Origin of the sequence: Mesorhizobium sp. LNHC252B00 (assembly GCF_000502955.1) — a bacterium.
Classification (GTDB): domain Bacteria; phylum Pseudomonadota; class Alphaproteobacteria; order Rhizobiales; family Rhizobiaceae; genus Mesorhizobium.
Genome location: NZ_AYWO01000043.1, coordinates 1 through 42,561, shown reverse-complemented (window position 1 = coordinate 42,561; position 42,561 = coordinate 1). Strand labels below are relative to the sequence as shown.

At 60.3% G+C, this 42,561-nt stretch carries 43 protein-coding genes and 13 pseudogenes; 35 read left to right on the top strand and 21 right to left on the bottom strand.

The features are described from left to right. The first annotated feature begins 283 nt into the window (after positions 1–283). Entirely contained in the window at positions 284–1,645 is a 1,362-nt protein-coding gene (locus X744_RS141810; protein WP_023762714.1) for an acetyl-CoA carboxylase biotin carboxylase subunit family protein, read from the top strand. Positions 1,646–1,887: 242 nt separating this feature from the next. On the opposite strand, the gene X744_RS1000000175680 is transcribed toward X744_RS141810, so the two are convergent. From X744_RS1000000175680 to X744_RS1000000172935, 6 genes and pseudogenes are all read right to left on the bottom strand, one after another. Beyond that, positions 1,888–2,283, bottom strand: a complete 396-nt coding sequence (locus tag X744_RS1000000175680; RefSeq protein ID WP_245266860.1) for a group II intron maturase-specific domain-containing protein — start codon at positions 2,281–2,283, stop codon at positions 1,888–1,890. A gap of 324 nt (positions 2,284–2,607) precedes the next feature. Continuing rightward, positions 2,608–3,021, bottom strand: a pseudogene (locus X744_RS1000000175675) (reverse transcriptase domain-containing protein); the annotation flags it as partial. A gap of 420 nt (positions 3,022–3,441) precedes the next feature. After that, positions 3,442–3,699 (bottom strand): annotated as a pseudogene (locus tag X744_RS141815) (hypothetical protein); the annotation flags it as partial. Positions 3,700–3,749: 50 nt separating this feature from the next. Continuing rightward, positions 3,750–3,956 (bottom strand): group II intron maturase-specific domain-containing protein, encoded by a 207-nt coding sequence (locus X744_RS1000000172940; protein WP_245266859.1) that lies wholly within the window; start codon positions 3,954–3,956, stop codon positions 3,750–3,752. A gap of 100 nt (positions 3,957–4,056) precedes the next feature. Beyond that, positions 4,057–4,677, bottom strand: a complete 621-nt coding sequence (locus tag X744_RS141820; protein WP_023762710.1) for a recombinase family protein — start codon at positions 4,675–4,677, stop codon at positions 4,057–4,059. Beyond that, complete coding sequence (locus X744_RS1000000172935; RefSeq protein ID WP_084025743.1) at positions 4,664–4,852, bottom strand: hypothetical protein; 189 nt, start codon at positions 4,850–4,852, stop codon at positions 4,664–4,666. Before X744_RS1000000172935 ends, X744_RS141820 begins: the two co-directional genes overlap by 14 nt. A 315-nt stretch (positions 4,853–5,167) precedes the next feature. Here X744_RS1000000172935 and X744_RS0138650 point away from each other — a divergent pair. After that, a pseudogene (locus X744_RS0138650) lies at positions 5,168–5,395 on the top strand (transposase domain-containing protein); the annotation flags it as partial. A gap of 143 nt (positions 5,396–5,538) precedes the next feature. Beyond that, positions 5,539–5,751: pseudogene (locus X744_RS141825) on the top strand (IS110 family transposase); the annotation flags it as partial. Between the two features lie 25 nt (positions 5,752–5,776). Here X744_RS141825 and X744_RS1000000172930 read toward each other — a convergent pair. Next, positions 5,777–6,724, bottom strand: a pseudogene (locus X744_RS1000000172930) (IS630 family transposase). 419 nt (positions 6,725–7,143) lie between these two features. Between X744_RS1000000172930 and X744_RS1000000174160 the strand changes: the two are divergent. Beyond that, positions 7,144–7,296 (top strand): hypothetical protein, encoded by a 153-nt coding sequence (locus tag X744_RS1000000174160; protein WP_156938643.1) that lies wholly within the window; start codon positions 7,144–7,146, stop codon positions 7,294–7,296. A 125-nt stretch (positions 7,297–7,421) separates the two neighbouring features. Here X744_RS1000000174160 and X744_RS141835 read toward each other — a convergent pair whose 3' ends face one another. Then, positions 7,422–8,591 carry a M20 aminoacylase family protein gene (locus tag X744_RS141835; protein ID WP_031261286.1) on the bottom strand — a complete coding sequence of 390 codons (1,170 nt, stop codon included), beginning with the start codon at positions 8,589–8,591 and terminating at the stop codon, positions 7,422–7,424. 946 nt (positions 8,592–9,537) lie between these two features. Further along, positions 9,538–9,726 (bottom strand): annotated as a pseudogene (locus X744_RS1000000172925) (transposase); the annotation flags it as partial. Here X744_RS1000000172925 and X744_RS1000000172920 point away from each other — a divergent pair. Continuing rightward, on the top strand, positions 9,634–10,272 hold the full coding sequence (locus tag X744_RS1000000172920; protein WP_348626183.1) for a transposase: 639 nt from the start codon (positions 9,634–9,636) through the stop codon (positions 10,270–10,272). The pseudogene X744_RS1000000172925 and the gene X744_RS1000000172920 sit on opposite strands and share 93 nt — an antisense overlap. 311 nt (positions 10,273–10,583) lie before the next feature. On the opposite strand, the pseudogene X744_RS0138635 reads toward X744_RS1000000172920, so the two are convergent. The 3 genes and pseudogenes from X744_RS0138635 to X744_RS1000000175670 form a co-directional block, all read right to left on the bottom strand. Continuing rightward, a pseudogene (locus tag X744_RS0138635) lies at positions 10,584–11,597 on the bottom strand (IS256 family transposase); the annotation flags it as partial. A 64-nt stretch (positions 11,598–11,661) separates the two neighbouring features. Then, a pseudogene (locus X744_RS1000000172915) lies at positions 11,662–11,975 on the bottom strand (transposase); the annotation flags it as partial. A gap of 38 nt (positions 11,976–12,013) precedes the next feature. Further along, complete coding sequence (locus X744_RS1000000175670) at positions 12,014–12,157, bottom strand: hypothetical protein (protein WP_245266861.1); 144 nt, start codon at positions 12,155–12,157, stop codon at positions 12,014–12,016. Between X744_RS1000000175670 and X744_RS0138630 the strand changes: the two genes are divergently transcribed. Next, positions 12,090–13,631: an ISL3 family transposase gene (locus tag X744_RS0138630; protein WP_245266858.1), complete on the top strand. Its 1,542-nt coding sequence runs from the start codon at positions 12,090–12,092 to the stop codon at positions 13,629–13,631. The genes X744_RS1000000175670 and X744_RS0138630 overlap by 68 nt on opposite strands. A gap of 436 nt (positions 13,632–14,067) precedes the next feature. Here the strand turns inward: X744_RS0138630 and X744_RS141845 are convergent, their stop codons facing one another. Next, complete coding sequence (locus X744_RS141845) at positions 14,068–15,138, bottom strand: NAD/NADP octopine/nopaline dehydrogenase family protein (protein ID WP_023762695.1); 1,071 nt, start codon at positions 15,136–15,138, stop codon at positions 14,068–14,070. A gap of 317 nt (positions 15,139–15,455) precedes the next feature. On the opposite strand from X744_RS141845, the gene X744_RS141850 reads away from it, so the two are divergent. The 8 genes from X744_RS141850 to X744_RS141885 all read left to right on the top strand — a co-directional run bounded on the left by X744_RS141850 (position 15,456) and on the right by X744_RS141885 (position 22,192). Further along, complete coding sequence (locus X744_RS141850; protein ID WP_023762694.1) at positions 15,456–16,427, top strand: LysR family transcriptional regulator; 972 nt, start codon at positions 15,456–15,458, stop codon at positions 16,425–16,427. After that, the gene (locus X744_RS141855) at positions 16,424–17,893 is read left to right on the top strand and encodes an NAD(P)/FAD-dependent oxidoreductase (RefSeq protein ID WP_023762693.1); all 1,470 of its coding nucleotides are present in this window, start codon (positions 16,424–16,426) and stop codon (positions 17,891–17,893) included. Before X744_RS141850 ends, X744_RS141855 begins: the two co-directional genes overlap by 4 nt. Beyond that, positions 17,890–18,372, top strand: a complete 483-nt coding sequence (locus X744_RS141860; RefSeq protein WP_031261280.1) for a hypothetical protein — start codon at positions 17,890–17,892, stop codon at positions 18,370–18,372. The genes X744_RS141855 and X744_RS141860 overlap by 4 nt, the downstream gene beginning before the upstream one ends. Next, positions 18,369–18,935 carry a peroxidase-related enzyme gene (locus X744_RS141865; protein ID WP_023762691.1) on the top strand — a complete coding sequence of 189 codons (567 nt, stop codon included), beginning with the start codon at positions 18,369–18,371 and terminating at the stop codon, positions 18,933–18,935. Before X744_RS141860 ends, X744_RS141865 begins: the two co-directional genes overlap by 4 nt. A 175-nt stretch (positions 18,936–19,110) precedes the next feature. After that, entirely contained in the window at positions 19,111–19,851 is a 741-nt protein-coding gene (locus X744_RS141870) for an amino acid ABC transporter ATP-binding protein (RefSeq protein ID WP_023762690.1), read from the top strand. A 16-nt stretch (positions 19,852–19,867) separates the two neighbouring features. Beyond that, positions 19,868–20,695 (top strand): transporter substrate-binding domain-containing protein, encoded by an 828-nt coding sequence (locus tag X744_RS141875; RefSeq protein ID WP_031261279.1) that lies wholly within the window; start codon positions 19,868–19,870, stop codon positions 20,693–20,695. 67 nt (positions 20,696–20,762) lie between these two features. Further along, a complete protein-coding gene (locus X744_RS141880) occupies positions 20,763–21,479 on the top strand; it encodes an amino acid ABC transporter permease (protein WP_031261278.1) in 717 nt (238 codons plus the stop codon). 20 nt (positions 21,480–21,499) lie between these two features. Beyond that, the gene (locus X744_RS141885; protein ID WP_023762687.1) at positions 21,500–22,192 is read left to right on the top strand and encodes an amino acid ABC transporter permease; all 693 of its coding nucleotides are present in this window, start codon (positions 21,500–21,502) and stop codon (positions 22,190–22,192) included. Positions 22,193–22,935: 743 nt separating this feature from the next. On the opposite strand, the gene X744_RS141890 is transcribed toward X744_RS141885, so the two are convergent. Together X744_RS141890 and X744_RS141895 are read right to left on the bottom strand one after the other, a co-directional pair. Beyond that, the gene (locus X744_RS141890) at positions 22,936–23,175 is read right to left on the bottom strand and encodes a DUF982 domain-containing protein (RefSeq protein ID WP_023762686.1); all 240 of its coding nucleotides are present in this window, start codon (positions 23,173–23,175) and stop codon (positions 22,936–22,938) included. Beyond that, a complete protein-coding gene (locus tag X744_RS141895; protein WP_023762685.1) occupies positions 23,175–23,402 on the bottom strand; it encodes a hypothetical protein in 228 nt (75 codons plus the stop codon). The genes X744_RS141890 and X744_RS141895 overlap by 1 nt, the downstream gene beginning before the upstream one ends. A gap of 1,148 nt (positions 23,403–24,550) precedes the next feature. On the opposite strand from X744_RS141895, the gene X744_RS141905 reads away from it, so the two are divergent. From X744_RS141905 to X744_RS141920, 3 genes are all read left to right on the top strand, one after another. After that, positions 24,551–25,252, top strand: a complete 702-nt coding sequence (locus X744_RS141905) for a Crp/Fnr family transcriptional regulator (RefSeq protein ID WP_031261277.1) — start codon at positions 24,551–24,553, stop codon at positions 25,250–25,252. A gap of 81 nt (positions 25,253–25,333) precedes the next feature. Next, positions 25,334–25,579: a hypothetical protein gene (locus X744_RS141910; protein ID WP_023762680.1), complete on the top strand. Its 246-nt coding sequence runs from the start codon at positions 25,334–25,336 to the stop codon at positions 25,577–25,579. Positions 25,580–26,158: 579 nt separating this feature from the next. Continuing rightward, the gene (locus tag X744_RS141920; RefSeq protein ID WP_023762678.1) at positions 26,159–26,569 is read left to right on the top strand and encodes a hypothetical protein; all 411 of its coding nucleotides are present in this window, start codon (positions 26,159–26,161) and stop codon (positions 26,567–26,569) included. Between the two features lie 110 nt (positions 26,570–26,679). Here X744_RS141920 and X744_RS0138620 read toward each other — a convergent pair whose 3' ends face one another. Together X744_RS0138620 and X744_RS141925 are read right to left on the bottom strand one after the other, a co-directional pair. Continuing rightward, positions 26,680–27,273 (bottom strand): hypothetical protein, encoded by a 594-nt coding sequence (locus X744_RS0138620; protein WP_031261275.1) that lies wholly within the window; start codon positions 27,271–27,273, stop codon positions 26,680–26,682. Next, positions 27,263–27,559: a hypothetical protein gene (locus X744_RS141925; protein ID WP_023762676.1), complete on the bottom strand. Its 297-nt coding sequence runs from the start codon at positions 27,557–27,559 to the stop codon at positions 27,263–27,265. The genes X744_RS0138620 and X744_RS141925 overlap by 11 nt, the downstream gene beginning before the upstream one ends. Before the next feature lie 256 nt (positions 27,560–27,815). Here X744_RS141925 and X744_RS1000000172905 point away from each other — a divergent pair. The 3 genes and pseudogenes from X744_RS1000000172905 to X744_RS1000000175665 all read left to right on the top strand — a co-directional run. After that, positions 27,816–28,257, top strand: a pseudogene (locus X744_RS1000000172905) (integrase); the annotation flags it as partial. A 118-nt stretch (positions 28,258–28,375) separates the two neighbouring features. Then, entirely contained in the window at positions 28,376–28,510 is a 135-nt protein-coding gene (locus X744_RS1000000176125; RefSeq protein WP_280948972.1) for a hypothetical protein, read from the top strand. A 25-nt stretch (positions 28,511–28,535) separates the two neighbouring features. Continuing rightward, positions 28,536–28,748, top strand: a complete 213-nt coding sequence (locus X744_RS1000000175665; protein WP_245266856.1) for a hypothetical protein — start codon at positions 28,536–28,538, stop codon at positions 28,746–28,748. A gap of 458 nt (positions 28,749–29,206) precedes the next feature. Here the strand turns inward: X744_RS1000000175665 and X744_RS1000000175660 are convergent. After that, positions 29,207–29,576: pseudogene (locus tag X744_RS1000000175660) on the bottom strand (transposase); the annotation flags it as partial. 311 nt (positions 29,577–29,887) lie between these two features. Here X744_RS1000000175660 and repA point away from each other — a divergent pair. The 12 genes and pseudogenes from repA (at position 29,888) to X744_RS1000000175655 (ending at position 38,258) form a co-directional block, all read left to right on the top strand. Then, entirely contained in the window at positions 29,888–31,090 is a 1,203-nt protein-coding gene (gene repA, locus X744_RS141935) for a plasmid partitioning protein RepA (protein WP_023762672.1), read from the top strand. 77 nt (positions 31,091–31,167) lie between these two features. Beyond that, positions 31,168–32,133 (top strand): plasmid partitioning protein RepB, encoded by a 966-nt coding sequence (gene repB, locus X744_RS141940; RefSeq protein WP_023762671.1) that lies wholly within the window; start codon positions 31,168–31,170, stop codon positions 32,131–32,133. A gap of 154 nt (positions 32,134–32,287) precedes the next feature. Further along, positions 32,288–33,493, top strand: a complete 1,206-nt coding sequence (repC, locus tag X744_RS141945; protein ID WP_023762670.1) for a plasmid replication protein RepC — start codon at positions 32,288–32,290, stop codon at positions 33,491–33,493. Positions 33,494–33,582: 89 nt separating this feature from the next. After that, positions 33,583–33,840: pseudogene (locus X744_RS1000000174660) on the top strand (antitoxin Xre-like helix-turn-helix domain-containing protein); the annotation flags it as partial. 4 nt (positions 33,841–33,844) lie between these two features. Next, a pseudogene (locus tag X744_RS1000000174655) lies at positions 33,845–34,090 on the top strand (antitoxin Xre/MbcA/ParS toxin-binding domain-containing protein); the annotation flags it as partial. Beyond that, on the top strand, positions 34,087–34,569 hold the full coding sequence (locus tag X744_RS141950) for an RES family NAD+ phosphorylase (RefSeq protein WP_023762668.1): 483 nt from the start codon (positions 34,087–34,089) through the stop codon (positions 34,567–34,569). The pseudogene X744_RS1000000174655 and the gene X744_RS141950, both read left to right, overlap by 4 nt. Before the next feature lie 236 nt (positions 34,570–34,805). Next, positions 34,806–35,048 (top strand): hypothetical protein, encoded by a 243-nt coding sequence (locus X744_RS141955; protein ID WP_031261274.1) that lies wholly within the window; start codon positions 34,806–34,808, stop codon positions 35,046–35,048. 242 nt (positions 35,049–35,290) lie between these two features. Beyond that, positions 35,291–35,680: an MbcA/ParS/Xre antitoxin family protein gene (locus tag X744_RS141960; protein ID WP_023762666.1), complete on the top strand. Its 390-nt coding sequence runs from the start codon at positions 35,291–35,293 to the stop codon at positions 35,678–35,680. Next, complete coding sequence (locus tag X744_RS0138605; RefSeq protein ID WP_031261273.1) at positions 35,677–36,195, top strand: RES family NAD+ phosphorylase; 519 nt, start codon at positions 35,677–35,679, stop codon at positions 36,193–36,195. The genes X744_RS141960 and X744_RS0138605 overlap by 4 nt, the downstream gene beginning before the upstream one ends. A gap of 397 nt (positions 36,196–36,592) precedes the next feature. Further along, positions 36,593–36,886 (top strand): type II toxin-antitoxin system Phd/YefM family antitoxin, encoded by a 294-nt coding sequence (locus X744_RS141965; RefSeq protein ID WP_023762664.1) that lies wholly within the window; start codon positions 36,593–36,595, stop codon positions 36,884–36,886. Next, entirely contained in the window at positions 36,873–37,304 is a 432-nt protein-coding gene (locus X744_RS141970) for a hypothetical protein (protein ID WP_023762663.1), read from the top strand. The genes X744_RS141965 and X744_RS141970 overlap by 14 nt, the downstream gene beginning before the upstream one ends. Before the next feature lie 816 nt (positions 37,305–38,120). After that, complete coding sequence (locus tag X744_RS1000000175655; RefSeq protein WP_023762660.1) at positions 38,121–38,258, top strand: hypothetical protein; 138 nt, start codon at positions 38,121–38,123, stop codon at positions 38,256–38,258. 10 nt (positions 38,259–38,268) lie between these two features. Here the strand turns inward: X744_RS1000000175655 and X744_RS141985 are convergent, their stop codons facing one another. The 3 genes from X744_RS141985 to X744_RS141995 are packed head-to-tail and all read right to left on the bottom strand — an operon-like array spanning position 38,269 to position 40,101. After that, complete coding sequence (locus X744_RS141985; protein WP_023762659.1) at positions 38,269–39,450, bottom strand: tyrosine-type recombinase/integrase; 1,182 nt, start codon at positions 39,448–39,450, stop codon at positions 38,269–38,271. After that, on the bottom strand, positions 39,443–39,859 hold the full coding sequence (locus tag X744_RS141990) for a type II toxin-antitoxin system VapC family toxin (protein ID WP_023762658.1): 417 nt from the start codon (positions 39,857–39,859) through the stop codon (positions 39,443–39,445). The genes X744_RS141985 and X744_RS141990 overlap by 8 nt, the downstream gene beginning before the upstream one ends. Beyond that, positions 39,859–40,101, bottom strand: coding sequence for a type II toxin-antitoxin system prevent-host-death family antitoxin (locus X744_RS141995; RefSeq protein WP_023762657.1), 243 nt, complete (start codon positions 40,099–40,101; stop codon positions 39,859–39,861). Before X744_RS141995 ends, X744_RS141990 begins: the two co-directional genes overlap by 1 nt. A 229-nt stretch (positions 40,102–40,330) precedes the next feature. On the opposite strand from X744_RS141995, the gene X744_RS142000 reads away from it, so the two are divergent. The 3 genes and pseudogenes from X744_RS142000 (at position 40,331) to X744_RS142005 (ending at position 42,491) form a co-directional block, all read left to right on the top strand. Beyond that, positions 40,331–41,449, top strand: coding sequence for an RHE_PE00001 family protein (locus X744_RS142000; protein WP_023762656.1), 1,119 nt, complete (start codon positions 40,331–40,333; stop codon positions 41,447–41,449). A 93-nt stretch (positions 41,450–41,542) separates the two neighbouring features. Further along, positions 41,543–42,224, top strand: a pseudogene (locus X744_RS01000000170425) (XRE family transcriptional regulator). After that, a complete protein-coding gene (locus tag X744_RS142005; RefSeq protein WP_023762654.1) occupies positions 42,225–42,491 on the top strand; it encodes an RES domain-containing protein in 267 nt (88 codons plus the stop codon). Positions 42,492–42,561: the final 70 nt, after the last annotated feature.

The window sequence follows — 42,561 nt, the reverse complement described above, 5'->3', positions numbered from 1 at the left end:
AAATGTGAGTCAGACCCCCGTTTGGACGAAAATCACCCCTCAAACAGGGTCCTCATTCCATGAAAAATCACAAACTTCCTCGTCGGCGCCGCGGAGGCCTCCTTACCAGGCTACCGGCAAGCAAAATGTTGCAACAGATCGTTCATATAACTTTACAGAACCTTTGCGAGCGCAGATCGCTGCCCATGGTACCTTCACCACAAAGGCTGAGGTCAGGGACGAATAAAGCGGATAGCTGTTTACGCTCAGCTTGCCGCACAGCACGCAACGGAGGTCGACGCCAATGGCAAGAAGAGCGCTTATCCTGCTTGAAGGCAGTACAAGGGGTCTTGGTTCGCGATACGTCCAAGCGGCCCAGCGACTTGGCCTTACACCAGTTACCCTGTCGGCTGATCCAGCTCAGTACGACTATCTTNACGTCCAAGCGGCCCAGCGACTTGGCCTTACACCAGTTACCCTGTCGGCTGATCCAGCTCAGTACGACTATCTTTCGGCGGAAAGGCTTGAGGCAATCCGTGTCGATACGAACGATCTCGATGCCCTGATCCGCGAATGTTCTCAGCTGCAGGCGAACTATGACATCGCTGGCATTACAAGCGACTGGGAGCCGTTTTATGCGACAGTTGGCAAGCTCTGCCGCCATTTCGATCTGCCGGGACCGAACCCCGCATCGATTGAACGATGCTGCGACAAATTCCTTCAACGTCAGCTCCTCGCCGAGGCCGGCGTTCCAGTACCTGCTTATCGTTTGGCAGCGGATGCGGCGGAGGTGGAAAGCGCTGCCGCGCAGATCGGCCTGCCGGTGGTTCTTAAGCCAGCCGTGGGTATCGGCAGCAGTGGTGTCCGATTGTGCCGCAACATCGATGAGTTAACTGAACACGGGACCTATCTGTTGGAAGGGAAGTACATATGGCGGTCCTTGCCTAGAATACTGGTCGAAGAATTCGCACAAGGCCCATACTACTGCGCTAACATAATGGGAAATGAAGTCATTGCGATTGCTGCCGCTGAGTTCGGCCCCCCACCGCATTTCGTCTTTCGTGAGTACACCCATCCGGCCCCGCTGACTGATGACGAGCATCAAAGTATCGTTGATGTTTCGCTGAGCTGTTTGCGAGCTCTCGGCCTTGGCTGGGGGCCAACGAACATCGAACTTCGGTGGACGAAGCGTGGCCCAGTCGTCATTGAGGTCAATCCCCGTCTTTCGGGCGGGGATCCTGACCTGGTCCAGCTGGCTTACGGTAGCGATCTCGTCACCGAGCACATCAAGCTTGTCATCGGCGAGGAATGGGATTTGCGCAGAAGGTTTTCAAAAACTGCGGCCATGCGGCTGCTGGCTCCTGATCGCGATGGCATCCTCGATTGGATCGATGGCGACAGTCGGGCGGCTGCCGTAGCAGGTGTCGCCGAGGTCCGATTGTATGTTGAACCCAAGACGCCGATCATCAGGAAAGGCGATTGGCTAGACTCGATCGGATGTGTCATCGCCTTTTCACCCAGCCCGGCTCAGACCAAGGCGATACTTCAGCATGCCGTCGACTTAATTAATTGGTCGATCACACCACTTCCGGCCCTTGCCGAACAGGAGCAATCAGCGACCCCCAACCTCCCCGAACCGCCACAGGTGGCGCCAGGTAACGGGTGATCGTCGCCGGAAGGAGCCCGATCAGCAGACTTGGGTCCGCTGCACACTCGAGGCCGTATAAGTGTGAAGTCGAAGCAGAACCGAATGCGATAATCGAACTTTTGGCGAGTTCGGCAGCCGATCTCTCGGCTCGGCCTCGAAGCTGGTCCCACGACATCCCGGCTAGAGCGGAATGAATTGAGGCTGAATCGGCGGGGATTGATCGAGATAGGGGGACGCCTCGCGACGCCGCCTCTCCCACATCACCGGGCATTCGGGTCCTTACCACGGCGTTTCGATCGGATTAAGCTTGGGCAGGGACTAGAGACGGGGAAGACCGAGCGACTCGAAGTTTGGTTGCGCAGGGCCTGTTGGACCGCCGGGTGTCCTGACATGCGCCAGAATCCCGTCGGTGAACCGGCAGCAACCGCAGCTCCGAACTTTGGCACGCCACGACGGCGCAGTTCCTTGAAGCGGTTGTGCCCGTTCCCACATTGCCGCCAAAGATACATGCGTAGTCTTCGGCGGATCCACACTTCCAAGTTCGTAAGCACCCGTGGGGTCTGGCAGAAGCCGAAGTAACCGCGCCATCCGATAAGGTATGGCTTCAGCTCCTTGATCAACTGCGGCAGACTGATCCCCCGTGTCCGGCGTGTCATGTCCCGGATCAGCGTCTCGAATTTGTCGAGTGCCTTCGGCGCAATGCGCCGCTCGCTCCCGTCATTAGAGATGCTGAACCCCAGGAACTTCCGCTCCTCCGGTCGCGCCACCGCGCTCTTCGCCTCGTGACCTTCAGCCGCAGCTTCTTGGTCAGGAACCGGCTGACGGAAGCCATGACCCGTTCGCCGGCGCGGTGGCTGCGAACATAGATGTTGCCGTCGTCCGCGTAACGGCAGAAGCGGTGACCACGTCGGGCCAGTTCCTTGTCGGAGGTCGTCGAGCAGGAGGTTGCTTAGGATGGGCGAGAGCGGACCGCCTTGCGGGGTCCCTTCGTCCACCGGACGGACCAGGCCATCCTCCATCACCCCCGCATTGAGGAATGCTCGGATGAGTTTGAGCGCACGCTTATCGGACACCCTCGCGGCAACGCGCGCCATCAGGCTATCATGATTAACCCGGTCGAAAAATCTTTCGAGGTCGAGGTCAACCACCTAGCTGTAACCCTCGGCAATGTAGCATTGCGCTTGGGCTACTGCCTGATGGGCAGAGCGTTCCGGGCGGAAGCCGTAGCTGTGCTCCGAGAACGTCGGGCCCCACTGTTCTTGGAGGACCTGCAGCAGGGCTTGCTGGATCAGTCTGTCGACGACGCAAGGTACGCCGAGTTTTCTGACCCCGCCGTCCGGCTTGGGGATTTCGACCCACTTGACCGGCTGCGGCTGATAGGTTGCCTTGAGCAATCGAGACCGAATGCCTGGCCAGTGCTCACGCAGGTGCCCTTGGCGTCGTCGATGGTCATCCCATCCACGCCTGGGCTACCTTGTTGCTTCGAACGCGTTTCCACGCTGTTTCCAGATTCTCTCGGCTACAGTCTCCATTAGTTGTTCTTTCCAAGCTGGGCTTTGGGGTGCCGACTTCGCCACGAGTGGTTCGGCCCCTTGGTAACCGCTGACAGGGGCTTCACCCCGGTACCTCGGTTCCAAGGCCAGTGAATACTGGGTCTTCTGCCGCTTTCCACTCATCAGTTGCCAGTCCTACTTGCCACTTCCAATCGTTCGGGCCTTCGGTCATCGTTTCCGGCTCGGCCTATCCGTTTGCTCCGCTGTGGCGCGACAATTCTGAGGCAATACGCCCTCGCAGCTTCATTGTCGCGCCGCAATGACGACTACGTCGCCCTCCGACAATGTCGGGAACAGCACCTGCTCGACATAGGCCAGGAACACGTTGCCGTTCATGGCGCCGTCGTAGACGAAGGGGGCAGTCATGCCCATCAGCCGCAGCGTTCCGGTGAAGGTCGTGGCCTTCCAGTGGCCATGCGGCACGCCGGCCCGGCAGCGCTCGCCGCGCGGCGCTCTTCCACGCAGGCGGGCCATCTTTGTGGAGAGGCCGGGGTGAGTAGGCCGGAGGAATTTCACCTGCCGGCCTCTCGCAGAACGGTGCGTGAACCTCTCGATTCACACCGCTCCAGTCAGGCGAACGTATTCGTTCCGAACACCTTCCAATGCACGAACAGTCCCGGATTTTCCCGTGCCAACTTTCTCAACAAGAGGCTGGCACGTATCTTATGGGACTGAAAGCGCTTGAACTTGCGCATGATCCAAGCCCTGAGCTTCCGGTTGACGTAGTCAGCCAGAGTGGACAGGGCCGAACGGCTGAACCGGCCGTAATAGGCTATCCATCCCCGAAGGAGCGGATTGAGCTGTTGGAAGATTTCAGCCAGCGTCCCGGCGTCTGCCGCGGTATTTTCAAGCTTTTAATCGTCGCTCGCATCGATTTCAGTGCAGCGCTGCCAAGCTCGCGGAAGCGCGAAAAGATGAGGCGGATCGCCTGCTGTACCCGAAGATCAGGATCAAGCCCCAGACCGTATTCACGATGCCAGATATAGCCGATCGGAACACTGAGGCGCAGTTCCCCCCGCCGCGCTTTGGCGCGAGCCGCGTCAAGCATCGCGTTCGCAAAATGCCGAGCTCAAACTCGCTGATGCTGCCCTTCATGCCCAACAGCAATCGATCGTTCGGCCGACAGGGATCGTACACCCCGTCAAGATCAATCACGCGCGCTTCAACCAGGCCGCACAGTTCCAGGAGGTGGTGCCAATCCCGGCCGTTACGGAAAGGCGCGATGCGTCGAAGCAGAGCACTGCGCCAACTTTGCTTGTGCACAGGCCGCTCACCAGTCGTTCGAAACCAGGGCGGTCGACCGCTAGCGGTCCGACCAAGGTCATCGTCGATCACCTCGACATCATGGAATCCCCAGCGGCGCGCGACATCGACAAGTTCATATTGTCGCCGCTGGCTCTCCAGGTTGTTCTGGACCTGACCCGGGGTCGACTGTCGAACGTAGACCACAGCCTTGCGCTTCAGCACCGTGGCTGGAAGGAGATCATTGCCCGTCATCGCTCGTCTCCTTCGTCGCGACGCCGGCCGCGGCCATCAGGAGGGTCGCCAACCTGCCAACAGCGGCGCTTCGGTCCGCGTCGCTCAGGCCTCGCATCTGCGGCGTATCGAGCGGCATACTCAGCTGCTGGGTCAGCACCGGTAATGTCGAGGGCGGTGGTGGCAAAGCCTTCATGGCGCGCCTCCTGGATGGCCATGAGTCCATCCGTCGAAGTCTGCCTGAAACCGCGCTCGGCAAGCAGTCCATCAAGCTCCATGAGCCCAATCACCGCAACGCGCGGTTCGCCCATCTCCATATCAGCGCAAAACGCCCGATCCAGCATCCACTCTACAACCTGAATGATCTCGCCCGGCCTAAACTCGACCCGAATGATCCAACCGTTAGCGCGATCCTCCCGACCTTCATGCCGAAAACGGCCGCCGTAATATGGATGCCAGCGATAATGAAACTCTACCACCTGCCCGACATGGGCAGAATGATCCTGCGACGGCTCTGGGAAGGCGCAACTGGACCTTCGCCGGTTCCCAGCGCGGGGCCGATCGTGCCGCCGTCATGCTTACCCTCATCACCACGGCACGCCTCAACGACGTCGACCCGAAAGTCTGGCTCGCCGACGTCCTGGCCCGCATTGCCGATCTTCCCACCTAGCGTCTGCACGAACTACTGCCCTGGCAATGGAAGCGCTTGCGCGAAGCCGCCAATCAGCAGGCCGACTGACCTTCACGCAACGCCATCATAGAGCCCGTTGCGCGCACGCGCGTGCCCAATCATGCGGCCTTGCTCGGATGCGTACGACGGAGCGGATCGAGGCCAAGACCGTGCAGCTCAGGAAGCTGGCGACAGAGACGGAAACAGTGCGGCGGCTGCAGACCATGCCGGGAGTTGGCCCGCTGACCGCGCTGGCGGTTGAAGCATTCGCACCCGACATGGCCAGCTTCAAACGCGGCCGGGACTTTGCGGCTTGGCTGGGCCTTGTCCCACGGCAGCATTCCTCGGGAGGCAAGGAACGGCTCGGGCGGGTTTCGAAGGAGGGACAAGCCGACATTCGCCAATTGCTCATCATTGGGGCCATGTCACGTTTGAACTGGCTGGAGCCTTTCACGTTTTGATGGAAGCGTAGCCGGCGTTTGCGAATAGTTGTTGCATTCGGTTGCCTCGATCGTTTCAACGAGGTGGCCGATGTGGCGCCAAGTGTCCTCGACGGTACGTTTCTGAGCTTGGCGCATCCAGTGTTTGATTTTGGCAAAGGCCTGCTCGATCGGATTGAGGTCTGGGGAGTAGGGCGGTAGGTACCAAAGCCTGGCGCCGGCCGCCTTGATCATCTGCCTGATGGCCGCCGACTTATGACTTCCCAGATTATCCATGACGACGATGTCGCCGGGTTTCAGCACGGTGATGAGCTGCTGCTCGACATAGGCGCGGAAGCATTGGCCGTTGATTGGCCCGTCGAAGACGCAAGGTGCCGCGAGCCTATCGCAGCGCAGCGCGCCGAGGAAGGTCAGCGTGCGCCAGTGGCCGTGCGGGGCCAAGCCGCGCAGCCGTTCGCCCTTCGGCCCCCAACCGCGCAGCGGAGCCATGTTGGTCTTGATCCAGGTCTCGTCGATGAAGACCAGATGCTGCGGATCGAGGCCGGCCTGCCAAGAGCGCCATCGCTGACGCCTGCGGGCAATATCAGCGCGCGCCTGCTCAAGGGCGAACAGCGTTTTTTTTGAAGCTCAGGCCCTCGCGCCTCAAGAACATCCAGACCGCGTTGTGCGAGACCTTGACCCCGCGTGCGGCTAACTCATCCTTCAGACCATGCAGTGTCAGATGCGGCGTCTCACGCACACGCGCCTCGATGAAGGCACGGTGCGGCTCCAGCACCCTCTTGCGATGTCCGCCCATCTTGCCAGGCGCAACCGAGCCAGTCGCCCGATGGCGCTGCAACAACTTCACCGCCGCCGAAACCGAAATGCCGAACCGTTTCGCGGCCGACCGGCGGCTCTCGCCACCCAAAACCGCCGCTACAACACGTTCGCGAAGATCATCCGAAAGAGGTCGCGTCATCCGATGCTGGCCTCCACTCCAGCCAGCATCTTGAATCACAAAACCGACTGATCCGGAATCCCCTTCGATTCCGTCAAATCAGGAACCGCTCTAGGTCGCAGATCGATCTCCGAGGGATCTTGGCTGGCGTATATGCTGGCGAGAAAGCCGCGCATGCTCGTGGCGATCGCCCAATGCGTTCGTTGTCGAGATTTGGACCTGATCTGCAGATCACCATACCGGCCCTTCTGGAAATGCCGCATATGAAGGCCTGACAGAAGACCGCACTCGATCACACGTCGAAAAGGGCCAGAAGCTCTTGCATTACGGGCGGCAACCACAGAAGGCTCCACAGCTAGCTCTCCATAGCGCCGATCTCTTGGAACCCGCCTGTCAGCAGTTCGAGAGCTTTGCTGCGCCGCTTTCGCGCGGAGGGCGGCATGAGGACGATCGCGGTCCGTTTACCAGTTCTCCGAACGCCAAAGCCGAGAAAGGCCTACAACCCGATCGAGCAGTTCTTCGTCAAGACCAAGCATCTGCTCGGACAGGCCGCCGGACCGCACCTCAGACGCCATCTGCACGCTATCCGCTAAATCCTTATTGCCGTCACCGCAAATGAGCGCTCCAACTACTTCGCGGAGGCGGGACATGGTGGGAGATGAAATCATCCCGCTCTCGGATCGCGCGATTGTCCCACACGCTCTTCGGTGTCGTCGCTTCAAGCGGCCAGAACCGTCTCAACCAGTTTCACCCAATAGCCGATGCCGTAAGGCAAGGCTTCGTCGTTGAAATCATATGCCGGGTGGTGCACGCCAGCGGTCGGTCCATTTCCAATCATAATGTAAGCGCCCGGCCGCGTTTCAAGCATGTAGGCGAAGTCCTCCGCCTCCATACTCACTCTGATGTTGTCGTCCACGGAGGCAGGTCCCACGAGATTGCGTGCCGCCGTGATCGCCAGATTGGTCCCCTCCGTATGGTTGAAGGTAACCGGGACGGATCGACGGTATTTGAACTCAACGTCCGCGCCGAATCCGCGCCCAATGCCCTGGGCGGCTGCCAAGATCTCTCGTTCGGCGAAGTCTTGCAGGTCGGGTGAGAGAGTTCTCACGGTTCCGGCGATTTCAACGTGATCGGGAATGATGTTGTAGGCCTGTGCGGCGTTCAACTTGGTGACTGAGATCACCAGCGATTCGATGGGATCGGTTTTGCGCGAGACCAAGGTTTGCAGGCCAATGATGATCTGTGCTGCAATGACAACGGGATCGATGGCCCGATGCGGCGAGGCCGCATGGCCGCCCCTGCCCTTCACGATGAGGTCGAAGTCGTCCTGCGAGCCCATGATCGGGCCATCGCAAATGCCGAACTTGCCGATCTCCATGCCTGGCATGTTGTGCATACCAAAAACCTGGGAGATGCCAAAACGATCCATGATTCCCTCCTGGACCATCCTCAGGCCGCCCGATGGCAGCTCCACTTCTTCTGCCGGCTGAAAGATCAAAGCGACGGAGCCCTTAAAGTTGCGCGTACTCGCAAGGTGTTTTGCGGCGCCCAGCAACATCGCGGTGTGACCGTCGTGGCCACACGCATGCATTTTGCCCGGTATTTGCGACGACCAGGGTTTATTTGACGCCTCAACGATTGGGAGGGCGTCCATGTCCGCCCTCAATCCGATCGCCGGTCCGTCTCCGCCTTCGCCTTGGATGAGTGCGACAATACCGGTCTCAGCTACCCCCGTTTCGATATGATTGATGCCGAACGAAGCCAGTTTCTCGGCTACGAACGTTGCCGTGTTGTGTAACTGATAATCGAGCTCGGGATTCTGGTGCAGGTAGCGACGCCACTCGGTTGCCTCGCTCTGCACATCCCGGAAAGTTTCAACGCTTCTCATGTTCCATCAGCCTTTTAGTTAGTCGTGTCGAGTCGTTTCGATGTTTCCTGCTGCGTCGCGTATTGTTGGTGCAAGAACAAAGGGGTAATAGTCCCCTTTTTGGGCGCAGGATGACCATCGACGTCATTCCCTTATTCAATCGGCGATCAGAATTCTCGGTCCAACGCTCCTTGCAAGGATGATGCATGTGAGAGAACAAATTGCGTCAAACTGGATCGGCTTTTGAGATGGACATCACACAAAGCAGGACGGTTTGAAATGTAGCTTGGTTTGACACGCACTTGGAACCTACCGAAGGAACCCAGATGAGCGTATGGACCACGTTTCCTCATTTCTTCTCGATAGGATGCGGCGATTTCTCGCGGATCGAACGTGTCTTGCAGAGAGGGTTCTGTGAGGTCCGTCGGCGCGACGGAGCGAGCCGGCTGATTGTCGGGCCTCATTGCAAGCCGGATTGAGCGAAGCTGCGGGTCGGTCTGGCCCTATGGGGATTGTAGCCCGGAGGAGCGGCGGGATTGTCTTTGCCAGGCCGATGAACGGCGTTGCGGTTCGACTACAGCGATGGACAGCATGGAAGGCAAACCGTGATGGCGTGAACCGTCAGACAGGCAGCAGTGGCCTCTATCGCCGGGCTGGCTGCTTGCGGCTTTGTGCGGTGGGACAAAGGTCTGGGTGCCGGCGCGCATGGCGACGGGTGCCGAACCAGATGATGTGGACGCACCCGGCGTGATCATGAGTGTCTTTCCAGAAGGGGTTCGGCGGCGCCTGCCCGCATCGCCAGGTGGCGAGCGTGACCATCGCCCCTCCGCAGCATGGGCAGCGATGCGTCAACGCCAGGCGCTCGGCGGCGACAGCGGCGCTTTCGGCTCGGTTCGAGATTGTTCGACTGCTGGCTTGCCAGCAGTCGGCGGCACAGGCCGAGCTTGGCGGCCCGTTACCCCATCTAGTGGCGGATGCGGTGGAAGCCGTCGGGCAGCGTGTGCAGGAGGAAGCGGCGGATGAACTCATGGGCATCGAGTATCATGACCTTCGTCCTGCCGCCATGACGATAATCCCGCCAGCGGAACGCGACGCGGTCGTCGGCCATGCTGACCAGCCGGGAATTGGCGATGGCGACGCGATGGGTGTAGCCGCCGCCGTCGGCGATATCCACCGCTTCGGCGAACCGCAGAAGCTGGTGAGCTACTTCGGCCTCAATCCGCGTGTGCGCCAATCCGGTCTTGGCTTGGCGCAATATGGCCGGATCAGCAAACATGGGCGTTCCCATGCCCGCGCCATGCTGGTCGAGGCCGCCTGGGCGGCGGCGAAGGCGCCCGGACCGCTCAGAGCCTTCTTCCTACGCATCCGCAACAAGCGTGGCCATCAGGTCGCAGCCGTGGCGGTCGCCCGTAAGCTCGCGGTGTTGATCTGGCATCTGCTGACAAAGGAGCAGGACTACTTCTGGGCTCGCCCGGCGCTGGTGGCGGCAAAGCAGAGGCAGCTCGCTCTCAAGGCTGGCGCGCCGGGCGAGCGCGGTGTCGGTCGCCGCGGTTCGGCTTATGCTTACAACGTGAAGGAGTTGCGAAACAGCGAGAAAGCCGCGGCCGAGAATGCCGAGCGTGCGTACGAGCTAATGGTTCGGCATTGGCGGCCACGCGGGCCGAAGCGGCGCACGGACGCCACAAAGGAGGAACGACTATAACGGCTGCGTGGCGGCACTCTCATCCTCTCGCACCACTCTTTGCCTCGCGGTCGTCCGTGCCGGACAAATATAGCATAACGAATGTGCCGGCACGACCGCCGCCTCGGTCCGCTCCAGACTGGCGCCGTGCTCGACCCAGTCAAGGCGTGGCCTGGAAACCTCGCAGCCGGCCGTGCCGCCATCGCACCGGCCAGCCTTGACTGCGTCTCGACACGCTCGCACGGGAAATCCTGTGGGCCGGGACGAAGAAACAGGCTCACCTGAGCCGAACAAAGAAACGCAACAGGAATCGAAAAGCCGAAATCAGGCTTGTCGATGTCATCCGTGGTGTAGATGATCCGCCGCACGCTTTCTGGGAAGGCGAAGAACGGCACGACGTGCTGCCAGTTGCGCCGCCAGCTCTGAGTGATCGCGGGATATCGCTGGCCCCAGTAGCCGGCCTCGAAATTCCTCCAGGCCTTCATGCCGGCTTCGGCGTCCTTGGCCCGGTAGATCGCGCGCAGCGCCGGCACGACGGGCTTGCGGTCCTTCCACGACACGAACTCCAGGGAATGGCGGATCAGGTGCACGATGCAGGTTTGAACCACGGTTTGGGGGAAGACGGCGTTGATCGCCTCGGGAAAGCCCTTTAGGCCATCGACGACGGCGATCAAGACGTCGGCGACGCCACGACTCTTCAAGTCGTTCATGACGCGCAGCCAGAACTTGGCGCCCTCGGTCTGCTCGATCCAGATGCCGAGGATCTCCTTCGTGCCATCCGGCAGGATGCCGAGCGCGATGTAGACGGCCTTGTTCCTGACGAAGCCCTCGTCCCTGATCTTGACCCGGATGGCATCGAAGAAGACGAGCGGATAGACCACATCCAGCGGGCGATTCTGCCACTCTGCCACTTCCTCCAGGACAGCGTCGGTGACGGCCGAGATCAGGTCCGGCGACACGTCTATGCCGTAGAGCTCGTCCAGGTGGCCGCGGATCTCGCGCACCGTCATGCCGCGCGCATACATGGAGATGATCTTGTCGTCGAAGTCTGGGAAGCGACGCTGATATTTGGCGATCAGCTTCGGATCGAAGGTTCCGGCACGGTCGCGCGGGATCCTCAGCGTCATCTTCGATGTGCCCGTCAGCACCGACTTCCGCGAATGGCCGTTGCGACGATTGACGTTCCCCTCGGTGCTCTCGTCCTCAAGGTGCTCGTCGAGCTCGGCGCTCAAAATGCGCTCCGAAAGCGCCTTCTTCAGGTCGTCAAGCAGACCCTCCTTAGCGAAAACCTCGTTCGGATCACGACCCGCAAGCAGTTGGTCCAGAAGTTCCTTCTCAATAGCCATGTGATGATTCTCTCTTTTCCATCATCATGGCCTCGCGCACAGAATTCCTGACAGTCCCCCTGCGGCCTGCCGCAGGCGGCTTGGCATAGACGACCCATTCGAGGCGACGGACTTCGGCGAGCAAGCGAGCGAAGGCATCGGGCTTTGCCAGGTGGGCGAGATCGCCGAAGAAGCCCAGCCGGCCCGCATCATGGGCCACTCGCAGTTCCTCCAGGAAGCGGCGGCGAAACAAGCGAGAAAGCACGCGCACGGGTAAAAAGAATCCCGGCCTGCACGAGATCCACCGTGTGCCGTCGGGCGAGACGCCACCGCCCGGCACGATGCAATGCAAGTGGGGTGGTAGGTGAGAGTCTGGCCCCAGCTGTCAATGACCACGGAATCGGGACCCTGGTTTTTCGCGCAAAAGGGGGTCTGACTCACATTTGATGATTTTGCATGGCGGCGTGGTGCTGTTTTCTGAGGGGAATCAGCACCATGGTGAGAAATTTGCGTTTGTCGTCCTTGATCCCGGCTGGATTGGTCGTCGAGGCCATCGCTGAGAACGAAGGAGTGATCGTCATTACCGCGCGGTCAGGTACGTCGGCGCGGCCTTGCCCTCTTTGCCGCAGAGTGTCGAGCCGGGTCCACAGCCGCTATGTTCGACGCGTGTCCGATCTTCCCTGTAGTGGGACGAAGGTAGAGCTCCGCCTCGTCGCGCGGCGCTTCGTCTGCGATGCTACATTGTGCCGACGACGAATCTTCGCCGAGCGCTTTGACGACAGTGTTGTCACCGAGCGATCGCGCCGGACCTCGCGATTGGAGTGTATCGTTCATCATCTTGGACTGGCGCTCGGCGGCCGGCCGGCGGCTAGTTTTGCAAAGCGGCTGATGGTTCCGGTCAGCAATGACACATTGCTACGGGTGGTGCGGCGACGGGCCTGTTTACGAACAGATCCTATCAAGATTGTCGGCATCGATGACTGGGCCTATCGCCGTAACCATCGCTACGGCACGATCGTCTGCGATCTGGAGCGACGGCGGATCGTGACGTTGTTGCCCGACCGTGAAGTTGCCACCGTCGAGGCTTGGCTTGCCGATCACCCTGAGATCGAAACCGTCTCGCGCGACCGCGGCGGCGGTTACGGCGAAGCCACCGCCAAGGCATTACCGCACGCGGTTCAGGTCGCCGACCGCTGGCATCTCATGGAGAATGCGAGCGCGGCTTTCCTCGACGCCGTTCGCAAGTCGATGCGGATAATCCGAACTGCGATCGGCGCTACGACGATCAATCCCGACTTGCTCACCTACGTGGAGAAGCTGCAATACGAAGGCTATCNTCTGCGGCGTGAGGAGACAAACGCGGCAATCATGAAACTTGCCGGCGAAGGCATCCCCATCAAGGAGATCGTGCGCCGCACCGGTCACAGTCGCAAACTCGTACGCCAAGTGATCCGTGGCCAGCGAACCGATATTTTCCGCGTCCGGCAGAGTTCGCTCGAGGCATGGTTGCCGTTCCTGGATGGGCAATGGATATCGGGCTGCCACAATGCAAGCGAGCTCTGGCGGCGGCTGAAGACAAAAGGCTTTCGGGGACGCCTGGGCGTCGTCAGCGAATGGGCAAGGCGACGGCGTCGTGCCGAGCAGGCATCCGATCAGCAACTCCACAAGGTGCCGTCAGCCAGAACGATCGCGCGGCTGATGACGACGGCCCGTGATCATCTGAGCAAAGCCGACACGGTCATGATCGCCGCCATCGAGGCGGGCGTGCCCCTGCTGGTGGAAGCACGCAATCTGATCGCCGGTTTCCATTCCATGATCCGCAAGAAGCTTGCCGATGATCTCGANCCGTGGATCGCCGACGCCGGCAAAAGCCTCATCGCATCTTTCGCCAAGGGCATCATTCGCGACCATGCCGCCGTCCGCGCCGCGATCACCGAACCATGGTCCAACGGTCAAACAGAGGGACAGATCACCAAGCTCAAGCTTGTGAAACGGCAGATGTATGGACGCGGAAAGCTCGACCTCCTGCAAGCCAGGCTGATCGGTGCCATATGATCCCGAACTTCATCGAGAGTGCGTCAGACCCCCTTTTGCGCNCTCCTGCAAGCCAGGCTGATCGGTGCCATATGATCCCGAACTTCATCGAGAGTGCGTCAGACCCCCTTTTGCGCGAAAATATGGGGTCCCGATTCCGTGATCATTGACAGAGATCGCTCCTGCCGAGGCTCCGGCCATTGCTGCAGCGCCTGCCACCGAAGCAACCTCGGAAGCCCCGATCCGGCCAGATGGAAGGCAAGACGAGCTATCCTTCACGTTGGCGCCAGGCCAGGGTGCCGAAGTCAAGCTCGTGATGCGGCAGGGCGCCATATAAGAACGGAAGCCGATCCGTCGGCTTCCGCAACAAACTTGCAGCCGCTTGACTGGAGATGAGAGCGGGTTGATTGACGCGTATCGCTGTCCGGTTGCCCGCGTCATCATCTGTGAAGAGTCGCTAAAAACCCTTACGGCAAAGGTTCTCCAGATCCACTTTTCCTATTCCTTCGATGCCGAGCGCAGGAAGGATATCATTGTCTGCCTTAAGATCGCGACCGTAGGCTGCAGAGAATATCGAAATTCCAGCCTCATGGAGGATCGCTGGGTTTCCGCTGATCTTCCCCAAGAGTGCCGTCGGCAGCAGCCCGAAGGGAACGTCCTCCAGAACATAGCGGCTTTCGATAGTTGACGGGCCCAAGCCGCCGCGGCCTTGGCGATCCATCTCCTGATTCATTTCCGAAACAGTGGCCATGGGGACGTGAAACGACAATGAAAAATGCTCTTCAACCGTGCGCACGGCAATTCCAAAACGAGCGGCGATCGCCAATCGTTCCGCATCCAGAGCCTCGATAAAGCGGCCGACAGCCGGCGTGACATTTCCGGCCTGGCTCCACTGCTCTCCCTTCTCCATGCGTGTGAGATTAAGAAGAGCGATCCCGAGATGGTTCTGCGGATTGAGGTTGCTGAGCGCGATAGCAAGCATGCCGTCGCGCTTGACGAAACGATCTCCAAACAGGGTCGTGCAAAGTCGGAACCCTTGGTTCATCGCGTCGAACGGGAGCGTCGCGACATCGACCTTCTGGCGAACACTGGCAACGTGGACTTCTGTTGGCCCGGACTGACGGCCGGTCACCAACGTCGTGCCCCAGACGACGATCGGCAGGCGAACCTTGCGTTCCGCCAATTGCCTGGAGAGATACAGCGCGCCGAAAGAACTGTGAGAGCTGATGATTACCGGCATTCCCTCCCTCAGATAAGGAGCGGCAGCATCCACCACTTTCTTGTGCCCATTAGCCGGCAGCGCGACCATCACAACGTCTGCTGCGGCAATAGCCTCTTTACAATCCTTGGCGATACGCGCCGACACCGTTGCCTCGACAGCGCCCGTGGCCTTTAGCAATTCGCCGGTGGCCAGTGCCTTGGTGCGCTCTCCCGACGGCGACCAAAGCATTGGATCGTGTCCCGCCTCCGCCAAGCAGGCAGCAAGGCCGTAAGCAATTGCGCCGGCCCCCAGAATACTCACCCGCATAGGATTTCTCCTGTTCCAGTCTTTACGATCGCAGCGGGGCGAACGCCATTGCATGCACGGCCAGCAGGCAGGCACAACTCGATTGAAACCTATCGCTTCCTTGAGCCTCGCTACCCAGGAATCGCTCCACGGGGTTCAGCTGGAACGCGTTCGAGCCACATGGCCGAGACGACCGACGACGCTCCGTGGGCTTGCGTATCATTCCGACCGTATGGCGAATCTCCGAGGCGTCTCCGGCCATATTTCATTTCCGCCTTGACATATATCAAAACTGCATGAGACGATCTTACTCATACACAATGCGCATGTAGGCGTAAATGGAAACACGAGATCTCCAGGCCTTTCTTGCCGTTGCCGCCAACGGCAGCATCACCAAGGCTGCCGCGATGCTCGGGTGTTCCCAGCCTTCGGTCACACGCACCATTCAGGATCTTGAGGCGGAGCTCGGCTTCGAATTGCTGCACCGTGTCGGTCGCCGGGTGCAGTTATCCGAGGAGGGTGTGGCTTTCGAGGAGGAGGCGCGGCGCTTGCTGATGTCCTTCACCGAGCTTGCCGCGCGGGCCAAGATGATTGCCGCCGGCCGAGGGCGGATCCTGCAGATTGTTACCACCTCCGCGATCGGAACCGGCTTGATCCCGACGGCCATGGCCGAACTCAAAGGTGTCGAGCTTCCGCACGAGACGCATCTCGGGCAGTTTCTGCCCTCGATCGTCGCCCAGGAGGTGCGCAGCGGACGTGCCGAGATCGGGTTTTCAAGCTTGCCGCTCGATACGCCTGGTCTGGATGTGCTGCGGCTTTATTCGGCGCCTGATGTTGCTGCCGTGCGGGAGGACGATCCGCTGGCTGAACTTGACGTCATACCGCTTTCCGCTTTTGCCGGTCGACGCGTCGCCACACTGCTCAACCCCCTACGTTTCCAGTTGCATGTCTCAAAGGCCTTGGCGGCCAGGGGCATCGACACCGGGCCAGTGATCCGGACGAATACTGCATATGGCGCGTTACAGATCGTGCGTCAGACCGGTGCGGCCGCCGTCATCGATCCCCTCACCGCTTATGGCGTCGCCTTGCCCGATGTCGTCATCCGCCCGATCGACGCAACCGTTCTCTTTTATTGGGGCGTTGTGGCTGCCGAAAAACGTCCGCTTCGTCCAGTCGCGCAGGCGTTGATGGATGCGGTCGAGGCGGTGGCCGAACGGTCGATCGTCGGCTTCAAGAAACTCGATCCGGCCCTGGCTGGCCAATTGGTGAGCGATCCTGCGTCCGGCACAAATTACGGAACGGGAATATGAAGCATACCCCCGCCGCGCCAACGTCGACAGGTCTTGCTGCGCTCGAAGCACAGCTCGCGCAGGATCTCGACTTTCTCGAACTGCCCGCCAAGCCATGGGTTCCGGCGCGTTCACACGATGGCGTGCCGGTCCGCGATGTCGTGGTCATCGGCGCCGGCATGTGCGGACTTGCTGCCACGGCAAAGCTGGTGCTGACCGGGATAAGCAATGTCGTGGCTTATGATGCGGCTCCGGCCGGGCTCGAGGGACCATGGGTGACCTTTGCCCGCATGCAAACGCTTCGGTCGCCGAAAACCCTGCACGGTCCGTCGCTCGGCCTGCCGCAATTGACGTTCCGCGCCTGGTTCACGGCGCAATGGGGCGTTGAGGCCTGGCGGTCGCTGGATAAAATCCCCAAGGGCCAGTGGATGGATTACCTGGTCTGGTACCGCAAGGTTCTTGGCCTGCCGGTGAGCAACAGCGTGCGCATGACCGGACTGACAGCCGTGGGAGATCTGATTGCGATCGATATCGATGGCGCGGAAACCGGCCGGGTTCTCACCCGTCGTCTCGTTCTGGCCACCGGTCGGTCCGGGTTGGGCGGTTTTGCCGTCCCCGATTTCCTCAGCGGCATCGATCGCGCCTATTGGGCCCATTCTGCCGACGACATCGATTTCGATGCGCTGAAAGGCAAGCGTGTGGCGGTGATCGGCGCTGGTGCTTCGTCCATGGACAATGCCGCAACGGCACTCGAGGCGGGAGCCGGCTCTGTCGACATGTTGATCCGGCGCAAGGAAATGCCGCGCATCAACAAGCTGACCGGCATTGGCAGCCCGGGTGTTGTACTCGGCATGCATCACTTGCCCGACGCCTGGAAGTGGAAATTCTTCGATTATACCGCCTCGACCCAGACACCGCCGCCCCGTTCATCGACACTTCGCGTGTCTCGGCACCCCAATGCTCGGTTCCTTCTCGACTGCGGCATAGTTGCGGCGAAGGAGGAGGCCGGGACCCTGCTGGTGGAAACCACGCAGGGGCCGATGCGCTACGACTTCCTGATCGCGGCAACCGGCTTTTCAAATGACTTCAGCGGCCGGCCGGAATTTGCGGCGATCGCCCCACATATCCGCACCTGGTCGGATGGCCGATATAGGCCGGATATGGGGCCGGCTCGTGCAGGCATGTCGGACGCGCCGGATCTCGGTCCCGCCTTCGAGTTTCGCGAACGCGTCCCCGGCTCCTGCCCGATGCTGGCGCATATCCACTGCTTCAACGACGCCGCCATGCTGACCCATGGCAAGGTCTCCGGCGATATCCCGGCCGTCACCGCCGGGGCCGACCGTCTGGTCCGCGGCATTGCCGCATCGCTGTTTGCCGAGGATGTCGAAACCCACTTCGCCAATCTGATCGCCTACGACACGCCCGAACTTCTGGGCGACGAATGGGTCGATTCAACACCCTTGCTGCAGAGGGAGGCCGCGTGGTGATCGACGCAATTGACAAAGCCGCCGGTCTTTCGCCGGACGATGAGCTTTTCAGAGCGCGTCGGTTTCGGCCGGAATTCGTGCAAGGGGCCGAGGAATGTCGCATCTCCGTACTGCACCCCGCCCACGACCAAGGTTTGGCGCCGATTTTGCGAGTTGCTCTTGCTCGTCGCATGGCCGCCCTGAATGGCGATGCTGCCTTGGTAGAGCAATTTGACACGCAATTGGCTCAGCTTGATGCGACAGGGCAGCTTCTGGCCGTGGCCCAGGGCGAAACTGCTCTGAAAGAGCCATTGGCGACTATCGCCCGGCACGCCGACCTGGTCACGTTGACGCCGAAAAAGGCGCAGGCGAGCGACATCGCCCTGCTTGCCCAGGCCGGATTGAGCAATCCTCAGATCGTCGCGCTCTCCGAACTGATTGCCTTCGTCAATTTCCAGACGCGGGTAGCGACCGGTTTGCGATTGATGAGGTCGTCATGATTTCCTCGGTGCGCCTGAAGCCGCTGAACTGGCAGCCATACATCGCGCCGGTCGAGCTGTCCGAGGCCACGCCGGAACAGCTCGATGCGATGAAGGTTACGCCCTCCGCCAAGAAAGTTTCGGAATATGTGCGAACCCTTGCCCATGACCCAGAGAGCTATCTTGCCCGCACCATCTTGTTCAACGCAATCATGTACGTCGAGGGTGGGCTCGCTCGTCCCGATCGCGAACTTGGCGCGTTGGGAGCCTCGATCGTCAATGGCTGCAAATTCTGTGCCGTTGTCCACGCCCGCAGGCATGCAGAGCTGACCAAGAGCGACCAAGTGGTCACCACGCTGTACCTCGACAAACCCGAAAAGCTTGGGCCGCGCGATGCGGCAATCTACAGCTTTGCCCGCCGCCTGTCGGCGGCGCCGTCGGAAGCGACGGCAGACGATATCGCCGCGCTGCGATCCGTCGGCATGAATGATGTCGAGATCATCGACCTTGTCCACGCCATATCGATCTTCGGCTGGGCAAACCGGCTGATGCACGTTCTCGGCCATGCGCAGACCGGGAAATGACATTGCGCACCGTCACCGCACCCATGCCAGGCGTCTCCAATCAGAGCCGGCTGAACCGATGGCTCATAGGGATAAGAGGGAACCAAAATGCAGATGAGTTTTTGGCTACTCCGCAATCATCCAGCTGTTCTGGCTGTCCGTCCCTCCTCTAGGAAATGAAGGACACCAATCAGAAATGCTCGAGCTCAAAGACATAAGACTGTCCTATGGAACCACCCAGGTCCTGAACGGCGTCAATCTTTCGGTGAAACGCGGAGATGTGGTGTCGATCATCGGCCCTAGCGGCACCGGCAAGACCACGCTGCTGAAGTGCATCAACTATCTGGCCAGGCCCTCATCCGGGACTATCGCGTTCGATCAGATCCAGATGGACTATCAGCGAGCCGACAAGAATGCTGTCCAGGCGATCCGATTGCGGACAGCAATGGTCTTCCAGCAGTTCAACGTCTTCAAGAACATGACGGTCATTCAGAACGTCATGGATCCGCTGGTCGTGGTGCAGCGCAAATCCAAGGAAGAGGCTCAGGAAATCGCGCTCAGAGAGCTCGACCGGGTCGGCCTCTCCTCCAAGCGAGACAGCTATCCATCCCAGCTCTCGGGCGGCCAGCTTCAGCGTACAGGCATCGCACGTGCGCTGGCAGTTCGGCCGGATGTGATGCTCTTCGACGAGCCGACGTCATCGCTGGATCCTGAACTTGTTGGCGAAGTTCTGAAGGTGATTAGAGACGTCACATCGTCTGGCATCACTTCGCTCCTTGTGACCCACGAGATGCAATTTGCAAAAAGCATCTCTAACCGCATCGTTTTCATGGATCGGGGCGTCGTTGCGGCCGATGGCAGCCCGGCTGAGATCTTCGATTCACCGTCCAGCCCAAGGCTTGCTCAGTTTCTCAGTTCTGAACACTCACTCCAATAAGAAGGGAACATAAGCAATGTCTGCAATCAAATTCAGTTCTTCCCGTCGATTCGCTCTAGCAGTAGCGGGCGGCATGGCAATCGCCCTCGCAAGTGCGGGGTCCAGCTTTGGTGAGGGCGTGCGGACCATCAAGATCGCAACGTCCGCAGAATCCAAGCCGCTGGCCTGGGGGGCGATCGGCGTCGAACCACAAGGATATGAACCCGAACTCCTCAAAGCGATCAACGCAAAGCTGCCGCAGTACAAGTTCGAAATGGAAGGTGTCTCGGACATCGCTCAGGAAACCGGCCTTGCCACCGGGAAGTACGACATCGCGGTCGGCGGCTACTACAAGTCGCCCGAGCGCGCCAAGCAATTCATCATTCCGGAAAACCCGATGGGGGCCAGTCTGATGAAAATCTACAGCAAGAAAGACAGCGGCATCAAGGAAATGAAAGACCTGGTCGGCAAAAGGATCGTTCCGACCACAGCCGGCGGTGGAACCTACAAGTTCATCATGAATTGGCAGAAAGAGAACCCACAGTACAAACTGGACGTCACGGCGTCGAGCGCGGGCATCCCTTACCCGAACCGCCTGGACGAAGTTCAAAACGGCAAGTTCGACGCATTGGTTTTACCGTCTAATCTCGGTGAACAGGCCGTTATCGACAATAAGAAGCTCGATATTGTCGCCTCAGATCCCGTGTACAGCAACAATACCTACATGCTGATTCACAAGTCGGATGAAAACAAGGTCCTGGCCGACGACATCAACAAGGTGCTCAAGCAACTGAAGGACGACGGCACGATCGACAAGCTCTCACAGAAGTGGTTCGGCGAGGACATCGTAAAGTACATGAAGTAACAAGACCGCCCTCACCGCATTTGGATAGTCAACGGCAAGGCTAAATCGCAAGAAGGAGCGTGTCAAAGTGGATGTTTCTGCTATGATTCCCGAGTTGCTCTCGGCGTTGCCGCTGACGCTCGCCATCACGTTTACGGCCCTCATTGCTGGGTTCTGCCTGGCTCTCCTCGCGACAACTCTGCGGGTTCACAGGGTGCCAGTGATCAGCCACCTGGCGGACCTCTACGTATCCTATGCCCGCAGCGTTCCTGTCGTCCTCCAGTTGTTCGTCGCATTCTACGGGCTTCCCTTGTTGGTGGTTCTGTTCGGCTCCGAAGACTTTTTCTCGCCGACGATCGCCGCGATGGTGGCATTGAGTTTTTACCACGGCGGCTACCTGTCGGAAGTCCTCCGCCCTGCATACCTGGCCGTCGATCGCGGCCAGCATGATGCGGCCGACAGTCTTGGATATACCTTCCGCCAGAAAATCACTCGCGTTGTCGGCCCGCAAGCGGTGCACTTTGCGTTGCCCGGCTACGGGAACTCCGTCATCTACCTGATCCATAACGTTGCGCTGGTGATGTACATCGGAGCGGCGGACGTCATGGCGACTGCGCATTTGATCATGGAGCGCGACTATAATCAGTACCAGTTCGAAACGTACCTCGTGCTGGCTGTCATCTATTCAGTGATGTGCCTGATCGCCTGGCTCATCGTGCGCTTCTTCGAGCTTCGCTCCCCGATGCAGGCACCAGAGGCAACGGCAAAAGCCCAGATCAAGAACGCGCTCATCGCGAGCGCCTGACGTAACGAGGGTATTCGACCATGTTTGATACCGACATTTTGCTCCAAGACTCGCAGGAAATTCTCGGCGCCGTACCTGTAACGCTTGCCATGGCGTTCACGATTTTCGTCCTGTCGACGATCGTCGGCAGCCTTTTTGCGCTCGTCGAATATAGGCGGATCCCGCTACTGCGGGAGCTTGTCGTGACCTATAAGGTCGTGTTCAAGGGCGTCCCGATGGTGATCGTTATTTTCCTGGCCTATTTCGGTCTTCCCCCGGCGCTCCAGTTTCTGTTTTCATTGGTCGGCATAGACTTCAACGCCCACGAAACGCCCAACTGGGTTATCCTTGTCATTGCGATAACCGGCTGTGTCGCCGCGTTTCAGGCGGAGATCATCAAAGGAGCCCTCAACGCCTTTGACACGGGTCAGTCCGACGCGGCCTATTCGCTGGGCTATACGAAGGGCCAACTGTTTCGACGGGTGCTGTTTCCCCAGGTGGCCCTCACGGCAATTCCCGACCTGACCACCTCGATGATGGTCATCATGAAGGCGCTCTCGCTTGGATTCGCCATCGAGGTCGTCGATATATTCGCGCAGTCCCAGCTGACCGCAGCGTTGAACTTCTACTACCTCGAAGCCTTCGTGATTGCCGTCGTGATCTACATGGTGATCGCCTATGTCGTCACACAGATCGCCGACAGGCTGGAGCAATCCCTGCGGGTGCGGACGTGAAGGCAAGCCTGTGGCACAGGATCGCCAGGCTTCGGATATCGAGCCGCACCTGGGAGACAATTCTTTTGGGAATGAAGAGCTTGAGGCGAACCTCAAATAGCCGATGTATGTACTGGTGATTTGACGCGATCCATAGACAGCGTTCCTCCGCTATCGTAATCCCGACGCGACGATGTGCATGCTCGGACAGGCGTTCGCCGCTGCTCTGTTCTGCAGCTCGGGCTTAAACCCATCGAACCGAACGGGCTGAGTGTTGCCTTCGGGAGCAACGCTCATCATCGGCGCAGCGGAACGCCATGAGCAATATCTGGTCGCTCGTGTCGCCCTCAGTGGCTTTCTTGGGCTAGTCCAACGTCGGGACGGTGCCGGAGGCGCAAACAAGCGACAGCACCGCTGGGGCGATTGTTCGCCTCCCTCGGCCAATGCCTGTCCTGCCAACTCGTCGATGATGATCAGGCAATCCGGCCCCTCTCCGAGTGACAGGGTCATGGACAGCGTGACCGTAGCGGAGCGCGATGCCCAAGGCTGAACGGCAACATGGCGCAACTTTCAGGCCTCATCTTCAGCCAGTTTTCGCAAGTCGTTCAGACTAATTCTTCCGCCGACTGCGGCAGGAGGGGAAGAACGGACATCTTGAGCCCCCCTGCCCCGTCCTTAAGGTAATCCATAGCAACTATCTTGGATGCACGGTGAACACTCATGGAAAATGTTCGGGATTAAGCATCCGATACTTCGCCTGCTTTTTAAGCAAGCAGCACGCCCTCCTCAATGGCAGCGAGCCTGAAGCACCGCCGGGCCTCCTGAGGTGTTGCTCGATCACCCAGAGCGGCCCTGCAAACGTCCGTCGCAACCTTCCACTTAGGGCCACGTTTGGTCCACTTGAAAAGATGCGCGGAGGCTGCCTCGACGTTGTTGACGTTGTAGGTCGTACCGGCGCTCTTGCCGCTGATAGGGACCGGAGGGTCGAACCAGTGAAGGCTCATCAGACTTGTCTGAGATCGAAACACACGAATTGCCCATGGAGCGTGGCTCGGTCCATGATGGTCTCGACCAATTCACAGTCGGTCACTTGTAGATCGGGGTCAGCTTTGCGGACTGCGGCAACGATGTCTCGGACTGAGACGATGCTGCCGACCGGGATGAAATGGATCGCCGCCTCGACCAGCTCCCTTGCGGTGGTCAGGGGCTTCAAGACCGCTTGAGATTTCATCGCACCCTCCCACGTGGGAGAACCCAGCCGGTCATCTGATGGGTCACGAGATGAAGAAATCAATGCACCTCGACCTTCAAATCTAACACTTTGTGAAGGTAATGACGGGTTTCATCGGACGCAATCATCTGCCGAACAGCGTTCTCGGCCGACATCTGCCCTGATCGATAGTGGTCGGCCATGATTGGGAACTACTCCACCCCTAGCGTCAAACTCGTTCAGGACATTATGGTTCCAATCAGAGATCACCTCGGCCGACCCTGCGTTTCAAGTCGATAGCGTTCAGGATGTCTACCAGATCGTCGGGCATACTCCATGTCGAGATCGACGGCTGGGTAGCCATCGAACACAGCCGGAAGCCCGGTGAATAGGTCGAACACCGTCCAGGTCTCGTTCGATTCCTGCCTGGCGTCGTACCGCAGGGATACCATAAGGGAACTCTAATGTAGGTCGGGAATGTTTGGTAGAAATTTCGGGGCCCAACCGAGAGAGAAGCAACGCGCGTCGACCCCGTGCGCCCTTTCTCTTTCACCACAGGACCCGGGGGCAGCCGACCAGAGCTTTGACCGCTTTAGGAGACGCACGGCGAACCTCAACAGCAATTCATCGTTGACGCCTATGTCGCGACCGAGAAATGGAGACCGGGGAAGGCCTTCGGGATCGAGGAGGTTGAGGCTGATGTTGTTGTGGCTGCGTTCAGCCAGCACCTGGACCGCAATGTGCTTCGGCAGCATGGGCTGACGCTGGCGACGTACCTCGAACACGTCGACGAGGCTGATTACCCGGCGCTCCGCAGGGGCTGCGGCCAACTGCGAATGGCACGTCTTCCACGGGCATGCCCAAGCCATAGCAGCGGCCCGGAAGACCGGCACAGCCTTCGCCGACTGACCACCTTCCCTGCCCCCGATATGCATCGCCCCAAGAGGTGTGTCGGGGGCGGGCCTTCAAAACCGTCAGAGCACTCAGCGGTTTGACCGTGGGGCGGCTTCGAACCCTCCGCTTCCCTCGGACACCCGAAAGGGCAGGCAGTGGCCCGTAAGATTTTGCCAACCGCACGTTTGAAGCCTATGCTTCCCATATCGGCCGCCAGCGCTTCGGACGCAGCCGACAGTAAGAGGTACGTGCTCTTGCCCGTCAGGGAGAGAGCCATGCCCCAATCCCTTATTCGCAACCATGTATTGAAAGCCCTCTCCCCAGAGGATTTCGCGCGATTGCAGCCATCAATGCATCACGTCGAACTGGGCATCAAAGCCCAGCTTGAGGTCTCATATCAGCCGATCGAGCGGGTGTATTTTCCAGAGAAGGGCATCGCGTCAGTGGTTGCCACCATGACCGGTGGGCGGCAAAGCGAAGTCGGCATCGTCGGCCACGACGGCATGACAGGAGTTGCCGTTATTCTCGGCCAGGACAGGTCTCCCAATGAAACCTACATTCAGGTCGCAGGCAATGGCTGGATGCTCCCGGTTGAAAACCTTCGCTCCGCGATTGCAGAAAGCCAGACCCTTCGCGAGCCACTGCTTCGCTATGCCCACGCGTTCCTTGTCCAGTCGTCCCGGACGGCATTGGTCAACGGCCATTCAAAAATCGAGGAACGGTTGGCCCGCTGGTTGCTGATGGTCCACGACCGCGCCGAAGGAGACAAGATCTACCTGACGCATGAATTTCTGGCGACAATGCTTGGTGCCCGGCGTCCCGGCGTTACCACCGCGCTCCAAATGCTCGAGTATCGGGGGCTGGTTCACGCCAGGCGCGGCGAGATCACGATTATCGACCGCGTTGGAATGATACAGCTCACACATGGTGCTTACGGCGAGGAGGAGCAAAGTCACTTCGCTCCTGCCTCCACCTGATTGTCCGGAATCAGACGAACCCTTGCGGGCTACGGAATTGCTGCCGTAAATCGTGTTGAGGGTTTCAGGGAGGTAATCTCGATGACCAGCAGTTTTCACACCGTCACGGTTGAAAGAGCCGCTGAAGCCTATGTTCTCTCAAGAGGCAAGGCCCACTTCCTCTCCATCGCACTGGCAATTCGCGCCATCCGAACACTCATGCCCGAATGCAAGGCTACCGACCGCGAGTTGGAGGAGCTTCTGGCGGCGGCATCCATCATTCACGGTGTGCCCGTCGCCTTCGATGCAAAAACGGCCGAGGGTGCAGAACCACGGCTCCATTCGTAGGCCATATATGTCTGCGCTCACGCAGACGCCGACCTTCTCAGACGTGCGCTGGGCCGTTGTCTGCTACCTGATCGACAACATCGGCAGCCCAAGCATTTCGATATCGGAGGTTAGTCACACCGTGAGGAGAATGCTTCCGCTTTGCGAACTCACGGACTGGGAACTTCGCGATCTCATTGCACAAAGTGCGATCGATGCGGGATTTGCGATCGAAGTCGACCCGCAGGACCCAGCTGTCGAGGCATAGCCTCTGTCGAGCCGTAGTATCGTCGCAACGCTCGGCAATGGTGGACCGAGCTGCTTGCAGGAACGCATGTCGACATGACAGAACGTGACCGTGACAGGTGGCGCAGCGAAGACGTATCGCTTGCATGGTGCGGCTTCAGGAGGGGCTGGATCGACACGAACTGCTTCGCTCCTCGAATCTGCCAAGAATAGCAATTCAGATATTGGCTGTCGGCAGGAAATGCCAGGCCGCGGCAGCGAACCGCGCACGTGACATCGCTGATTGTGATTGCACTTTCATTAGGAAATCCTAAAATCGAGGCGTGCTGAAATTGGCGTTCGGGGAGAAGTGTCATGCCTAGAGTTTCAGATCTTTTCTTCAAGACTGCCATCGTGTGGCTGGTTTTGGGGATAGGCGCCGGTTTGCAGATGGCGATCTCTGGCGACCACGGTGCCTTTCCGGCCCACGCACATATCAATCTGCTGGGATGGGTCACAAGCGCGATATTTGGCGGCTACTACGCCCTTAACCCGGCAAAGGCGGCGCGGAGAATCGCAATGATTCACTACGGCTTGTATAATGTCGGGCTGGTGATCATGCTGCCAGCGCTGTATCTGATGCTACAAGGCGGCTATACGGCGATTGAGCCGATCGTGGCCGCCGGCTCGCTGATCGTCGCCGCTGCCGTGCTGGTGTTTGCCGTCGTGGTTTTCTCAGGCGCGGGCGTGCGTTTGCCATCTGATTTGTCGCCGGCCACACGCTGAATGGCGCAAGTCAACGGTCGCAGGAGAGTGTCAGCGAGCTTTTTGAGACTGGTGGTCATTAAAGGAAGGTGGACGATCACGGTGCAAAGGCATATCTCCCATAGACGCTTTCAACCCTGCGGGCGCAAGTCTGTCACCGGCCGGTAGAAGATCACACGCACCGACGGAAAAAGCTGGTTGAGGTAATCGAAATCCCGAACATTGCCGGTCAGAACCGTCGCGCCCAGCAGACCGGCCTGGTGAAAGATCAGCGCATCGTTGAGGAAGCGGCGTTCCTGCCCCTCCCCTTTCGGCAGGCGGCTTAGCCGGAACAGCAGGCCGGCAAGCATGCCGGCGCGTCCCCAGGCGGTGGCGTCGGGTGCATGCAGCCGGTGCGCTGGAATATCTTCGATCGTGTCCGCAACCACTTTCAGGACCGACTTCGTCGTGGGATGGCCCGGATTGAGCCGGCCGAACAAATGGCTGAGCTCGGCAAGGCAGACGGCCGAGTGCTGACAGAGCCGATAGGTCAAAAGGTCATCGACCACTTCAGGCGTGCGCCCCTGCAGGACATCCAGATAGACGCTCGTGTCGAGAAGCAATGCACCGCCGACAGGCGGCTGATCCCCTGCCCAGAACAGAGCGGAATCCGGCCGCCGTTCCAGCCCTCCGGCACGCCGCTGTGGTGTGAGGGAACGCAGTGCGCTCCCGAGATCAAACGTCAAGATCAATGTCCGCGGAAATGCTGCCCTTGCGGCCGACGAGCCGGGCGCCAAAATCGTCCTCGAGAGCTAGCCGCGACAATGCGAGCTCAAGCAATTCAGTGTCGGAGGTCACATGAGCGCGCTTCTTTGCCGCCTCGATCAGTTCCGACGGCACCCTGCCGGAAAGGCGTGTGTTCTTGGCCGCGCCAAGAAGGCCGACGGCCCTCGCCTGTTCGAGCACCAGACGGTTCCGGGTGTGGGCGATCCGCTCCTGGCTTTCGGCGGCCGTTGCGCCACGTCTGCTCATCCTGCATTCTCCACTGTTGAACGAAACATAAGGGATGTTGAACATGAAGGCAAGGATTGGCACTGAGGAAGAGGACCCTAGGAGGGTCAACACTGGATTGGACATGATAATCGTACCCAACCGCTTGTCGTACGCGACCGGGCGCGGCTGTCGCAGCTATTGGTCAAGCACCTCGCGGTGGACAATTCGGCGCTTTGGTCGCACGTTGGGCCCTCGGAATCGCACCACTGCGGCATTCCAATGAACGAGAGTTCCGATGGGCAGTGCCCGTAATTTCATGACGCCTCTCGACGCGGTCGACACCGAGGACCTGCCTGACATTGTCGAGATCGTCATGGAGATGGGCGCCCGGATAAAGCTCCCTTCCCCGCCAGTCCTCGACTCGCGACAAGCATCACTGCCTGCGCATCTCGAAAAGCTTGCCGACCCCGCGCGCGATTCCGTCGATGCGGGGAGTTCGGCAAACACCCGTCGCGCCTATGCCGCGGACTGGAAGCATTTTTTCCGCCTGGTGCCGGCGCCAGGCGTTTGACCCGCTGCCGCCAGATCCGCTAGTTGTCGGCCTCTACATCACGGCCCAGGCCTCAGGATCGGTAAGGGACAAAAGGTCTGTGTCGACCATTGAGCGCCGCCTGTCGTCCCTGACCTGGAACTATTCGCAACGCGGTCCTCCGCTCGACTGGAAGGATCGGCATATCCACCGTCGTCAGGATTATAGAGGACGAAGTCCCCTCCCCTGCCATCCCAAATTCGGCGTTGCGCGCCAACGTTATCATCCTTGCAAATCGGGAACTGAACTCCATAATTGCGAGGATGATGAAGCGCCGCATCGAAACGCAACTGGCCGAACTGATAGACACCATCCCAGCGGTGGCGCTGATTGGGCCGCGGGTCGGCAAGACTACGCTCGCGCTCGAAATAGCCGAGACACGGCCGCATCGCCTATCTTGAGATGCACCCAATTGACGGACTGGAGGTGCCGGCCGAACAATTGAACCCCTTGTGGGTGCGCGGCGGCTTTCCCGACAGCTTTCTGGTGGCAAGCGACCGCGCCAGTCAGCGGTGGCGGCAGGACTTCATCCGCACCTACCTCGAACGCGATATCCCGCTGCTCGGGCCTCGCATTTCCAGCCGAAACGCTGCGCCGCTTCCGTTGAAGCACCTTTACATTATTTCACTCTGCTGCTGATCCGGGTCTTTTCAAAGCGCTAGTCGCGGCCCGGCCTGGGCCTCGATCCTCGTCCGAAACAGTGCGATGAGCATTAGTCCGTCAGGCTTGTCGTGCCCCATGACCTCGATCACTGCTGATCTCGAACCGCCGCCAGGCACTTTGCTTATGTCCATAAAGCGGCTGGACGAGAGCCGCAGCCATCGTCGTGCTGGTCGATCGCCGAACAGGTGCAGGACAAGGCGAGCTCTGAGGCCGAGATACTAACTGCATATCGCGACCGACCAGTTCTGGATCGACCAGAAACGCACATGTCGTTGAAACGGGTCTTCACTCATATCGATCGGCCTTGCTGACGCTATTGCTAGACGATGCCCCAGCACGCCCCGTTCGGCTGATCCCTCGGGGTCGAGTTGCTGCCTTCACTTACCTTTTTCGCCTCATAACTCGAACGGCTCAGCCGATTTGGTCGGCCGCTCTTAGTTCATTGATTTCCTCGGACTCGCCGTCACGTCGCATGAGCATGCAATGCGAGCCATTTTGCTGGCAAGAGCTAAGGCGACAACCTTTGGCGGCCGACGCCGCAATAGGCCACCCATCCAACTCGCCGCACTGTCTCCATCACCGCGAGCATATCGCAGCAGCAATGTCGCGCCGAGAATGAGCAGCTTCCCTGCTTGCTGATGCGGCCAAGGCGAGGCTTGCCGGCCGATGAATTTTGTCGCGGATCAAGGCGAGCCAGGCGGCGAAATGCCGACCTGATATGAAAACCTCCGGGTCAGGGACGATAGAAGCAAAGGCCGGGGCCGTGACAAAGCCGACACCAGGAATGGTCTCCAGCCAGCGGGCTGGGCCTTGCCTGCGCCCGTCGGCAGTTGCAACCCTTTTTTGCCCGCTGACGAACGCGATTTTACTGCAGTAAATAATGGCCTTTGTGGCAGAAAAAACATGCATTTAGCGAGCTGGATGGGGAGAGTTTTTGCTTCGAAGGACGAGCAGCCGCTATCGCGACGATATTGGTATTCGGCAGTCAGAATCTCGTCTGGTGACGTTAACCTTCTGTTAACCTAAAACTTCTTGCCGGGCTTTCCGAATCGGAGCTTAATGGCGCTTGTTGAATAGTTTCATCGCAAAAAGCGCCAATTCAGGTTTCGACGAGAATGAATATCGCCATGCGGCTACCACGCTTCGAGTTCGACGATAAGATTCTCGAGCAGGGTGCTGAGATTTCGCGACGCCTCAACCAGCTTCGCATGGAGAAATTTCCACCCAATGCGACGAAGACGCTGCGCCCGTTTTCGATGGCGGAAGTCGCCCACTATCTTGGTGTATCGCAAAACAATCTGAAGCGGCTTCACCTCGAAGGCAAGGGACCTTTGCCTGACCAAGTCCCTTCCGGCCGACGCTCCTACACGGCCGCACAGATGCTTGAACTTCGCCGCTTCCTGGACCAGCATGGCAGGACCGAGGTCAAGAAGTATGTTCCGCATCGCAAGCCAGGCGACAAGCTCCAGGTCGTTGCTGTCGTCAACTTCAAGGGCGGTAGCGGCAAGACAACGACTGCCGCCCACCTCGCCCAGCATTTGGCGCTGACCGGCCACCGTGTCCTTGCAATCGATCTCGACCCGCAGGCTTCGCTCTCCGCCCTGCATGGCTTCCAGCCGGAGCTCGATCGCAACCTCTCGCTGTATGAGGCGATCCGTTACGATGACGAGCGCCGGCCGATCTCCGATGTGATCGTGCCGACCAATTTTCCTGGGCTGGACATCATTCCGGCCAATCTCGAGCTGCAGGAATACGAGTACGACACGCCGCTCGCCATGCAGGACAAATCGTCCAGTGCTGGCCGGCAATTCTTCACCAGGATCGCAAAGGCGCTGTCTGAGGTGGACGACCGCTATGACGTCGTTGTTGTCGATTGTCCTCCGCAGCTCGGCTATCTGACCTTGACCGCTATGTCGGCGGCGACATCCGTTCTCATCACCGTTCATCCTCAGATGCTCGACCTGATGTCGATGAGCCAGTTCCTGTTGATGCTCGGCGGAATTTTGAAGACCATCAAAGCCGCCGGCGCGGCGATCGAGCTCGATTGGTTTCGCTACCTGATTACGCGCTACGAACCGACGGACATTCCGCAAGCGCAGATGGTCGGCTTCATGCAATCCATGCTTGCCGGCCAGATCCTCGACAATCCCATGCTCAAGTCGACGGCGATTTCGGACGCAGGTCTGACGAAACAGACGCTCTACGAAGTCGAGAGATCGTCCTTTACCCGCTCTACCTATGACCGGGCGGTAGAATCGCTGGATGCGGTGAACTCGGAGATCACCGCTCTTGTCCATCGCGCTTGGGGGCGGTCATGACAGCGAAGTTTACGGCAGTAAAAAGTGCGAATTTTGTTCGTGAAATCAGTCGACTAACCGCAAATCGGAGCGATTGAATGGCACGCAAGGACATTTTCGGCAGCGTCATGGGACCCGCAACGGCAATTGCCGATGGCCAGGACGTCTCGAGCTACGCCGTTCGTGGCGCATCACGGTCGATCATACAGTCATTCGAGGAGCTCTCGAAGAGTTCAGTCGTCGATCTCGATCCGGCTTTGGTCGACACGTCATTCGTCTCGGACCGTATGGACGATGACGATGCTGCGTTTCAGGAGTTGCTGACGGCAATTCGTGAACGAGGGCAGGATTCGCCGATCTTGGTCCGACCTCACCCCGAGACTTCGGGACGCTTTCAGACCGTCTTTGGCCACAGGCGCGTCAGGGTTGCCCGGCAGTTGCAAAGGCCTGTACGCGCTGTCGTCAAGAAGATGGACGATAGGGACCATGTGATCGCCCAAGGCCAGGAGAACGCCGCCAGAGCCGATTTGTCCTTCATCGAGCGGACGCTTTTTGCAGACCGCGTTCTCAAGCGAGGCCATTCGCCTGAGACGGTGAAATCAGCTCTTGCGCTCGACGATACGACCTTCTCGAAGATGCGTTCTGTGATCGGCAACATTCCAGAGCAGGTGATTGTTGCGGTGGGCGCGGCCAAGGGCATTGGCCGAGACCGCTGGTGGCAGCTTGCCAAGCTCATGGAGCATCCTGGTGCGGCTGCGAGGGCAGAGGAGTGCGTGGCAATCGCCGATTTCGCGCAGCCAGGCAGTGAGGCCCGTTTTGCCCGTCTGTTCGAGTTTGTGAGCGCCCCGGTGAAGCGCCCGCAGGCGCCATCGAAGCCCCAGGAGCGGGCCTGGGTACCCCAGGACAAATCAGTTCGAGCCAAGATCACCGACACCGGAAAAGTGTTTACGCTTGCCTTGAAGTCCAAGGAAGCGTCGCCCTTCGGCGCATTCATTGCCGGCAAACTCGATGAGCTTTTCGAGGCTTTTCGGGAATCGGAAATGGCGAAGAAAACAGGAGACTAAACCGCAAAAGAAAAAGGCCCCCGAACGTCACCGCCGCGGAAGCCCTTCTCAAGTCTGTAGCAAGCTGAGAATCGCATTTCCCCGAATCACTGTCAAGAGTCGTGGCGTCGTTTCGGCGAGCAGATTTCTTTTGCCTTTTTGAAAGGTGAGGGAAATGGAGAGTGGGTATGCAACGACGCCCTTTGGGCGGCGGCCGATGACGCTTGCGCTGGTGCAAGCGAACGCGGCATCGCGCGAGATTCCTGACGGGGCGCTCGTCGAGAAGTGGCAGGTTTATCGTTGGTTGTGTGAGGGCAAGACCGTCGTAGGTGTGGGAGATCGCGCGCTCGCCGTGCTGAGCGGGCTTTTGTCCTTCTATCCGGACGACCAGATCAGCGAGGAAAACGGCCTGATGGTCTTCCCCTCGAACGCACAGTTGTCGCTGCGCACCCACGGCATGCCCAGTTCCACATTGCGGCGACATCTGAGCGAGCTGGTGAGTTGCGGCCTGATCATCCGCCGCGACAGCCCTAACGGCAAGAGGTTCGCCCGGAAAGGGAAGGGTGGCGCCATTGAGGAGGCGTTCGGGTTCTCGCTGGCGCCGCTGCTGACGCGGGCGGCTGAGTTTCAGCACGCTGCCGAACAGGTGCGCGCCGACAGCCAGGCGCTCCGGTTAATGAGGGAGCGGATTACGCTCCATCGTCGCGACATCCATAAACTTGTCGAGGTCGCGATCGAGGAGGGCGTTCCTGGCAACTGGGGAGCCGTCTGGAGACGGTTCAGAGCCATTGTGGATGCAATCCCGCGCCGGGCAGGGCTGTGCGAGCTGGAGGCGATCGTTGCCGAACTGACCAGACTTCACGACGAAGTGGACATGATGCTGGAAAACTTCATGAATGCCACGAATCCTGGCGCCAATGAGTCCCAAAATGAGCGGCAGCAATCTGATTCAAACACAGACTCCATTTTTGTATTTGAACCGGCTTTCGAGAAAAGCAGGGCGGCGGTCGAGCCAAGGCAGGCAGCCGCCGAGAAACCGAAAAGCTATCCGATAGGACTTGTGCTGAAGGCCTGCCCGGAAATTTCAGACTATGCCGTGCACGGCATCGGAAACTGGCGCGATTTGATGATTACCGCCGTCCAGGTACGGGGCTACCTTGGTATTTCGCCCTCAGCATACGAGGAGGCTTGCCATGTGATGGGCCAGGAGACCGCCGCCATCGTGATTGCCTGCATCTTGCAAAGGGCGCAGCACATCAACTCGGCCGGCGGTTATCTGCGGGTTCTCACCGAAAAGGCGAAGGCAGGGGAGTTTTCGGTGGGGCCCATGCTGATGGCGGCGTTGAAGGCGAACGGCATGACAGCAAAAATGACCGGGTAACCGTTGGCGGATCCGTTCGCGCTGATGCGGGGCTCGCATGGCGCATCATGTGAGGCTATGTTTTGCCTCACATGGAATGGAGAGTGAGAATGCTGGCGTTCGGAAACGTCGCCGACGTGTTGGGGCTACCCGTTAAGGAGGTGGCGTCGCGGTCGCTTTTCGGGCTGATTTCCCGGATCGAGAATGGACTTCCCATCGGCGCGCTCGAGCGCGTTGCGCATCTTCTGGCGCCTGGCGATGCTCAGTTCAAATACCGGCTGGTCCCAAAGGCGACCTACGAGCGGCGCAAGGCGGTAGATCGTCTCTCGCCGGACGAGGGCACACGATTGGCCCGCGTGGCGCGGGTCTGNCTACGAGCGGCGCAAGGCGGTAGATCGTCTCTCGCCGGACGAGGGCACACGATTGGCCCGCGTGGCGCGGGTCTGGGGTCTTGCTGTCGATGTCTGGCAGAACGAAGAGGAAGCGCGAGATTTCTTGTTTCGGCCGCACCCGATGATTGAGGACAAGCGACCGATCGACTTCGTTATCCTGAGCGAGTTCGGCGCCGAAATGGTGGTCGAGATCCTCGCAGGTCTGAAGTACGGCAGTGCTGCGTGACGGCGCAGACTCTCGATCGCACGCTATCGTCCTTTCGCATCGGCGATCCGGCCGGCATCTACCCGATCTTCGACGCGACCGGCTCGACAATTGCGCCAGGGCGATGGAGCACGCCTGGAAGCCCTATCATCTACACCAGCGAGCATTATTCGACGGCCTTGTTGGAAAAGCTGGTGCATGGCAGCGGCCGACTGCCGCCCAACCAGCATTACATCGAAATCACAATCCCGCGCGGGCTAAGCTACGAGGTCTTTTCGCAGCCGTCACTGCCCGGCTGGGACACGATGCCGGCGACGGTGAGCAAGGGATTTGGCGAAACCTGGTGTTTAGAACGGCGCAGCGTCATCCTGCTGGTGCCGAGTGTTGTAGCGCGTCTCGATTGCAATGTGCTGATCAATCCGGCGCATCCGGAGTTTTCGAGGATCCAGACAAGTCTGCACCAACCCGTCTATTGGGACCGGCGGCTGTTTGGGACGTGACGGGGAGGGCTTTGTGTCGACTACAACCAAGGCTTTGATGGCCATCGCAGGGGATCCAGATCAGCATTGCCGGCGGCTATCTGCGTGTGGTGGTCAAAAAAGCAACAGCAGGGAATTTCCATACCGTCCATGCTGATGGCGGCGCTGAAGGCTAATGGCGCGACAGTGAGGATGACCGCATGAGTGGTACCGGGATTTGCTGAGGAGGCTTAGGCTTTAATCCGCGGATATGGGTGATGGATCTGTGGCTGCAGCGCTTGTCGGCAAGAACACCGTATGCGAGGATCGGGGACATGAAGAACGAAGACGACCGAGAGCCGACATCCGATGAAACCGCCGGGATGGTGTGGTGGAACTCACTTGATGAGGCCGATCGCGCGGCTTGGCTGGCGCGAGCCGGCAGCGCCGTCGCCGCCGATGCATGGATGGCGTATAAGCGGCTCGGAGATGTCGAGCGTCGGTCGCGGACTTTGAACTGACGAGGGTCCCCGCAGCAGCGACGAAGTTTCTCGGATCCAGGTCATAATGACTGGTTCTGCGACGAGGCCAGGCCTTCGGGCTTGAGCCGTTTCCCGACTACGACTCTGTCCGTTGAGCATCTCCCCTTGGTGTCCACTCATGCAGGCGCTCAAGCTGGTTCGGCTCCGGACTTGAAAGCGGTCGAGAAATGCCATATCTTCTGCACATAAAATATGACGATTTATGTGGTGAATGAGCTGCTATGGGCCAGGCACCGAAGTTACCCGTGCAGAATGAACCTCTCGTCTTGTCCTATATGGACCGCAACGGGAAGATCGCGATCGAGCAGGTCGCGGACGGTTTTGGCATGTCCAAGGGCCAGCTGGCTCAGACCGCCGGTCTTGCCCGCGAGACCCTCTATCGGTCGGAGCGCAGCCGGACGGTAAGGACACAGGGACGTCTGCGGGAAATGCTCGAGATTATCAGCCGCGTGATGGATTGGGCGGGCGGCAAGGAACAGGCGATGGCCTGGTATCGGGCCCAGCCGCTTCCGGCATTCGGCGGACGCACGGCCGAAGCGCTCGTGAAGGATGGAAAGGCCGCTGCGGTGCGTGACTACCTCGATCACATGGCCGTTGGCGGCTTTGCGTGAGGTTTGCCGGAACCTGCTACAGAGCGTACGATCCACGTTGGGCATTCAAGCCGACTTCCGGTGATGGAGCGGCGATCCGGGGTGCCCGATTCAATCCCAAGGGTGTGCCGGCGCTTTATCTGGCGCTGACCGTCATGACAGCGGTCAAGGAAGCCAACCAGGGTTTCGCGCATCGGATCGATCCATGCGTGCTGTGCTCCTACGAAGTCGATTGCGACGACATTGCGGACCTGACGACAGGGCAGGCGAGGGAAGAATTCTCCGTCACGCGCGAGGACATGGCCTGCGCCTGGGCGACGGCTCTCGGCGATGGCGATCGCCCGGCGTCATGGTCCATCCATGACCGCCTGCGGCCGCAAGGCATTGCCGGCATTCTGGTGCCGAGTTTTGCTTCCGGTGCCGAGACGGAAGATCGCAACCTGGTGCTTTGGCACTGGGGTCCGCATCTTCCGCACAAGATAGCTGTATTCGACCCAAGCGGCCGGCTGCCGAAGGACCAGCTGTCCTGGCGATGAAGCACTCGCGCAAGGCAGGGGCGTTTTTCNGCGACCCAAGCGGCCGGCTGCCGAAGGACCAGCTGTCCTGGCGATGAAGCACTCGCGCAAGGCAGGGGCGTTTTTCGGCTTCGATCGTCAGCGCCAATCCAAGGCCGGGGCGACGCATCGAGGGCATCCCTTCCCTCGCCAGGTCGCGTATCGTCGTTCGTCGGTCAGCAGACCGGCCAAAAACTGGCGCCGATCGAACGGCAGCACCGTCTCAAGCGCATCGAGCCCCTCGGCACGTCTTGGTCTTGGGAAACTGCTCTTTCACGGGCTCGTTTCCGTCTGGCGTTGGCGCCCCGAACAGCGTTGGCGCCCCGAACTTGCGGAAAGCCCGCAAACCCCGTATATTCCGGAAAAAGGAGTTTCGCCAATGACCACCACCGTCACCGCCGCCGCCGTCTCGAAAAATTTTGGCGCCTATCAGGATGCCGCAGTCCGCGACCCGGTCATCATCACCAAGAACGGCCGCCCGCGCACTGTGCTGCTGGCCTACGAGGATTTTGTCCGGCTGTTGAAGCGCGACCGCCGGGTCGAGCTGACAGCGGAGCTCAGCGCGGACGAAGTCGCCGCGGTCGAAGCCTCGGAAATGGAGCCGGGTCTTGACCATCTCAACGACGAGCTCTCCGGGTCAAAGGGCCTGACGGCAAAAGATGCTGCCGGCTGAAATCAAGATCGGCCACGTCTTCCGTTATTCCTACCTCTGGCATTGGCAACACCGCGAGGGCCGTGAAGAAGGCGACAAGGACCGGCCCTGCCTGGTGCTGGCGCTGGTCGCCATGCAGGAGGACGGGTCGCCGGTCGTCCGGGTCCTGCCGATCACCCACACGCCGCCGTCCGATCCCGATGATGCCATTGAGATTCCGGCTGCGGTCAAGCTGCGCTTGCGGCTTGACGGCGAGCGGTCGTGGATCGTTTTGACGGAAAGCAACCGGTTCGCCTGGCCGGGGCCTGACATCCGGCCGCTGGAGACAGAGAGCGGCTATTACGGGCCGCTGCCGCCAGCGTTGTTTGCCGCGGTCAAGCGCCAGTTTGTCGCCATTGCGACAGGCCGGGCGCACACGAGCACGCCGCGCACGGCGTAACGCCGGCTGGCGGTGCGGCATGCCCGGCGGCGTCAGGGCAGGGGCAGTCTCCATCAAGGCGTCTTCCAGGCGGGTTTCGCGGGGAGGGATCTTCAGAGCCTTTGGTGAGGTCGACGCGGAACCGATCGCGCCACCGCCGATCTCGCGCTGCAGCTTCGTGTCCAAGAGCCAACTGAGCTTCAGCACGGGTCCTGCCGTATATGACGGCGACGGGACGAGGTTTGAGAAATTCGCGTTCGAGGGCCTGGGCGAGATTGACTTCATCGTGGCTGGTGCCGAGCTTTGCTTCCGGTGCCGAGACGGAAGATCGCAACCTAGTGCTTTGGCACTGGGGTCCGCATCTTCCGCACAAGATAGCTGTGTGCGACCCAAGCGGCCGGCTGCCGAAGGACCAGCTGTCCTGGCGATGAAGCACTCGCGCAAGGCAGGGGCGTTTTNCGACCCAAGCGGCCGGCTGCCGAAGGACCAGCTGTCCTGGCGATGAAGCACTCGCGCAAGGCAGGGGCGTTTTTCGGCTTCAATCGTCAGCGCCAATCCAAGGCCGGGGACGCACCGAGGGCGACCAGATCATGCCATCAGGCCAGGAAATCAACGGCAGCTGTGTCGTTCTTCTGGAACCCTTCTCCTGGACGGGCGCCCAGGATCGATCGCGTTCGGCCCAACCTCTTCGAGCCGGAGATCAGGAATCCATGGCCCGGCAAGGTGTTTGCGACGATGCCGCTTTGACGCAGAACATCGACTTCACCGGAGGACTTCCGCAGCTTTGCGCACATCGAACGGATCGCCCAGGATCGCCATGAGTGGCTGGTGTGGTGAGTGACGGCAGGTCAGGTGCTGCGAGAGCTTGGTCGAAGGGACGAGGCAACCGGCCCCGGCCCGCGCTGGCCGCTGGTCGATATCGAAAATGATGTGCTCGGCAACACCTGGCGCCTGCCCTGGCCCGAGTTTCTTTAAGAACGAGGCCTCAGACGATTATCCGCGCTGCCCGCCCGAGCGTGCGTTCGGCATCGTTGTAATAGTTCGACGCCTGCTGCACCGAGCGATGCTGCGACTGCTGCATGGCTTCAGGCAGCGGAATGCCGCGGCGAGCGGTTTCGGTGAGGTAGCCGGAGCGCAGGCCGTGGGCGGAGAAGGCTTGCGGGTCAAGCTCGGCCTCGGCGACGCGGCGCTTCAGGATCAGATTGACCGCCTGCGGCGTGAGCGCCCGCTTATCGAGGTTGCCCCAACGGTCGATACCGCGAAACACGGCGCCTTCAGTGATGCCGGCGCGCTCCATCCACGACCGCAGCACCATCACCGGCCGGCCAACCAGCAGCACGTAAGCGTCGCTGTCGGCTTGTGTCGTCTTCGTCCGGCCAAGCCGGATCGACAGACAGGGCAGTTTTTCGCCGTCGGGATCCTTGGGGTCGGCCGGCACCGGATCTTCCTCGACCAGCTGTTCGACGCGCAGAGCAGCAATCTCGCTGCGGCGGCGGCCACCGGAGGCAAAGGCGGTGATGAGAAGGGCGCGGTCGCGCAAGTCGACGAGCCGGTCGCCGGCGCAAGCCTTCAGGAGGGCGGCCAAAATGTCGGCGGTCACAGCCTTCTTGCTCTTGCGGCCGCGCGGGCGGGCGCTGGCGCGCACCGCCAGTTTGATGGCGCTCTGCAGCCCCGGCCCATTGAACTTTCCCCTCATACCGCGCCATTTGGTCAGCGTCGACCAGCTCGACAGCCGCCGGCGCACGGTGCTGGGGGCGTGCGGAGCGTCGACGCGCAGCAGCTCGGTCGACTTCAGCGCGGTGGCTACGTCCTCGGGCATGCCGTGTGTTGGGTCGGTTTCGCGCTTTGCGGGATCCCACAGATGATGCGCCACGAATTTGATCAGCAGCGCCTCGGGCGCCGGCCAGGGCAGCGATAGTCCGGTGGCGGCGAGCGACCAGGCCTCGAGATAGCCGAGGTCGGAGGCGAGCGCGCGCAAGGAATTTGCGCCGATGCCTTGCTTGGCCAGGTGACGCAGGGTTGCGACGTCGTCGTCGGTCAGCAGTCCGGCCAGAACATCGCGGCGGTCGAAGGGCAGGACCGAGTCCAGGGCGTCGAGCGCTTCGGCCCGCCGCCCGACGCCGGCGGGCTTCGCTACGCCGAAGGGTGGGGCCGCGGGTTCAGCCATTGGCGAGAGGACCGAGGATCTCGACGCCTTCGGCCCGTGCCGCCGCGACCAGCTTGCGCTCCAGTGTGGCGAGCGGAAGCGTCCGCTCCATGGCCAGTGACAGATAGGCGGCATCATAGGCGCTCAGTGCATGGCGTGCCGCCAGCGCCAAGACAGGCCCGTCCCCGCCCGTTCCCGCGTCCTCGAGCGGCAGGCGACGCAGCCGGCCCATCGCCGCGATCGCCTCGCCCGCGGCAATGCGGCCGCGGCGTTCGGCCATCAGGACGATGCTGCGCGCCTCGTGCCAGAACAGCGACGGCACCGGGCCTTGTGCGGTCATAGCGCCAATCAGCGCTTCGGCCGCCTCGCTGTGCTCCTCCGGAAGCAGCCAGGCGGCGGCAACGGACGTGTCAAGGACGAACACCATCATCAGAAGCGATGGCCTTCATGCTTCCAGGCCAGAATCTCCTCGGCGGTGACCGGCTGGGCCCGGGCCCGCGCGGCGCGGACTTCCTCGATCAGGGCGCCAAGGTCGTTGGTCTTGGGGATTCGGCTCAGTTTGGCGATCGGATCGTTGCCGCGCGAAATGATGACCTCCTCGCCGGCTTCGACCTTGGCCAGCAGGTCGGACAGGTGCGTCTTGGCCTCTCCGACCTTGACGGTGATGGTCATGGGTTTCTCCTGAGGGCATAGCGCTCTCGTCGAGCGGAGCGTGGAACGGTACGACGATCGGCAATTTGGACGACGCTAGCGCGACTTTCGGCGGTTGGTCAAGACTTGGTCTTGTCACTATCGATAAGAGGTCATTATCGATAGTCATTTTGCTTCCTGAAGAAACATGATGTAAGTCCAGTAATACCCTCACTAGCTTGACCAACGCGAATCAGCCATCATGAAAACAATGGCTTACACGCTCGACAAACTGCCCCTGGAAACCCTAATCGGGCCGGTTGCCCGCGCGACCGAGGTTTTGGTCCGCCTCGACGAGCGGGTCGCCCGTTCGCCGGTCCGCGACGGCTTTGTCGAGCGCCAGCATTTTGCCGACGCGGCTTCCGCGCTCTGGCTCGAGGGCGAACTCGTCCACCTCGAGGACCTCGTCCTGCACGACGCCCACATGGACATCCGCACCCCGACCCATGAACTCACCCGGGCGCACGCGGTGCTGCGAACCCGCCGGCGGATTTTTGCGCAGACGCCGGACTGGGCGCTCAGCCGCGACGGTTTTTTGGCGCTGACCGGTCGCGGCGGCGCCATGCCGGCGGCGGGCCAAAAAACCCGGGAAGGGGAGGGGGCTGGAACTGCCTCTGTGGAAGCCGACGATCGCGATGACGCTGAGGCCGATCTGCTGGCCGAAGAATTCGCCGAGATCGATGCCGTCCTGGCGCGTTCATCAAAAATCCTGAGCGGCGCCGACGTGCCGGCGAAAACGGCGCGCCCGGACGACCGACCGGATCTGATCTATGATCTCGACTGGAATGAAGAAGAACGCCTGGCCGAATGGCAGGCGGTTCTCGCAGAAACGAAAGAGTTGCCGGTCGTCCTGCGAAGCGCAATCCTGCTCGAGGCCTGGTCCGACATCGAGGTGCTGCAGCATGCCGCCTGGCTCGGGCCACTGCTCGTGGCCGCGCTGCTGCGCCAGGAGGGTCTTGCCGCCCACCATCTCGCCGGCCTGCATCTCAGCGCCAAAAACATTCCGCGGGAGCGGCGACGGGCGCGCAATCGCTCCGACCGGTTGCTGGCCTTTGTCGATGCGATCCACGACGCAGGAGTGGCTGGCCTGAAGGAACACGATCGGCTGGTGCTGGCGAAAAGCCAGATGGAACGAAAACTCCGCGACCGCCGCGCCAGCTCCAAACTGTCCGACGTGGTCGAACTCGTGCTGTCGCGGCCACTCGTCTCGGCAGGCATGATCCAGGAGCGGCTAAAAGTGACGAAACAGGGGGCGCTCAATCTGATCGGCGAGCTCGGTCTGCGCGAGATGACGGGCAGGGGAAGGTTTCGGGCATGGGGAATTGTTTAGTCCGCAGCCATTCGCTACCAACTTTACGAAATTATCGAACTTGACGAACTTGCGATCTGCAACCATATTGGGTGACAGTAGGAGGTTCTCATCATGGCCGCTCCAAAACGCAGCAATCATAGCGGGACCGCATCGCATGCGGGAGTCGCCGCCCTGAGTTTCACCACAAAGCTGCCGGCACAGGCAGTCTTCAAGAAGGTAGTGCTCGAACGCTATCAGGAAGCGATCGCACGCAGCCGCAAGATCGGCCATCGCGTATCGTTTCGGGTAGAGGTCGATGCGGCGGCTGATGCGCAGACGATCACGCCGGTCGAAGAGCAACCGATCGCCTCAGACNATCTTTCCCGTCGAGGACACGGGCATGGATGCCGATCTCGAGGCGGCTCTTGCCGGAGCGCGCGCGCGTGGCCGCAAGCGTGTCGCCGAAATTGTCGCCGGCGAGGACATGCTGAGCGCGGATGCCTTTGCCAAGCTGCTCGGCACGTCGCGGGTGACGGTCAACGCCAGGCGGCAGAGCGGACAGGTGCTCGGGATCGATGGCGCCAAACGCGGTTTCCGCTTTCCTGTCTGGCAACTCGACAAGGACGGTCGTCCCCTCGGCGCATTGCCGGCGCTGCATGCCATGTTGGGCAATAGTGCGTGGGCCGTCTATCGGTTTCTGGTGTCGCGTCATGGCGCCCTCGATGGCCGGACCGGCCTTCGAGCCCTTCAACAAGGCGATGACGCCTCGGTTTTGGCCGCGGCGGAAGGCATGGCCAGGGGCGATTTCGACTGAATGCCGGGCGTTCCACCTCCACCCTTCGGGCGTGCAAACCTCGAGACCATATCGGCGGGACGGACGTTCGGCCGGATCTACTGGAGCACCCATCTCGATCCGTTGGGATACGGGAAGTCGCCGAGCCGGTTCAGCGATCCTCGACGCCGCGTTGACGCCAACCGGTTTGGCGTTCTTTACCTCGGCGACTCCCTGAAGGTGTGCTTCCTCGAGACCGTGCTCCGCGACCGCCGCGCAGGGATCCTTGACGATCTTCCAATAGACTAGTTTCCGTCCATAAACGCCAACATATTGATATTCTTGCGTGAATCGGCATTTTGCGCAGGCAAGGCCCGGC

Bases quoted from the DNA above. Each gene is read 5' to 3' on its own strand.
- X744_RS1000000175680 (WP_245266860.1), bottom strand. From the start codon at position 2,283: ATGACACGCCGGACACGGGGGATCAGTCTGCCGCAGTTGATCAAGGAG.
- X744_RS141820 (WP_023762710.1), bottom strand. From the start codon at position 4,677: ATGACGGGCAATGATCTCCTTCCAGCCACGGTGCTGAAGCGCAAGGCT.
- X744_RS1000000172935 (WP_084025743.1), bottom strand. From the start codon at position 4,852: ATGAAGGCTTTGCCACCACCGCCCTCGACATTACCGGTGCTGACCCAG.
- X744_RS1000000174160 (WP_156938643.1), top strand. From the start codon at position 7,144: ATGAGGACGATCGCGGTCCGTTTACCAGTTCTCCGAACGCCAAAGCCG.
- X744_RS141835 (WP_031261286.1), bottom strand. From the start codon at position 8,591: ATGAGAAGCGTTGAAACTTTCCGGGATGTGCAGAGCGAGGCAACCGAG.
- X744_RS1000000172920 (WP_348626183.1), top strand. From the start codon at position 9,634: ATGACGATAATCCCGCCAGCGGAACGCGACGCGGTCGTCGGCCATGCT.
- X744_RS1000000175670 (WP_245266861.1), bottom strand. From the start codon at position 12,157: ATGACGATCACTCCTTCGTTCTCAGCGATGGCCTCGACGACCAATCCA.
- X744_RS141845 (WP_023762695.1), bottom strand. From the start codon at position 15,138: ATGCGGGTGAGTATTCTGGGGGCCGGCGCAATTGCTTACGGCCTTGCT.
- X744_RS141850 (WP_023762694.1), top strand. From the start codon at position 15,456: ATGGAAACACGAGATCTCCAGGCCTTTCTTGCCGTTGCCGCCAACGGC.
- X744_RS141855 (WP_023762693.1), top strand. From the start codon at position 16,424: ATGAAGCATACCCCCGCCGCGCCAACGTCGACAGGTCTTGCTGCGCTC.
- X744_RS141865 (WP_023762691.1), top strand. From the start codon at position 18,369: ATGATTTCCTCGGTGCGCCTGAAGCCGCTGAACTGGCAGCCATACATC.
- X744_RS141870 (WP_023762690.1), top strand. From the start codon at position 19,111: ATGCTCGAGCTCAAAGACATAAGACTGTCCTATGGAACCACCCAGGTC.
- X744_RS141875 (WP_031261279.1), top strand. From the start codon at position 19,868: ATGTCTGCAATCAAATTCAGTTCTTCCCGTCGATTCGCTCTAGCAGTA.
- X744_RS141885 (WP_023762687.1), top strand. From the start codon at position 21,500: ATGTTTGATACCGACATTTTGCTCCAAGACTCGCAGGAAATTCTCGGC.
- X744_RS141890 (WP_023762686.1), bottom strand. From the start codon at position 23,175: ATGAGCCTTCACTGGTTCGACCCTCCGGTCCCTATCAGCGGCAAGAGC.
- X744_RS141895 (WP_023762685.1), bottom strand. From the start codon at position 23,402: ATGAAATCTCAAGCGGTCTTGAAGCCCCTGACCACCGCAAGGGAGCTG.
- X744_RS141905 (WP_031261277.1), top strand. From the start codon at position 24,551: ATGCCCCAATCCCTTATTCGCAACCATGTATTGAAAGCCCTCTCCCCA.
- X744_RS141910 (WP_023762680.1), top strand. From the start codon at position 25,334: ATGACCAGCAGTTTTCACACCGTCACGGTTGAAAGAGCCGCTGAAGCC.
- X744_RS141920 (WP_023762678.1), top strand. From the start codon at position 26,159: ATGCCTAGAGTTTCAGATCTTTTCTTCAAGACTGCCATCGTGTGGCTG.
- X744_RS141925 (WP_023762676.1), bottom strand. From the start codon at position 27,559: ATGAGCAGACGTGGCGCAACGGCCGCCGAAAGCCAGGAGCGGATCGCC.
- X744_RS1000000176125 (WP_280948972.1), top strand. From the start codon at position 28,376: ATGAAGCGCCGCATCGAAACGCAACTGGCCGAACTGATAGACACCATC.
- repA (WP_023762672.1), top strand. From the start codon at position 29,888: ATGAATATCGCCATGCGGCTACCACGCTTCGAGTTCGACGATAAGATT.
- repB (WP_023762671.1), top strand. From the start codon at position 31,168: ATGGCACGCAAGGACATTTTCGGCAGCGTCATGGGACCCGCAACGGCA.
- repC (WP_023762670.1), top strand. From the start codon at position 32,288: ATGGAGAGTGGGTATGCAACGACGCCCTTTGGGCGGCGGCCGATGACG.
- X744_RS141955 (WP_031261274.1), top strand. From the start codon at position 34,806: ATGGATCTGTGGCTGCAGCGCTTGTCGGCAAGAACACCGTATGCGAGG.
- X744_RS141960 (WP_023762666.1), top strand. From the start codon at position 35,291: ATGGGCCAGGCACCGAAGTTACCCGTGCAGAATGAACCTCTCGTCTTG.
- X744_RS141965 (WP_023762664.1), top strand. From the start codon at position 36,593: ATGACCACCACCGTCACCGCCGCCGCCGTCTCGAAAAATTTTGGCGCC.
- X744_RS141970 (WP_023762663.1), top strand. From the start codon at position 36,873: ATGCTGCCGGCTGAAATCAAGATCGGCCACGTCTTCCGTTATTCCTAC.
- X744_RS141985 (WP_023762659.1), bottom strand. From the start codon at position 39,450: ATGGCTGAACCCGCGGCCCCACCCTTCGGCGTAGCGAAGCCCGCCGGC.
- X744_RS141990 (WP_023762658.1), bottom strand. From the start codon at position 39,859: ATGATGGTGTTCGTCCTTGACACGTCCGTTGCCGCCGCCTGGCTGCTT.
- X744_RS141995 (WP_023762657.1), bottom strand. From the start codon at position 40,101: ATGACCATCACCGTCAAGGTCGGAGAGGCCAAGACGCACCTGTCCGAC.
- X744_RS142000 (WP_023762656.1), top strand. From the start codon at position 40,331: ATGGCTTACACGCTCGACAAACTGCCCCTGGAAACCCTAATCGGGCCG.
- X744_RS142005 (WP_023762654.1), top strand. From the start codon at position 42,225: ATGCCGGGCGTTCCACCTCCACCCTTCGGGCGTGCAAACCTCGAGACC.